Origin of the sequence: Rhodovulum euryhalinum, assembly GCF_004342445.1 — a bacterium.
GTDB lineage: Bacteria > Pseudomonadota > Alphaproteobacteria > Rhodobacterales > Rhodobacteraceae > Rhodovulum > Rhodovulum euryhalinum.
On sequence record NZ_SLWW01000007.1, the window covers coordinates 168,142 to 222,442 of the forward strand.

The following is a 54,301-nucleotide window of genomic DNA, read 5'->3' on the forward strand; positions in this document are numbered from 1 at the left end:
CTGGTGAAAATCCGCCAAGCGCCCGGTCCCTCCTGCCTCAGATGCCGTGGTCCTTGATAACCCGTTCCATCGCCCTGTTCCAACCCTCGGGCCCGGCGGCGTCGATCCGCACGATCCGGCCCTCGGCCTCACCCGACAGCTCCGGCAGGGGCGGGCGGTGCGGATTGGCGATGACAAAGCCCAGGTCGGCGGTTTCCAGCATCTCGACATCGTTGGGCGCATCGCCCAGCGCGACGGTGAAGGGCGAGCCATAGCGCGCGGCGATCTCGGCCATGCGACTGGCCTTGGTGCCGCCGAAGGACAGCGTCAGGAACCGCCCGCCCTCGCGCGCGGTGATCCCCTGCGCGGCCAGCGCGGCGACAAGGGCGGCCTTCTGCGCGTCGGACCCGCGCCAGAGCCCCGGCTCGGAATGGCGGCGCCGGGCGGCAAGCTCGGCCTCGGCGCGCGGCAGCCCGGTGCGGCGGGCCAGCATCGCCAGATCCCAGTCTCCAAAGCCCTGGAAGGCCGCCCGCAGCGAGGCGGGCAACCGGGCCAGTGCGGCGCGCAACTCGCCATGGCGGCCCGGATCGTCGGGGGCCTCGGCCCCGGGTTCCAGCACGCCCGCACCATTCTCGACAATGGCCGGGTGGTCGGACAGGCCAAGCTCGGCGCGCAAGGGGGCGATCTCGGCCGCGGTCTTGGACGACGCCAGGATCACCGGCACCCCCGCCGCCCGAAGCCGGGCCAGCGCCGGGGCCGCCGGGTCATGCGCATAATCCTCGTGATCCAGCAACGTGCCGTCGAGATCGCTGAAGACGAGGAAGGGTGGGCGGGGCATCTCGGGGTCCGGGATTGTTCGCACTCGGCGCAGCCTACCGGGACAGCGGGACGATGGCCAGCCTTGCCGGGCCTTGAAAGGCCGGCCGCGTACTGGCTAATTGACCGGGAAGGGGGCGATCATGGACCGTCCGATCTTTCGCACCGAGGCCGTGACCAAGCTCTACGATACCGGGGGGGCGCAGGTGCATGCGCTGGCCGGGGTCGACCTGTCGCTGTTCGCCGGCGAACTGGCGGTCCTGCTGGGGCCGTCGGGCAGCGGGAAATCGACGCTTCTGAACATCCTGGGCGGGCTGGACCGGGCGACCTCCGGCAAGGTCTGGTTCCGCGACCTGGAACTGACCGCGCTACGCGACCGGGGCCTGACCCGGTATCGCCGCGACCATGTCGGCTTCGTCTTCCAGTTCTACAACCTCGTGCCCAGCCTCAGCGCGCGCGAGAACGTGCAACTGGTGACCGATGTGGCGCGTGACCCGATGGACCCGGCCGAAGCGCTGGCGCTGGTCGGCCTGTCGCACCGGCTGGACCATTTCCCGGCCGAGATGTCGGGCGGCGAACAGCAGCGCGTGGCCATTGCGCGCGCCATCGCCAAGCGGCCCGAGGTCTTGTTGTGCGACGAGCCGACCGGCGCGCTCGACAGCAAGACCGGCGTGCAGGTGCTGGAGGCGCTGAGGGATATCAACGACCGCTTCGGCACCACCACCGTCGTCATCACCCACAACGCCGCGATCCGCCGGATGGCGCACCGGGTGGTGCGCTTCCAGGACGGACGCATCACCGCGGTCGAGGAGAACGCCCAGCGCCTGGCCCCCCACGAGATCGAGTGGTAAGGCGATGCAGGCGCTCGACATCAAGCTCATGCGCGACTTCCGGCGGCTCTGGGCGCAGGCCCTCGCCATCGCGCTGGTGCTGGGCTGCGGGGTCGCGATCTTCCTGACCTCGTTCGGGATGTACAACGCGCTGGAGGACACCCGCGCCGCCTATTACGAACGCAACCGCTTTGCCGACGTGTTCTCGGAAACCCGCCGCGCCCCCGCGCCGCTGGCCCGCGAGATCGCGGCGATCCCCGGCGTTGCCAATGTCGAGACCCGCGTGGTGGGCAGCGTGATCCTCGACATTCCCGGCCGGGTGCAGACCGCGGTGGGGCGCGTGATCTCGCTGCCGAACGGGGGCGAGCCACAGCTCAATCGCCCGATCCTGCGCGCGGGCCGCCTGCCTGCCCCGGACGCGACCGGCGAAGTCGCCGTCAACGAACCCTTCGCCGAGGCGCATGGCTTCGCCCCCGGCGACAGCTTTCAGGCCAACCTGAACGGGCGCAAGCGGACGCTGACGATCACCGGCACGATGCTGTCGCCGGAATTCATCTACACCATCGGGCCGGGCCAGATGATGCCCGACAACGCGGCCTACGGCATCCTGTGGATGCCTGAACGCGCCGCCGCCGCGGCCTTCGACATGACCGGCGCCTTCAACTCGGTCGCGCTCAGCCTGACGCGGGACGCCAACGCGGCGCAGGTGATCGACCATCTCGACGACCTGCTGGACCCCTATGGCGGCTTTGGTGCCTATGGCCGCGACACGCAGTTGTCGAACAGTTTCATCGACGCCGAGATCGCGCAGTTGAAGAACCTGGCGCTTGTCCTGCCGCCGGTCTTCTTCGGCATCTCGGCCTTCCTCGTGAACATGGTGCTGGCCCGGATCATCGCGCTGGAACGCTCCGAGATCGGGCTATTGAAGGCGGTGGGGTATTCCGATGCCGAAATCTGCCAGCATTACCTGATGCTGGCGGGGCTGGTGGCGCTGGTGGGCATCGTGCTGGGCTTTGGCGCGGGAAGCTGGCTGGCCCATGCGCTGGCCCGGCTCTACGCCGATTTCTTCGACTTTCCCTACCTGATCTACCGCGTCTCCTATGATGCCTATGCGATCTCGGCGGCGATCGCGCTGGCCGCGGCGGGGCTGGGCGCGGTGCGCTCGGCGCTGGCCGCCGCCCGGCTGTCGCCCGCAGTCGCCATGCAGCCCCCAGCCCCCCCGCGATTCTCGCGCAGCCTGTTCGACCGGGCGCTTTCCGCGCTGCGGCTGTCGCAACCGGCGATGATGGTGTTCCGCTCGATTCTGCGCTGGCCGGTGCGGGCGGGGCTGACCACGCTGGGCCTAGCGCTGGCGGTGGCGGTGATGGTGGCCGCCACCTTCACCGACGACGCGCTCGACCGGATCATGGATGTCGCCTTTTCCCAGTCGAACCGGCAGGACACGATCCTGCTGTTTTCCGAGGACCGGCCGCTCTCGGTGGTCGAGGAAATCCGCCGCCTGCCCGGTGTCCTCGCGGTCGAGGGACAGCTTTTCCTTGCCGCGGAACTGCGCCACGGCCACCTGACGAAACGGGTCGCCGTCGAATCGCGCCCCCCCGGCACCGACCTGTCGCGCGTGATCGACGGGCAGGGCCGCGTGGTCGCGCCCCCGCCCGGCACGATCCTGCTGGCCGACCGGCTGGCGGCGCAGTTGAACGCAGGCCCCGGCGACGTGATCGAGGTCGAGTTCCTCGGCAACCGGCAAGAGACGTTCCGGCTGCCCGTGGCGGGGCTGGTGACGCAGTATTTCGGCCTTGGCGCCTATGTGGACTACGACACGCTGAACACGCTGTTCCGGCAGGCGCCGCAGATTTCCAGCGCGAACATCCTGCTCGACGAGGCGCGCGAGGACGCGCTGCACGCACGGCTCAAGGAGATGCCGGGGCTTGCCGGCACCATCATGCTGACCGAAAGCCGCCGGTCGTTTCAGGACACGATCGCCGAGAACGTGGTGATCATGAACACGATCTACGCCACCATCGCGATCCTGATCACCGTCGGCGTGGCCTATAACGGGGCGCGGGTGCAGCTGTCGGAACGTGCGCGCGAACTGGCCAGCCTGCGCATCCTGGGCTTCACCCGCGCCGAGGTCTCGTCCATCCTGATGGGCGAGACGCTGGTGCTTGCGCTGGCCGCGCAGCCGCTGGGCTGGCTTCTGGGCTGGGCCATCGCCTGGTCGATGACCGAGGGGTTCACCTCGGATCTTTACGCGATCCCGCTGGTGCTGAGGCCCGCGACCTTCGCGCAGGCGAGCCTTGTGGTGCTGGGGGCCTGCGTCGGAGCGGTGCTGCTGGTGCGGCGGCGGCTGGACAATCTCGACCTTGTGGCGGTGATGAAGACGCGGGAGTGAGGGCATGAAGATCTCGGCACGCAACATCATCCTGGCCGGGCTGGGGGCGGCTCTGGCGGGCGGTCTGGGCTATACCGCGTTCCGCACCGACCCGGTGCCCGTCGACCTGCACACCGTGACCCGCGGCCCGATGCAGGTGACGGTGAACGCCGATGGCCAGACGCGGATCCGCGACATCTACGAGGTGGCCGCGCCGATCACCGGCACTGCGCGGCGCTCGCCCGTCGAGGTGGGCGATGCCGTGGTCCGGGGCGAGACCGTGGTCGCCATCGTCGAACCCGCCGCGCCCAGCCTGCTGGACAGCCGCGCGCGCGTGCAGGCCGAGGCCGCGGTGCGCGAGGCCGAGGCCGCCCGCGCCCAGACCGAAAGCCAGTTGCGCAAGGCCGACGAGGATCTCGCCTATGCCCAAAGCCAGTTCGAGCGCGCGCAGGCCCTGGTCGAGCGCGGCGTTGCCTCGTTCACCCGGCTGGAGGATGCGACCCAGCAACTGGCCATCGCCAAGGCCGCCCGCGACGCCGCGGCATCCGGGCTGCGGATGGCCGACAGTGCGCTGGAACGCGCCCGCGCCGCGCTGATCCCGCCCGAGGAGGACCGGGCGGGATCGTTCAACGGCGAATGTTGCATCCGGATTCACGCGCCCATCGACGGCACGGTGCTGGAAATCGACGTGATCTCGGAACGCCCCGTCACCATCGGCACCCGGCTTCTGTCCATCGGCCGGCCCGACGACCTGGAGATCGTGGCCGACCTCTTGTCCTCGGACGCGGTGCGGCTGGAACCGGGCGACCTCGCGCTGGTCGAACGCTGGGGCGGCGAGACGGTGCTCGAGGCGCGGCTGCGCAAGATCGAACCCGTCGCCCGCACCAAGGTCTCGGCGCTGGGGATCGAGGAACAGCGGGTAGACGCGCTGTTCGACATCCTGACCCCGCCCGAAGGCCGCCCGGGCCTTGGCGAAGGCTTCGCCGTGTTCCTGCGCATCGTCGAATGGCAGGCCCAGGACGCGCTTCAGGTGCCGCTTTCGGCGCTGTTCCGCCGCGATGGCGGCTGGGCGGTCTTCACGGTCGAGGATGGCACCGCCCGCCTTGTCCCCGTCCAGATCGGCCGCCGCGGCGAAAGCACGGCCGAGGTGCAGGAGGGCCTTGCCCCGGGCGCGCGCGTCATCACCCACCCCTCGGACGCGATCGGCGAGGGCAGCGCCGTGGTCGACCGCGCCACCCTGGAATGACCGCCAAGGCAGGTTGACGTAACGCGTGCATGACAGATCCGGGCGCCCCGTTGCCGCGCGGCCTTCGGTCCCGGAACGGCACTGTTCAAGATGTCACATCGCTCTGCTATAGCCACGCGCAGAGGTTGAAATGCCCCGAGGCCCCCGATGAGTAGCCCCATGACGAACTGGCCCGCAGGCGGGGCCGACCCCCTGCTCGACGCGCTCCAGGCCGACCATCTGCCCGATCTTGGCCATGTCGACATGGCTGGCCTGCTCTGCGATCCGCGGCTCGGGCGGATGGCGCTGGTCTCGTCCTTCGGAGCGGAAAGCGCGGCGCTTCTGCATTATGTCACGCGGGTTCACCCCGATATCCCGGTGCTGTTCATCGAGACCGGGTGCCACTTTTCCGAGACGCTGGCCTATCGCGACCTGCTGGCCGGGCTTCTGGGGCTCAACCTCGTGAACCTGCGCCCGGTTCCCGGCCTGATCGCGCAAGAGGATCCGGACGGCACCCTGCACGCGCGCGACCCCAACATGTGCTGCATGCTGCGCAAGACCTTTCCGCTGGCCGACGCGCTGGAAGGCTTCGACACCTGGATTTCCGGGCGCAAGCGGTATCAGGGCCAGACCCGGGCCGCGCTGCCCGCGATCGAGCGGGACGGCAGCCACCTCAAGGTGAACCCGCTGGCGTTCTGGGACCAGGCCGATGTCGAGGCCTATTTTGCCGCCCATGACCTGCCCCGGCATCCGCTGGTGGATCGCGGCTACGCCTCGATCGGCTGCGCGCCCTGCACGCGGCCGGTGCGCGCGGGCGAGGATCTGCGTGCCGGGCGCTGGGCCGACAATCCCGACAAGACCGAATGTGGCATCCATCTTGGCCCCGATGGCCGCTTCGCCCGGCGCCGCCCGCACTAGGGCAGGGATTTAGCCGCCCAGCAGTTCCTCGACCCAGGCGGGCACGATCTCCGAGGCCGGGCCGTGCCGGGCCTCGTCGAAATCGTTAACGGTTTCGGACGGTTCCAGGTTCAGCTCCAGCGTCCGTACCCCGGCCCGCGCCGCATCCTGCACGAAGGCCGCCGCCGGATAGACGCTGCCCGAGGTGCCGATCGCCACGAACAGATCGGCCGCGCGCAACACCTCCCAGATCTCGTCCATGTGATAGGGAAACTCGCCGAACCAGACGATGTCGGGCCGCGTCGCGGGGGCGCGGCAGGCGGGGCAGGGGTCATCGGGGCGCATCACCATCGGCGCGGCCCAGGTCTCGCCGCAAGCGGCACAGCGGGCGCGGCCGACCTGGCCATGCATGTGCCAGACCGCCCGGCTGCCCGCGCGTTCGTGCAGGTCGTCGATGTTCTGGGTGACGATCCTGACCGCGCCCGGCATCGCCCGTTCCAGCCGTGCCAGCGCCGCGTGGGCCGCGTTCGGGATCGCCTCGGCGGCGTTCTTGCGGCGGGCATTGTAGAACTCGTGCACCAGCGCGGGATCGCGGGCGAACCCCTCGGGTGTGGCGACCTCGGACAGGTCATATCGTGTCCACAGCCCGCCCACGTCGCGGAACGTGCCCAGCCCGCTTTCCGCCGAAATACCCGCCCCGGTCAGAATCACGATCTTGGTCATCGCCGCCACCTCCGCTATCAGCTTGCCTCAAAGGAGACGCCCATGACCACCCGCATCCTGTTTGTGTGCCTCGGCAACATCTGCCGCTCGCCGACCGCCCATGGCGTGTTCGAAAGGATGGCCGCCGAGGCCGGGCTTGCCGTCGAGGTGGACAGCGCGGGCACCGGCGGCTGGCATGTGGGCAATCCGCCCGACCCCCGCACGATCCGCGCCGCGGCCATCCGCGGCTACGATCTGGGCGGCTTGCGCGCCCGGCAGGTTCACCGGCGGGACTTCTCGGAGTTCGACTTGATCCTCGCCATGGACCGCGCCAACCTGGCCGAGCTTCGGCGGTTGCAGCCAGAGGGAAACGAGACGCCCCTGCGGCTGTTTCTCGACTATGCCGACAGCCCGCGCGACGAAGTACCTGATCCCTATTACGACGGCGGGTTCGACCTTGTGCTCGACCTTGTCGAGGATGCCGCGCGCGGCCTGATCCGGGAACTGTCGCGCTAGGTGCCGCGCCGGGTCAGCTGCAGAACGCCTCGGCCGTGGCGCCGAACCGGCGGTAGCGTTCCCAGAACGCCGCGTCCCGGCGCCGGTCCGACTGGCGTACCTCCTGCGCCTCGTGCGGGTCGCGGAAGAAGCGCGCCGCCTGCTTCTGGTCGCCCCGGGTCAGCGTCAGGTCGGCCGCGTTCTGGATGCACCCGCACAGCCCCCGCGACGCCCCCGGCCGGTCCGATCGCAGGCAGGCCGACTCGATCGGCCCCGCATGCGCCTCGATCACGGGAACGGAAAACACGGCCAGCGCGGCCGCGAACGCGAATGTCTTCATCTGTCTGCCTCGAAACGTTGCCCCATGGCCGGCCCCCAGGATCTGGCGCCCTGCCGCCGGGCCGAACTGCCTAGCAGTATGCCGGAAAATCCCGGAAAATCAATACGCCTGACGCGACCGGTCCGGGTCGCATCAGGCGGGCCCCCTCAGGTGGTCCTGACCACCAGCAGCGTGATCGCCGCAAAGAACAGCATCGTGGCCACCAGCACGAACACATGCCAGATCGTGTTGTGATAGGGCAGCCGGTCCCACAGGTAGAACACCATCCCCACCGTATACAGAACGCCGCCTGCCACGATCAGCGCCAGCACCACGGGCGGCAGTTGGGAGAACAGGCTCCAGCCCGCGATCGCGCCGGCCCAGCCCATCGCCGTGTAAAGCGCCAGGTTGACCGACCGGAACCGATAGGGCGCCAGCACGCGCAGCCCGGTGCCCGCCATCGCCGCGGCCCAGAGCCCGGCCACCAGCCCCGCCCCGTGCCCCCCCGAGAGCAGCGAGAACGGCGTGTAGGTGCCCGCGATCTTCCAGTAGATCGCCGAATGGTCCAACCGGCGCAGGATCGGCGTCCAGTCCGGGTGCTGCACCATGTGATAGAGCGCCGAGAACCCGATCATCGCGAACAGCGCCGCGCCGTAGACCGTGATCCCCAGGATCGCCGCGCTGTCGCCGCGAAACGTGACCGCCAGCACGATCAGTACGGGCACGCCCACCGCGACGGCGGCCAGCCCGGTCAGATGGACCACCGCATCCGACAGCCGTTCGGCACGGGAATAGGGCGGATAGCGTTCACTCATGACTCACCCCCAAGAAACAATATTACCCAAGTAATGCCCTGAGCGTAACATGCTTGCGCGACTGCGTCAAAGGCGCGCAGTCTGTCAGATTGTATATGGGATTGCTGCGGCGGGGTTTCAGCCCCCCGACCCATTCCTGACCCGTGCGCCAAGCCCGGGCGCGGTCATCTGCGCGAGACTGGCAGGGAGCAGAACGCTCAAAGCCAGGCTTTGGCCGCCTCGATCACGCGTGTGATCTTGTCGGGAGCGGGACAAGCTAGCCGCCGAGGGGTGAAATACTCCATTTGATCGTAGTATCGACGGCAAGGTCCGCCTTCGCCGGGATGCCGCCCGGAGCCACTACCCCATTGTTTGCTTGTCCTTCCATCCGGCCACTTCGGTCTTCTTCCGGGAACTGCAATGTTCAGTGTTCACTAACAGCTGTTCAAGGTCGAACCGCGCCCGGATGTCCCCGATCACCCGCGCGAGATGCTTGGCCCATCTCGGCTGACCCCATATCTAGGGGGCCAAAAGGCCACTACCCAAATCCTTGAGGCTCCCCTATAGTCACTGTGGATAAGTGTTCGGCACCACCGAGGGAGAGGCCATGCGCTGCCCGTTCTGCGGAAATATCGATACCCAGGTAAAGGATTCGCGGCCCGCCGAGGATCACGTCGCGATCCGGCGCCGCCGCTTCTGCCCGGCCTGTGGCGGGCGGTTCACCACCTATGAAAGGGTGCAGTTGCGCGACCTGGTGGTGATCAAGTCGAACGGGCGGCGCGAGGATTTCGACCGCGACAAGCTGGAACGCTCGATCCGCATCGCGTTGCAGAAACGCCCGGTCGATCCCGAGCGGATGGACCAGATGGTGTCGGGCATCGTGCGGCGGTTGGAAAGCATGGGCGAGACCGACATCCCCTCCAAGACGATCGGCGAGATCGTGATGGAGGCGCTGGCCCGGATCGACACCGTGGCCTATGTGCGTTTCGCCAGCGTCTACAAGAACTTCCAGGCGGCGGATGATTTCGACAAGTTCGTGAGCGAACTTCGCCCCGGCGCCGCGGCCGAGGAGTGAGCGCAGGGGACGACGCCCGCTTCATGGCCCTCGCGCTGTCGCTTGGCGCGCGGGGTCTGGGGCGGGTCTGGCCGAACCCCGCGGTGGGCTGCGTGATCGTCCAGGCGGGCCGGATCGTCGGGCGGGGCTGGACCGCGCCGGGCGGGCGGCCGCATGCCGAGCCGCAGGCGCTGGCCCAGGCGGGGGAGGCGGGACGCGGCGCGACCGCCTATGTCAGCCTTGAGCCCTGTTCCCATCACGGCATCACGCCCCCCTGCGCCGAGGCGCTGGCCGCTGCGGGTGTCGCCCGCGTCGTCACGGCGCTGGAGGATCCCGATCCGCGGGTGGCGGGGCGCGGCCACGCGATGCTGCGCGCCGCCGGTATCGAGGTCACGACCGGCGTTCTGGCCGAGTCGGCGTGGCGTGCCCACCGGGGGTTCCTGTTGAACCGTACCAAGGGACGGCCCGCGGTGACGCTGAAGCTGGCGAGTTCCTTCGATGGCCGGATCGCCACGGCCACGGGCGAGAGCCGGTGGATCACCGGTCCCGAGGCCCGGCACATCGTCCACGCGATGCGGGCCCGCCACGACGCCGTGATGGTCGGCGGCGGCACGGCCCGCGCCGACGATCCGGACCTGACCGTCCGGGGCATGGGCGCGACGCACCAACCCGTGCGCGTGGTCTGTTCGCGCCGGCTTGACCTGCCGCGCGATGGCCGCCTCGCCGTGACGGCGCGCGCGGTGCCGGTCTGGCTGTGCCACGGGCCGGACGCCGATCCCGGCCGCCGCGCCGCGTGGAACGGGCTTGGCGCGCGGACGATCGAGGTGGCGGTTGGCCCGGGTGGACAGCTCGATCCGGGTTCGATCCTGCAGGCGCTGGGCGCGGCGGGGCTGACCAGGGTCTTCTGCGAGGGGGGCGGCAGTCTTGCTGCCTCGCTCCTGTCGGCGGGGCTGGTGGATGAGCTTGTCGGCTTCACCGCCGGGCTGGCGCTGGGGGCCGAGGGACGGCCCGCGTTGGGCGTTCTCGGCCTGGACCGGCTGGCAGAGGCGCCGCGTTTCCGCCTGATCGAGACCGGTGCGGTGGGCAACGACGTCCTGCACCGCTGGGAAAGGGCCTGAGCGGCGTCACCCATTTTGGGTCGGGCGTGGCAAGATTCCCGTGGCCTTTGCATCAAACCGAGGCGATATCTTCTCTTGTTTCGATAGCCGGATGGCGGAATGGCCCGCGGGAATTTCCCCGCCAGGACTACCACGGCGCGATCGGGGCGAATGTGCAGGTATTGGTTAAGGAGCCGCCCTTGGGCGGCAGTGTTCATCCGGTTCAAGACAACCCGTTTCAACAACGCTCCAAAGGGTGCGACATGATCAAGAAACTCTCGGCCGAATTCTTCGGCACGTTCTGGCTCGTCTTCGGGGGCTGCGGCAGTGCGGTGCTGGCGGCCGGTTTCCCGGAACTCGGGATCGGCTTTGTCGGCGTCTCGATCGCCTTCGGCCTGACCGTGCTGACCATGGCCTATGCCGTCGGCCACATCTCGGGCGGCCATTTCAATCCGGCGGTTTCGCTTGGCCTCGCGTTTGGCGGCCGCTTCGGCTGGGGCGAGCTGTTGCCCTATTGGGCGGCGCAGGTGATCGGCGGTTTCGCGGCGGCGCTGATCCTGTTTCTCATCGCGTCGGGCGTGGTCCCGGTCGAGGGTGCCCCGGCGTGGAGCCCGGGCGGTTTCGCCTCGAACGGCTATGGCGATCTGTCGCCCGGCGGCTATGGCATGCTCGCGGCGCTTCTGGTCGAGATCGTGCTGACCGCGGCCTTCCTCATCATCATCCTTGGGTCCACCTCGGCCCGCGCCCCGGCCGGGTTCGCACCGATCGCGATCGGGCTTGGGCTGACGCTGATCCACCTTGTCTCGATCCCTGTCACCAACACCTCGGTCAACCCGGCGCGATCGACGGCGGTGGCGGTCTTTGCCGAGACCGGCGCGGTGGGCCAGCTCTGGCTGTTCTGGGTCGCGCCGCTGATCGGGGCTGCCATCGGTGCGCTGATCTGGAAGGCCCTCCTGTCCGACGAGGGCTGAGCGGTCAAATCCGGCCCCCGGCCCGGCACCGGGCCGGGGGCTACCGCCAGAGCCAGGCGTAGGCGGCAAGCGCCCCCTGCATACGAGACAACATCCTCAGCCCGGGGCCGGGGCGGGGCAGCCGGCCCATGGCCAGCCGTTCGGCCACCACCTCGGCCGGGCAGGGGCGGCCGGTCAGCGGGTCGCGGTAGCGCGGATAGTCGATCAGGACCGCGTGGGCGAGCGCAACGATGTCCGGCTGCGCCGCGCGGCGGGCGGGCACCGGTCCCAGATCGCGGGTCAGTCCCCAACCGGCGTAGAACGGCACGCCGAGGCAGGTCACCGGCAATCCCCGGATCAGCGCCTCGAACCCAAGCCCCGAGGACAGCGTCCAGACCTCGTCCACGGCGGCCAGCAGGTCGGCCACGCCCGCCGTGCCGAGGACAAGATCGGCATCGGCCCGCGCAGCGCCGTCGTCCAGCGCGCCGGGACGCAGGCCTGCCTCGACATCGGGATGCGGCTTGTAAAGGATCACCGCGTCCGGGTTCTCGGCGCGCGTGCGCTCCAGAAGTTCGGAGTTGGTGCGCGCCCCTGGGCAGCCGAGGCGCACCGAGGCATCGTCCTCGACCTGTCCAGCCACCAGGATGCGGCGCCCGGGCGGCAGGGCGGGCAGGGATGCCCCGCCGAGGTTGTATTTCGTGACACCGCTGCGGGTCAGTGTCGCGATCAGCCGCTCGGACCGGGCCCGCGCCACCGGGTCGAGGGTGCAGGCGGCCGCCACCAGCCGTTCCAGCCGGCTTTCGCGCGTCGGGTCGTAATGGATGCCGAGATCGTCCAGCACCAGCGACAGGGGCGGCACCAGCGCCGCGCCGAGACCCCGCGAGCGCAGGAACCCGTCTTCGACCCGCACCGTGCCCGGGCGTGCGTCCGTGGCCTGCGTCGCCCAGACCATTGGCCTGCGTCCCGCAGCCTTGGCCCGCTTTTCTGCCGATGTCGCATCGGGGGCGAAACGCACCGCGCGGACCCCGCCGAAAAAGCGTTGCACCGTGCCGCGCTTCCACGCCCGCATGCCGCCCGCGACCCAGCCCCGCCGGTCCTCGCGCCAGGCCCGCGTCTCGGCCTCCAGCGCGGCGAGCGCGTCCTCGAAGTCGCACAGCCGGTCGCGGAAGGGGTCGTACCAGGTTGGCGCGAGGATGAGCGCGGCGGCGGCGAGTTGCGCGCGGGTCAGCCGTCGTTCGCGGCGGGCGACGGGGCGCTCGTCCTCCGTCAGCCCCCATCCCGCATAGAAGGGCTGGCCGAAGACGCGGGGGCGATGGCCCGCAAGGATCGCCTCGAACCCCATCTGCGACGAGACGGTATAGACCGCGACCGCACCCTCCAGCAATGCCCATGGCGACACCAGATCGGCCAGGAAACGGACGCGGCCTCCCGCCTGATCGGGGGTGAAATGGCCCGGGCGCAGCGCCGCCGCCGTCTCGGGATGGGTCTTGACGATGACCGGCGTGCCAGGGTTCTCGATCTGCGCCACTGCCAGCATCTCGCGGAAGGTGGCGGCATCCGCCCCGCTGGCCGTCACCGAGGCGTCGCCAAGCGTCTGGTCGATCACCAGCGCATAGCCCGGCTCTGGCACCGGCAGGTCCGGGTCGACCCCGGTGTATTTCGTCAGGTGGCCCATCCGCAGCCGCCCGATTGCCGCCCGAGCCCGGGTCAGCAAGGCCGTGTCGTCAAGCGGATGCGTGGCAAGCATGTGTTCGAGATCGGACGGTGCCGCGGAATCGAAATGCACGCCGCGCCGGTCCAGCAGTAGCCCGAGGGGGGCGCCTGCCCCCTGCGCCCGTCCGGGCAGGACCGAACGCAGGAACGCATCCTCCACCCTGAGAAGACCCGCTCCCCGCGCCGCGGCCACGCGCAAGCCCCGCCCGGCGGTCGGCCGCGCGCCCCAGACCGCCACGAGATCCTCCGGCCCCGGCAGGCCCAGATGGATGCTGTAGCCCGCCAGCGCAAGAATCCGCCGGATCCGGGTCTGCGTCAGGAATCCGCTGTTGTAGATGAAAAGCCGCCGGGAGGTTTCCCCCCCGGCGGCGGTTCCGTGCCTTTCCGGGGCCATCGTCCGGGTCAGTTGTTGCCGTCCGCGACGTTGGCCAGCGAGTTGGCGGTGCCCGCCGTGCCGGTGATCGCGCTGAGCGTCTTCTGCCACTGCACGAAGGGCGCCTCGGTCACGTAGACCGTATCCCCGTCGCGGATCGCGAAATCGCGGGCAAGGAACATGCCGTTCGGTTCGGTCAGGTCAAGCACGTAGACCATGCGCTGCGCGCCAAGCAGATCGTCGCGGCCCATCACCGAACGGGCGACTTCCTCGGATTCATTGCGCATCACGAAGACGCCCTTGGGGTCCGCGAGGTTGCTGCTCAGTCCGCCCACCTGGGCGATCGCCTCGATCGCCGACAGGCTTTGCGTCTCGAAGGGCATCCGTCGCTGCGCCCCCATCGCGCCAAGTGCGGTGAAGGCCCTTGTGTCGCGTTCCACGAGAATTCGGTCGCCATTCCTCAGCGCGATGTCGATCTCGGGGTGGTCGTAAAGATCCTGGAACCAGACCTCGCCCCTCTGGTGACCGCGCAGCAGCGTGATGCGTGCGACCTCGGGGGGAATCGCGATGCCGCCCGCGGTCGCAAGCATGCCCGTCAGCGTCCGGTTCGGGCGTTGGATCGGATAGACGCCCTGGCCCGCGACGCCGCCGACGACCGAAACCGTCGACCCGTCGCCGGCAAGCCGCCGCACGATCACCTGCGGATCCGGGGTCTGCGCGTCGAGCTTTTCGGTGATGATCTGGCGCAGCCGCTCGGGGGTGTTGCCCGCGGCGCGAATCCGGCCCGCATAGGGGATGAAGATGAAACCCGCGTCGTCGACCTGCACCTCGCTCAGCGCCGAGGCGTTGCCGCCGGCCTGTGCCAGAAGGCCGTCATCGACGTTCTCGTAGATCGTCAGCCCAAGGACATCGCCGGGCTGGATGATGTCCGCGGTGACCAGCCCCGCACCGCGGAAATCGGACGGAAAGCCGATCGCGGGAACGACCGATGTCGCCCTTGTCACCCGGTCGTTCACCTTCACCACAAAGGCGTCGCCCTGTTTCTGGACCGAGCCCTGGAAGATCTCTCGCTTGTTGGGGCCGGAGCGCGGCAGGCCGCAGGCGCTCACGGTCGCCACGAGGGCAAGGAGGGCCAAGGCCCTCGCCCCTCGGGAATGCATGATATTCACTGCTCGGCGTCCTTGTTCTTGCTTGAAACTGCCTCAGGTTCGTCTCGGACGGCTTGGAGCCGTCTCGATATTTTGCCGTTGAGCGTAGCGAGTCGCAGTTCGTCTGGCCAGCCTCGCGCATGCGCGTCCTAAACGGCGAGGCGCAGGTGTTGCGCTGCCGCCGCGGCCGGGAGTGGTGTGATCTCGTAAGGGGCGGCCGGGGCCAACATCATGTCCACCACCTGCCGCATCAGCTGATCGCGCCCGCGTCGCGAATAGAATCCCCCAGGAACCTGGCTGGTTTCCAGCAGGAACCGGCGAAAAATGCGGTAGGCCGCCGGATCCGGGCGGTGGGGCGAGGCGAAGAATTCGGGCAGCGGCTGGTCCGATACAAGCTCGGGCTTGCCATAGACCGCCCGCCCGAAGGCCCTGAGCGGCACCCCCCGCCACAGCGCCTGCTGGCCCGCGGTGGAATTGACCGTGACCGCCGTTCTCGCCCCGTCGAGCAGAGGCGCAAGCTTGCCCCCCGGAACGTAGTGGACACGTGCGGCCAGACCCTGCGCCCTGGCAAGGCGGCGGATCGTCCGGGGCAGGGGGCTGCGCCCGTCTTCGAGAGGGTGCGCCTTGAAGACGAGGTGGTGATGGGCGGGTGCGCCGGCGGCGAAACCTTCGATGCAGAGAGCGAGGAATTCCTCTTGCGTGGCGAAGGGGCCATGGTGGCGCAGGCTTGCATCATGGGCAAGTTGCAGCAGCACCAGGTGATAGGGAAATCCGCCCCGGCGGATCGCCCGCGTCGCCGCGAACCGGGCCGCGGCATGGGCAGGCAACAGCGCGAGACGGCGAAGGTAAAGCGCGAACTCGGCCCGCACGGGCAGCCCGCGATGCGGCTGGAAATGGCGGAACCGCCGCGAGGGTGCCATCACGAGCCCATGGTAGAGCGCGCCGTAGAAGATGTGTTCGCGCATGTCGCCCCAATGGGCGGGCGCCTCGGCGGCGGGCGGCCCCTCGCCGCGCAACCGGGCCGCGATTTCGGGAATCGACAGATCCATCAGCCGCGAATGGCCATTCGCACCGTCGCGTTCATAGGTCACCCAGTAGGGGCGCAGATAGCCCTCTTCGAAGATGTGGACCCGGATGCCCCGGTCGCGGGCGGCGGCAATGGCCTGGGCATGCAGCGGCCGGGTGTCGCCGTAAAGTACGATATCGGTGATCGCGAGGCGGTCGAGCAGCCCGGCGCAGGTGCCCGGCCAGTCGCCGGGCGGGCAGGTGACGGGGACAAAGTGCGCGCCGTCCGGCCAGAACGCCCGGTCGCCCCGGTTGAACCCGGCGCGCCAGACCTGGGCGCCCGCCGCCCGAAGGCCGCGGCCCAGCCGGTCGAAGAACGGCCCGTGCGGCCCCTGGAGCAGGAGAAACCGCCTGTCGCTGCCAAAGCGTGTCGCCATGGCGCGCATTGGGCCATTTTTAAGGCAGCGGCGAAAGCGGAAAACCGCTGCGTGGTCCCCGCGCTTGCCCTGCGTCCGACCAGCCGCTAGGTCAGGCGCGGAATTGCAGAGGAGCCCTGCGCATGTTCACCGGCATCATCACCGACATCGGCACCGTGCGTGCGCTGGAGAAACGGGGCGACCTGGCCGCCCGGATCGGTTGCGGCTACGCCCCCGAGACGATCGAGATCGGCGCCTCGATCGCCTGCGACGGGGTCTGCCTGACGGTGACCGACCGTGGCCGCGACGCGCAGGGCGGCTGGTTCGCCGTCTCGATCTCTGCCGAGACGCTGTCAAAGACCAATCTCGGCGGCTGGGCCGAGGGGACGCGGATCAACCTGGAACGCGCCCTCAAGGTGGGCGACGAACTTGGCGGGCATATCGTGTCGGGCCATGTGGACGGGCTGGCCGAGATCGTGGCCATGGCCGACGAGGGTGACAGCACCCGCATCACCTTCCGCGCCCCGGACGCGCTGGCCCGGTTCATCGCGCCCAAGGGATCGGTGGCGCTGAACGGCACGTCGCTGACGGTGAACGAGGTCGAGGGCGCCGGTTTCGGCGTCAACTTCATTCCCCACACCAAGGAGGCCACCACCTGGGGACTGGCGCAGGTGGGCGACCGGGTGAACCTAGAGATCGACACGCTGGCGCGCTATGTTGCCCGGCTGAACGAATTCCCGGGCTGACCGGGGGGCGCCAACGCGGGCCATAGGGCCGGGCATTGCCCTGACCTGGGCAACCGCGTGCCTTGCGGGTGCATCCGCTCTGGCACCCCGCCGCCAGATGGTCTATCTGCCTCGCGTCGAACCAACCGCAAGGGCAGGCCATGGGCAGCGCACCTTCCTTTTCAGATCAGGAAAGCTTCCGCGACGCGATCTCGTCGATCGAAGAGATCATCGAGGACGCGCGCAACGGGCGCATGTTCATCCTGGTCGACCACGAGGACCGCGAGAACGAGGGCGATCTGGTGATCCCCGCCCAGATGGCCACACCCGAGGCGATCAACTTCATGGCGATGCACGGGCGCGGGCTGATCTGCCTCGCGCTGACCGGCCAGCGGGTTGACGCGCTGGGCCTGCCGCTGATGGCGTCGTACAATTCCAGCCGCCACGAAACCGCGTTCACCATCTCGATCGAGGCGCGCGAGGGGGTGACCACCGGCATTTCCGCCCATGACCGCGCCCGCACCGTCGCGGTGGCCATCGACGCCGGCAAGACGGCGGCCGATATCGCGACGCCGGGCCACATCTTCCCGCTGCGCGCCCGCGATGGCGGCGTGCTGGTGCGCGCCGGCCATACCGAGGCCGCGGTCGACGTCGCGCGGCTGGCCGGGCTCAACCCCTCGGGCGTGATCTGCGAGATCATGAACGAGGACGGGTCCATGGCGCGGCTGCCCGATCTGGTGGCCTTTGCCCAGCGCCAGAACCTGCGGATCGGCACAATTTCCGACCTGATCGCCTATCGCCGCCGCCACGACAACCTGGTGAACGAACGCGCTGTGCGCCATGTCAGTTCGGCCTTCGGCGGCGACTGGATGATGCGCGTCTTCACCGACGAGACCCAGGGCGCCGAGCATATCGTGCTGACCAAGGGCGACATCTCGGCCCCCGAACCGGTGCTGGTCCGGATGCACGCGCTTGACCCGTTGCAGGACGTGCTTGGCCTGGGGCCGCACGCAGCCGGGGAAATCGGCCGCGCGATGGAGATCATCGCCGACGAGGGCCGGGGGGTCGTGGTGCTGCTGCGCGACACCACGATGAAGCTGGCGCTGGATGGCGCCGCTTCGCCCCAGACCTTGCGGCAATATGGCCTTGGCGCGCAGATCCTTGCCGCGCTCGGCTTGCACCGGCTGATCCTGCTGACCAATTCCCCGGTGCCCAAGGTCGTCGGGCTCGAGGGATACGGGCTGTCGATCGAGGGCACCCGCAAGATCGAACGAAAGGGCTGAGCCATGGCCGACCAGGACCCGCACCACATCCTGCCGCTGCCGGCCTTCGAGCGGCCGGTGAAACTTCTGATCGCGGTGGCGCCGTTCTATCGGGACATCGCCGAGATGCTGATCGCGGGCGCGCGCGCGACGATCGACCGGGCCGGGGCCACCCACGAGACGATCGAGGTGCCCGGCGCGCTGGAGCTGCCGCCGGCGATCGCTCTGGCGCACCGGATGTCGAACTTCGACGGCTACGTGGCGCTGGGCTGCGTGATCCGGGGCGAGACCACCCATTACGAGACGGTGTGCAACGACAGCTCGCGCGGGTTGCTGCTGCTGGGGCTTCAGGGGGCTTTGATCGGCAATGGCATCCTGACGGTCGAGGCGCACGAACAGGCAGTCGTGCGTGCCGATCCGCAGGACGGCGACAAGGGTGGTGGCGCGGCGGCCGCGGCGCTGCACCTGATCGCGCTGGCCCGCAAGTGGGGCGGCGAGACCAGGGGCGTCGGCTTCCGGCCCGGCGGCGGTTTCCAGATCGCCGAGGGGGCGGATCGCGCATGACCAGCGCCGCAGACCGCCGCCAGATGAAATCGGCCGCGCGGCTTTACGCCGTGCAGGCGCTGTTCCAGATGGAGCAGTCGGGCCAGACCGTGGACGCCGTGCGCCGCGAGTTCGAGACCTGGCGCTTCGGCGCGAGCTATGAAGAGGGCGAGGAACTGGCCGAGGGCGATGTCGATCTGTTCCGCGCCACGCTGGAAACCGCCGTGAACTTGCAGGCCAGGATCGACCAGATGACCGACCGCGCGCTGGTGGCGAAATGGCCGATCGCCCGGATCGACCCGACGCTGAGGGCGCTGTTCCGCGCGGCTGGGGCGGAACTGGTCGACAGCAAGACGCCGCCAAAGGTGGTCATCAACGAATACGTTGACGTGGCCAAGGCGTTCTTTCCAGAGGGACGCGAGCCGAAATTCGTCAACGCCGTGCTCGACCACATGGCGCGCGAGGCCAAGCCCGAGGCGTTCTGAGCCCGCTCAGGGCAGCAGCGGCGCCGCGATCCCCGTCCGCAGGCGGCGGTGATAGGCGACAAGCCCCGGATGCGCGGCCGCCGCGGCCCTGAGGGGAGTGTCGAGCGTGGCGGCGAGAACGTTCTCGAGGAAACCGAAGATCACCGTGTCGATGCTCGACGGCCGGTCGCCGAACAGGTATGGCCCGTCGCCCAGCAGCGTGGCGAGCGCGGCAAGCCCCTCGGCCCCCATCGCATGGATTTCCCCGGGCGCATGGCGACCGGTGCCCTGGCCCTGCAGCGCGCGGTCGACCTGACGGCGGACCAGCGCAAAGACCGGGCGGCGCAAGGGGGCAGGAAGCCGCCCGAAGAAGGCGGCGCGCGTTTCGGCAGGCCGTTCGATCCAGCGGGAATGGACCAGCACCCAGTAGAGATGCTCTTCGACCAGCGCCCGGATCGCCGCCGCCTCGGCCCTCTGGCGGGTGGTCAGGTGCGCATCCGCGTCGAAACCGTGGGCCCGGGCGAGATGCGCGCGGATGGCCTCCGAATCGGGGATGGCCTGCCCGTTGTCCACCAGCACTGGCAGCTTGCCCCTGGGCGCCTTGCGCGGGTCACCCGGGACGCGGGTGAAGGGCATACCGCTCAACTCCAGCAACAGAAGGGCTTTCACCGAGAACGGGCTGGGGCTGATCATGCCCATTTCCGGGGCGAAGACGTGCAACGCGAGCATCTCGGTAAGCTTTCGTTAATTCCGTTGGCCGCAGAATGGGGTGAACCAAGGATCCCGGCCAGAGCCGATCTGAAGGGCGGCCCCAAGTTTTTTCTTGGAATCGATCTGCAAATGTCTACGTAATAGAGGCAAGCAACGGAGACGATCCATGCCCAAACTCGTGAGCCTCTACATTCGGCATACGATGATCGGCTTTGTCCTTTCGGCCGCCTTCGTTTCCATGCTCATGTTCTTCAATGTCGCCAACCTCTGGCATCTGGTCACGCATGTTTCGGGCGGATGGCTGGCGGCGGCGTTGCTCTTCATGTTCAACGGTATCGTCTTCTCGGGCGTGCAGTTCGGCATCGCGGTGATGTCCATGGCTCGCGACGAGGATGACGGTTCGCGCGGCCGGCGCCAGCCGGAGCGCGTACGCGGGCTGGCCGAGGTGCTGGTTCCGATCCCGGTGCCGGTAAGTGACCGACGCCACCCCCCGCGCTGACGATCAAGACTCCTTCGTTCGGGATGATGCACAAACTGGCGGCCTTCGGGCCGCCATTTTTTCATCCGGCAGGGTCTAGTCCTCTGGCAGCGCGCGGAACCGCTGTTCCTGGCGGGCGGTCCAGTTGACGGTCAGCGCATGGCCGTCATCGTCCTGCCGTTCCGCCTCGACCACGCCCTCGGCGAAAAGCCAGGCCCGGCGCTTGCCGTCGCCGAATCCCAGATGCAGTTCGCGTCGCGTCCGGGCCTCGTCCAGCGTCGCCGTCACCGCCTCAAGCAACGCCCCGATCCCCTCGCCGGTCCAGGCCGAGATCGCCCGGACGCCCTCGTGCCGCGTCGCGGCCGCCACAAGCGCGTCGCGCCGGTCGGGATCAAGCAGGTCGGTCTTGTTCCAGACCTCGATCTGCGGAGTGTCCTCGGCCACCCCCAGATCGGTTAGGATCGCGCGCACATCTTCGGCCTGCGCCTCGGTGTCGGTATGGGCGATGTCGCGCACGTGCAGGATCAGGTCGGCCTCCAGCACCTCTTCAAGCGTTGCCCGGAAGGCGGCGACCAGTTGGGTGGGAAGATCCGAGATGAAGCCCACCGTGTCCGACAGGATCACCTTCAACCCGGTGGGCAGGGTGACGGCCCGCATCGTCGGGTCAAGGGTGGCAAACAGCATGTCCTTGGCCAGGACCTCGGCCCCGGTCAGGCGGTTGAACAGCGTCGACTTGCCGGCATTGGTATAGCCCACCAGCGCCACCACCGGGAACGGCACCTTGCGCCGGGCGGCGCGGTGCAGGTCACGGGTCCTGACCACCTTGGACAATTGCCGCTTGAGCCGGATCACCGCCTCGTCGATGGCGCGGCGGTCGGCCTCGATCTGGGTCTCGCCGGGGCCGCCGACGAAGCCAAGGCCGCCGCGCTGGCGTTCCAGGTGGGTCCAGGCACGGACGAGCCGTGTGCGCTGGTAGCTGAGCGCGGCCAGTTCCACCTGCATCACGCCTTCGCGCGTGCGGGCGCGGTCGGCGAAGATCTCAAGGATCAGGCCGGTCCGGTCAAGGATCTTGACCTTCCATTCCTTCTCGAGGTTGCGCTGCTGCACGGGCGTCACCGGCCCGTCGATCAGCACCAGTTCGACCTCGGCCTCGTTCAGCCGGGTGCCCAGTTCCGCGATCTTGCCCGTGCCGAACAGAAACCCCGCGCGGGCCTTGGGCAGCGGCACCACCTCTGACCCGACGACCTCCAGGCCGGGCAGGGCGGCAGCCAGTGCAACCGCCTCTTGCAGGGCCGGGCCCGGGTCACGGCGGGTTCGGTCGCTGGTGATGTCGGGATGCAGAACCCAGGCGCGGGTTGCCTGGCGTCCGTGCTCGAGGATCTCGGAAGGGCTCAATCCTCGCCTTCGTACAGGCTGATCGGTTGGGATGGCATGATCGTCGAGATCGCATGCTTGTAGACCAGCTGCGACTGCCCGTCGCGGCGCAGCAGCACGCAGAAATTGTCGAACCAGGTGATAACACCCTGCAACTTGACACCGTTGATCAGGAAGATCGTGACCGGCACCTTGGTCTTGCGAACATGGTTAAGGAATGCGTCCTGCAAATTCTGCTTGTCGGCAGCCATGCGTTTCTTGCCCTTGTTGTCTGGACCTGCCCCGTGGCGGACAGCCATCGTTCCCTCGCGCCGAGTATGTCGCGAGGTTTAAAGACTTTCCACCCCCCATGACGGGTATGCGATCCGAAATTTCGCGCGTGCGTCTCAGCCGCGCCAGAATTCCGGGTTCAGCAGCGCAATGATTGCCAGCGTTTCGAGCCGCCCGACCACCATCGCCGCAGCCAGCACCATGCGCGCGCCGTCGCCGAGCGCGGCATAGGACAGCGCCGGTTCGGTCGTGACGGTGGCCAGGGGGCCGGTCGTGGTCAGCGCCGCGACGCTCAGCACCATCGCCGCCTCGAAATCGATTCCCGCGGCGCCAAGCGCCACCATCGTCACGGTGACCGACAGCGCGAAGAGCATGAAGAAGACAAAGGCGATCTGTGCACCCTGCCGTCGGATGCGCCGCGCGAACGCACCCGCGCCGCCCACCGACGAGGGGTGGACAAGCTTTTCCATCTCGCGCACCCCATGCTTGTAAAGCGCGTAGATGCGCAGGAGTTTCACGCCCCCCGCGGTCGTCGCGACCCCGCCGCCGAAGATCGCCAGCCCGACCAGGATCAGACCCGGCGTGGCCAGCCCCGACCAGCTTTGCGCCTCGGCCCAGTCGGTCGACACGAAGCCCGTGGTGGTCAGAAACGAAGTCACCGTGAAGACCGCCCCCCAGAGCGCGCGCAGCGCCGCGACGCTGTTCTCGTCGGCCTGCAACTCGTAGGCCCCCAGCCAGTGCCGCGCGAACAGGAACAGAGTCACCGCCCAGGCGATCACCACGCCCATTCGCAGTTCCATGTCGTTCTTCAGCGACCGCCAGCTTTCGGCACGGAAGTCGAACATGAAGGTCTGCCGGGTAAAGGCGAAGAGGAAAAAGCCCCAGAGGAAGATCTCGCCCACGATGCCGCTCTGCCCGCCCGGCACGCCGCCCACCGGCGAGATGCCCGAGGTAGACAGCACCGACATCGCGTGGCAGGCCGCCACCAGCGGTCCCTCGCCCGCCACCAGCATCAGCACCCAAAGGCTGGCGGTGAGGCCGATATAGATGGGTGCCAGCCGCCGGGCGAACCGGACCAGCCGCCCGCGCGGATCCGCGGCCTGGCTGGACACCGCGCCCCTGCCTTGCGCCCGGCCGATGCCGCCGGCACCCGCGGTCACCTCGAACCCGCCCAGATTCATCGGCGCGAGGATCGAAATCGCCGTGACCCAGAGGAAGAACCCGCCAAGCCATCCCACCAAGGCGCGCCACAGATGCACCCCCGAGGACAGCCAGACCGGTTCATAAAGCGTGGCACCCGTGGTCGTCAGGCTCGAGACCATCTCGAAATAGCCGTCCAGATAGGTCGCCCCCGGCACTGACTCGACGAAGGGCACGGCCAGCATCACCGGCATCAGCGTATAGAAGCCGAGCATCGACAGCAGGTGGCTGCGAGCCTGGTTCTCGACCCGGTTCTCGATCGTGGCCAGCCCGATCAGCGCGGCCAGCACGCTGAACAGCAGCCCCGAATAGATGAAGCTGCGCGCGGTCAGCCAGTCGCGTTCGGCCAGGGCCACGCCCACGGGCAGGAACATTGCCAATGCCCCGATCCCCATCAGGATCACCAGAAGCGGAAGATCATAAAGCCGGTGCATGGCCTCAGAAGAAGTCGATGGAGACCTGCAACAGGCGCTCCACTTCCCGGACGTCCGCGGCCAGCGCGAAGATCGCGACCACGTCGCCCTCCTCGATGCGGGTGTCTCCCTTTGGACGGATCACCTTGCCGCCCTTCATCACGCCGCCGATCAGTGCGCCTTCCGGGAAGTCGATGTCCTGTACCCGCTTGCCCGCCATCGGCGAGGTCGACAGCACCTGCGCCTCAAGCACCTCTGCCTCGGCATCGCCGATCGAATAGACGCCGCGCACCCGGCCGTGGCGGATATGGCGCAGGATCGAACTGACGGTGGTGGCCCGCGGGTTGATATAGGCGTCGATGTCGAGCGGGCCCATCAGCGGCACCAGCGAGGGGTCGTTGACCAGAACGATTGCCATCGGGCAGCCCGCCAGCTTGGCCCTGACGGCCGCCAGCAGGTTGGTCTTGTCGTCGTCGGTGACCGCCAGAACCGCGTCGGCGCGCTCGATATTCGCCTCTTCCAGCAGGCTGACGTCCAGCCCGTCGCCATGCAGCACGATCGTCCGTTCCAGCGCGTCGGCTGCGGTCTCGGCGCGGGCGCGGTCCTTTTCGATCACCTTGGCGCGGATGCGGTCCTCGCGCTTTTCCAGCGACTGTGCCACGGCGAGCCCGACATTCCCGCCGCCGATGATCACCACCCGCTCCTGCTTTTTCGTGGACTTGCCGAAGATGTCCAGCGTCCGGTTCACATCCTCGATATGGGAAAAGACATAGATCTGATCCTCGGGGAAAAGCTGGTCGTTCGGATCGGGCGCGAACAGCGTGCCCTCGCGCCGCACGCCCACCACGACGGCCCGCAGCGTCGAGAACAGGTCGGTCAGCTGGCGCAAGGGCGTGTTCACCACCGGGCAGTCGTCTTCCAGCGTGATGCCCAGAAGCTGTGCCTGCCCGCCGAGAAAGCTTTCCGTGTCGAAGGCGGCGGGGGCCGCGATCCGTTGCAGCGCCGCCTCGGCCACTTCGCGTTCGGGGCTGATCACCACGTCGATCGGCATGTGATCGCGGCGGTAGAGGTCGGAATAGATCGCGGTCAGGTAGGATTGTGACCTCAGCCGCGCGATCTTGCGCGGAATGGCAAAGATCGAATGAGCCACCTGGCAGGTGACCATGTTCACTTCGTCGGACTGGGTCGCGGCGATGATCATGTCGGCGTCCCGCGCGCCTGCCCGTTCCAGGATGTCGGGATAGGAGGCGTGCCCGGTAATCCCCTGGACGTCCATCGCATCGGTCGCCCGCCGGATCAGGTCGCTGTTCAGGTCGACGATGGTGACGTCGTTCTTTTCGCCCGAGAGGTGGCGGGCGATCTGCCAGCCGACCTGGCCCGCGCCGCAGATGATGACCTTCATTCACGCCATCCGACTGGGGGAACACGCCCGATGCATCGCAGATGCCCGCGGGCCGGTCAATCGGCGGCGGTTCCGAACTCTTCCTCTTCGTCCTCGAAATGGGCGATCCGCGCGCCGGTCTTGGCCGAGGTGACGACGCCCAGCGATTTCAGCTTGCGGTGCAGCGCCGAGCGCTCCATGCCGACGAAATTCGCGGTCCGCGAGATGTTGCCGCCAAAGCGGTTGATCTGGGTCAGAAGGTATTCGCGCTCGAACAGCTCGCGCGCCTCGCGCAAGGGCAGGGTGGCCAGCCCGGCCGACAGGACCATGCGCCCCTCGTCGGCCACGCTTTCCGAGGGCACCGGCAATTCGGCTGCGGTGATCTGGTCGGTTCCCTCGCCAAGGATCAGCACCCGCTCGATCACGTTGCGCAACTGCCGCACGTTTCCGGGCCAGGACATGGTCTGCAACAGCGCCTCTGCCTCGTCGGACAGCGCCCTGAGCGGCAGGCCCTGAACCCGGTTGAATCCCTGGATGAAGTGGCGGGCAAGCTCGGGAATGTCCTCGCGGCGCTCGTCCAGTGCGGGCACCCCGATCGGCACCACGTTGAGCCGGTGATAGAGTTCCTCACGGAATGTGCCGGCAGCGATCGCGGCATGCAGGTTGCGGGTGGTCGACGAGATCACGCGGATGTCGACCCGCACCTTGTCGGTGCCGCCGGCGCGCTGGAACTGCTGGTCGACCAGCACGCGCAGGATCTTGGACTGGGTGCCAAGCGGCATGTCGGCCACCTCGTCGAAATAGAGGATGCCGCCATGGGCCTGTTCCAGCAGGCCCGGCTCGACCCCGCGGGCCGCGCTTTCCCGGCCGAACAGCACCTCTTCCATCCGCTCGGGCTCGATCGAGGCGGAACTGACCACGACGAAGGGGCCGTTTGCCCGTGTGGACTGGGCGTGGATATAGCGCGCGGCGACCTCCTTGCCCGCGCCGGGGGCGCCGGTCAGCATCACGCGCCCGTTCGATTTCGTCACCTTGTCCAGCTGGGATTTCAGCGCCTTGAAGGCCGGGCTCGACCCGATCATGTCGGCCTGCGTGACATCCTTGCGGCGCAATTCCTGGTTCTCGCGGCGCAGGCGTGAGGCTTCCATCGCGCGGCGGATCACCACCAGCAACTGGTCGATGTTGAACGGTTTCTCGATGAAGTCATAGGCGCCCTGCTTGATGGCGGCGACCGCGATCTCGATATTGCCGTGGCCCGAGATGATGACCACGGGGATGTCCGGGTTGTCACGCTTGACCCTGGACAGGATGTCGATCCCGTCCATGTTGCTGTCCTTCAGCCAGATGTCGAGGATCATCAGCGCGGGCGGTTCGGCGTTGATCTCGGCCATGCACTGGTCGGAATTCGCGGCCAGCCGCGTGGTATAGCCCTCGTCCTGCAGGATGTCCGCGATCAGTTCGCGGATGTCGCGCTCGTCGTCGACGATCAGGATGTCGCCCATGTCCTACTCTCCGGATACCGCTTGTTTCGTGGTGTCGATCACGGGTTCGTCTGCCCGGTCCGCCTTGGCCACCGGCAGGTGGATCACGGCCATCGCGCCCCGGTGCGCGCCCGGCGCGAAGGGCTCGGCGTCGACCAGTTCCAGCGTGCCGCCATGTTCCTCGATGATCTTCTTGACGATCGGCAGCCCCAGCCCGGTGCCGCTGTCGCGCGTGGTGACATAGGGCTCGAACAGCCGCGCGCGGTCCTCGGGCAGGCCGATCCCGTTGTCGGCGATCTCGATCAGGCCGGCGCCGTCCTCGCGGGTCAGGCGCACCCGGATCTCCGCGGCAAAGCCGTCCGGCGCCCCCTTTTCGCGCCGGGTTTCAATGGCCTCGCCCGCGTTCTTGATAAGGTTTGTCAGCGCCTGGCTGATCATCGTCGGGTCAAGCTCGGCCGGCATCGCGCCTTCGGGCAGGTCGGCGACAAAGCGCACATCCGGCTGGCCGCTTTCCTGCAGCACCAGCGCGTCGCGGACCAGCGCGGCAAGATCGACGGGTTTGCGTTCGGGTTCGGGCATGCGCGCGAACTTCGAGAATTCGTCGACGATCCGGCGCAGATCGCCGGTCTGGCGGACGATCACGTCGGTATACTGGTCCAGCGTCTCGGCCTGGTCACCGACAAGCGGGCGGAACTTGCGCTTGATGCGTTCGGCCGACAACTGGATCGGGGTCAGCGGGTTCTTGATCTCGTGGGCGATGCGGCGGGCGACGTCGCCCCAGGCGGCCATGCGCTGTGCGGTCACCAGATCGGTCACGTCGTCGAACGCCACCACATAGCCCTCGCGCCGCCCGTCCGCGCCGCGCCGCGTCGCCATCCGGACCAGCAGGTTCTCCATCTTGCCGCTTCGGATCAGGCGGATCTCGTCTTGCGCGGTCGCGCGGCGCTCGGACCGCAGACGCTCGAAGAGCGCGCCGAATTCCGGCACCACGACCTTCAGCTCCTGCCCGTTGTCGCGCGCCTCGTCCAGTTGCAGCAGCATCAGCGCCGACCGGTTCACGAACTCGACCCGCCCCTCGGCATCCAGGCCCATCACGCCCGCGGTCACCGACGAAAGCACCGAGTCGAACAGCCGGCGCCGCCGTTCCGTCTGGCGGTTGTTTTCCAGAAGCGCGTCGCGCTGGCCCTTGAGCTGGCGGGTCATCTGGTTGAACATCCGGCCCAGCATTGCGATCTCGTCGTCGCCGTCTTCCTCGCGCACATGCACGTCCAGATCGCCCGTGCCGACGCGCTGGGCGGCACCGGCCAGCCGCCCGACCGGGCGCGACAGCCGTTCGGCGAACCACAGGCCCAGCCAGACAGCGGCAAGGATCAGGATCACCGCGAACCCGAAATAGAGAAGCCCGAATTCGAACAGCACGCGTCCCCGGTCGCTTTCAAGCTGCTGGTAAAGGCGCGAGGTTGCCTGGGTGTCGTCGAGCAGGCTGAGAAGTTCGCCGTCCACGCTGCGCGAGATGTAGAGAAAGCGGTCGACATAGGCGTCAAGCCCGACAAGCGCGCGGAACTCGTTGTTGTCCCAGTCCTCGATGATGACCGTCTCGCCCTCGCTGGCGCGGTCGATCTCGGTCGGGGCGGGTTGTTCGTAGTCGAACAGGTAGGACCGTTCGCCGCGTGCCTTGATCTCGCCCGCGCCGTCGATGACATAGGCTTCCTTGAGGCCGCGCTGGACCTTGGCCTGGGCCTGGGTCAGAAGCTGCCGCAATTCCCCATCCGGCAGGAAGAACGTCGCCTGCTGCGCGATGTTGAGATAGCCCGCCAGCGTCTGGGCATCGGCCGCCAGGTCGCGGCGGTGTTCTTCCTCGTAGGCCTCGGCGGCCGACAGCGAGGCGCCGACCACGTTGCTCACCCGGTCCGAGAACCAGCCTTCGAGGCCGATATTGATCGTGAGCCCCGCGAAGATCGCCACCAGAACGGTCGGCACCAGCGCGATCGTCGCGAAGACGCCGGTCAGCCGCAGGTGCAGCCGCGAGCCCGCGGAATGGCTGCGTCGCGCCGCGACCATGCGCGCGATCTGGCGAAAGACCAGGGCCGCGACGACCAGGGAATAGACCAGATCGGCCAGCAGGATCGCGCGCAGCCCGTGCGAAGTCGCGCCCTGGTCGAGCGGGCCGAGCAACAGGAAGGTGCCGATCGCCAGGACCGGCCCCAGAACGACAAGACCCAGCGTTGCAGCATTCTGCACGCGCCGCGACGGCCGTCTGTGGAATAGCCGATCAAAAGCCAACCGGCCCGTGGCGCTGGCCACTGCTTGCCTCGTGTCGTTGCGCCGCTGGGCGCGGCCTCGCTCCCCGGCGCGCGCCTGGATTCTGCGGATTCAAGGCAACGCGCTGTTGCGAATTTACATCAACTTGCGGCGGCGAGTCACGCGAATATCAAGGTCGGTGATCTTTTTCCTCAAGGTATTGCGGTTGATGCCCAGAAGATCGGCACATTTTGCCTGGTTGCCGCCGGTCGCGTCTAGGGCGATTTCGATCAGGGGCATTTCAACCTCGCGCAGAATTCGCGCATAAAGCCCCGGCGGCGGCAGCACGCCGCCATGCAGATCGAAATAGCGTTTCAGATGCTTGGCCACCGAGGCCGACAGTTTCTCACCCTCGCCGCCGCCCACCAGGGGCTCGATCTCGGGCTGGTTGCCCAGAACCGCCTCGACTTCGGCACGGGTGATGACCTCTTCGGGGCTGGTGACGACAAGGCGGCGCACCGTGTGTTCCAGCTGGCGCACGTTGCCGGGCCAGCTGTAGGCACGGATCAGGTCCATCGCATCGGCGGCGATCGTCCGCCGCGCCGCGCCGTCGCGTTCGGACCGTGCAAGGAAGTGTTCGGCCAGAAGGGGGATGTCGTCTACCCGCTCGCGCAGGGACGGCACCGCGACGGTGACGCCGCCCAGGCGGTAGAACAGGTCCTGGCGGAACTGCCCGGCCTCCATCCGGCCCATCAGGTCAGTCTGGCTGGTGGCCATCACCCGGGGCGCGGTGTCGCCGAAGCTGTCCAGCATGCGCACGATGCGGGCCTGGGCCTCTTCGGTCAGATCGGCCACCTCGTCGAACAGGATCGAGCCGCCGCGCGCGCGGGCGGCCAGCGTCGAGGGTCCGTCGACGCCTTCCAGGTCGCCGGCGGTGGCGATCACGAAGGGCAGCGAGCGGCGGTCGGAAAAGTCGTGGATCGCGCGGGCGATCAGCGACTTGCCGGTGCCGGATTCGCCGGTGATCAGCACCGGCAGGTCGGCGTTCATCACGCGGGCCACCAGCCGGTACAGCGCCTGCATCTGCGGCGTGCGGCCGACCAGCGGCAGGTCGTCCTGTTCGCCCGGGGGCGAGACGTTCTCGGTGCTGGGGCGCACCCGGCGCTTGGTTTCCAGGGCGCGGGCCGCGCGTTTCATCAGGTCGGGCAGGTCGAAAGGTTTCGGCAGGTAGTCATAGGCCTCGGCCTCGGCGGCCTGGATCGCGGTCATGATGGTGTTCTGCGCCGAGATCACGATCACCGGCAGGCCGGGGCGTTCCTGACCGATCTTGGGCAGCATCTCCAGCCCGTTGCCGTCGGGCATGATGACGTCCGAGATCACCAGGTCGCCCTTGCCCTCGGACACCCAGCGCATCAGCGTGGTCAGCGAACTGGTCGCATGCACCTTGCAGCCCGCCCGCGTCAGCGCCTGGGTCAGCACGGTGCGGATCGTGCGGTCATCGTCGGCGACAAGAACGGTTCCGTCCATCAGCTGTCATCCTCTTGGGGTTTGGGGGCGACCGGCAGCGAGATGCGGAAAACGGTGCGCCCGGGCACCGAGTCGACCGCGATCCAGCCGCCATGGTCGTTGATGATCTTGGACACCAGCGCCAGGCCCAGCCCGGTGCCGTTCTCGCGCCCCGACACGAAGGGCTCGAACACGTCCGAGGCGATGTCGGGGGGCAGGCCCGGCCCATTGTCGATGATCTCGACCTGCAGGGGCACCGGCACGCCCGAGCCGTCGGGGTGACGCATGCGCAGCGACAGGTCATAGAACGTGTGCAGCCGGATCGTGCCGCCGCCCCGCGGGGCGGCCTGGGCGGCATTGCGGATCAGGTTGGTGAAGACCTGCATCAACTGGTCGGCATCGGCCCAGGTCGGCGGCAGCGAAGGGTCGTATTCCTCCTCGATCCGCATGCTCGCGGCATAGCTGACCAGCGCCGACTTGCGCGCGCGGTCGAGCACGTCGTGGATGTTCACCGCCTTGCAGTTGGGCGGGCTGAGATTGCCGAACTGCTCGACCTGGTCCAGCAGCTTCACGATCCGGCGGCTTTCGGCGACGATCAGGTCGGTCAGTTCCAGGTCGCCGTTCTTGAGGTTCATCGAAAGCAACTGCGCGGCCCCGGTGATGCCCGCGAGCGGGTTCTTGATCTCGTGGGCCAGCATCTCGGCCATGCCGATCGCCGATTTGGCGGCCGTCTTGACCGAATGTGCCCGGCCCAGCCGTCCCGCGATCTCGCGCGGGCTGACCAGCAGCAGAACGTGTTCGGCCTGGTCGTTCATCGGCGCTATCTGCAGGTTGCACTCGACCGGCGCGCGGGTGCCGGGGCTGACCTCGACATCGTTGATGAACAGCGCGGCGTGATTGGCGCGGACCCGGGCAAAGGCCTCGTCCAGCGGCGCATCGACCGCCAGCCGGTCGAACACGGGCGATTCGCGCAGCGTCCTGATCGTGGCGTTCATGAACAGCTCGGCCGCGGGGTTGATCGCGGCGATCCGGTCGTCGGCATCCAGCAGGAAGGCGGGGATCGGCAGCGCGGTCCAGATCGGATCCTGGTCAAGCGTCATGCCGCCACCCTTTCGCCGTGCCCGTCCAGCGCCTCGGGCAGCAGCGCCAGAACGCGGGCGGGGTCGCGTTCGGTCAGGATGGTGCGGCGCAGACCCGGGTCGGTGGCCGCCTCGTCCATGTACCAACCCAGATGCTTGCGGAACACGCGCAGGCCAAGTGCGCGCCCGTAGAAGGTAAGCGATGCCTCGCAATGCTGCGCGACCATCCCGGCGAAGGCGCCGCCAACGGGGGCGTCGGGCTGGGGCCGGTCCGCCAGGCGTGCGGCGATCTGTGCCAGGACCCAGGGCCGCCCCTGCGCGCCGCGCCCCACCATCACCCCGTCCGCGCCCGAGGCCGCGAGCGCGGCCCCTGCGCTGGTGGCGTCTACGATGTCGCCATTCGCGATCACGGGCACGGCGACCGCCTGCTTGACGGCCCGGATCGCCGCCCAGTCGGCCCGGCCGCTGTAGAACTGGCACCGGGTGCGGCCATGAATCGTGATCAGCCGGACCCCGGCCGATTCGGCGCGGGCGGCCAGATCGGGGGCGTTCAGCATGCCCTCGTCCCAGCCCAGCCGCATCTTCAGCGTCACCGGCACGCGGACCGCGCCCACCACCGCCTCGATCAGCCGCAGCGCCCGGTCCGGATCGCGCATCAGCGCCGAGCCCGACATTCCCCCCGTCACCTTTCTGGCCGGGCAGCCCATGTTGATGTCGATGATCCGGGCGCCAAGACCCTCGACCATCCGCGCGGCCTCGGCCATCCAGCGGGGATCGCGGCCGGCAAGCTGAACCGCTGTCGCCTGGTCGTCCAGCCCCAGCGCCGCACGCTCGCGCACGCCCGGCCGGGCCTGAACCATCTCCTGGCTCGCCACCATTTCCGACACCACCAGCCCCGCGCCGAACGAGGCGACCAGCCTGCGAAAGGGCAGGTCGGTGATGCCGGCCATGGGGGCCAGCAGCACGGGCGGATCCAGCGGGATATCTGCCACCTGAATGGACAAGTGATTAATCCTTGTGCAGTTGTCTTGGATGTAGCTTGCGGCCCGCAGAAATACAATCGGGGGGCGGTACGCGCGAGGCATGAAACGGCGATTGCCTAAAATTTACGCAGTCAACCTCGTCCTTTTGCCCCATTGCCCCGCAGCGCAGCCCCGCCTAAAGAGGCGCGAAGCGGTTCGGGGGCAGGGCATGACAGTCACGGCGATCATCGTTGCCGCGGGGCGGGGTACCCGGGTGGGCGGCGACCGTCCCAAGCAATATCAGCCGCTTGCGGGCCGCGCGGTGCTGGGCCGGACGGTCGCGGCCTTTGCCGCGCATCCCGCCGTTTCGGGGCTGGTCGTGGTGCTTCATCCCGACGATGCCGATCTTTTCGCCGAAGCGGTGGCCGGGCTCGATCTAGCCGCCGTTACCGTGCCCGGGGGCGCGACCCGGGATGCCTCGGTGCAGGCCGGGCTGATGGCGGTGCCCCGCGGCACCACGCGCGTGCTGATCCATGACGGGGCGCGCCCGCTGGTCGCCCCCGCGCTGATTGACCGGGTGATCGCGGCGCTCGACACCTGCCCGGGGGCCGCACCGGCGTTGCCGGTGACCGACGCGCTCTGGCGGGGCGAGGGCGGTCGGGTTCTGGCCCCCCATCCGCGCGAGGGGCTGTTCCGCGCGCAGACGCCCCAGGGCTTTCACCTCGACGCGATCCGGGCGGCGCATGCGGCCCACCCAGGGGGTGCCGCCGACGATGTCGAGGTGGCGCTGGCCGCGGGCCTTGACGTGGCCATCGTCGAGGGGGATGAGGACAACCTCAAGATCACCCATAGACAGGATTTTGCCCGCGCCGAGCGGGTCTTGCGGGAGAAGACCATGGACATTCGCACCGGCAACGGTTTCGACGTGCACGCCTTCTGCGAGGGCGACGGGGTGATCCTGTGCGGCGTGAAGGTGCCGCATGACAAGGCGCTGAAGGGCCATTCGGATGCCGATGTCGGCATGCATGCGGTGACCGACGCGATCTATGGCGCGCTGGCGGATGGCGATATCGGCCAGCACTTCCCGCCCTCCGACCCGCAATGGAAGGGCGCGGCCTCCGAGATCTTCCTGAAGCATGCCGTGGCGCGCGCTGCCGAACGCGGCTACCGGATCGCCAATGCCGATCTCACGCTGATCTGCGAGCGGCCCAAGATCGGCCCCGTGGCGGGCGCGATGCGCGCCGAGATGGCGCGGTTGATGGGGATCGATCTCGACCGGATCAGCGTCAAGGCCACCACATCCGAGCAACTTGGCTTTACCGGCCGCGAGGAAGGCATCGCGGCGTTGGCCTCGGTGACACTGGTGCGGCCTTGAGCCCGGCGCGCTTCGTCGCCACCTGGTTCGGCGTTGGCCTTCTGCGGCCGGCCTCGGGCACATGGGGATCGCTGGCGGCATTGCCGCTGTTCTGGGCGCTGCACGTCCTGGGCGGTCCCTGGCTTGCCGTGGCGGCGACACTGACGGTTCTTGCCGCGGGCTGGTGGGCGATCGGCGCGGCTTCGCCCGGGGCCGCCGATCCCGACCTGTCGGAATACGTGATCGACGAGGTGGCGGGCATGTGGATCGCGCTTTTGCCGGTCTCGTTCGGTGCCGCCGCCGCCGGGGTGGGGATACTCGACCTCTACCCGGGCTGGATCGCGGCGTTCCTCGGCTTCCGCCTGTTCGACATCTGGAAACCCGGGCCGATCGGCTGGGCGGACCGGCAGAAGACCGCGCTGGGCGTCATGCTGGACGATGTCCTTGCCGGGATTGCCACGGCGCTGGTGGTGCTTGCCATGGCGGCGATCTGGCATATCCTGCTGATGTGAACATCAAGGCGCAAACCCTCGTGGCCCTGGCCCGTGACCACGGGCTGCTGGTCGCCACCGCCGAAAGCTGCACCGGCGGAATGGTGTCGGCCGCGATCACCGACATTCCCGGGTCGTCCAAGATGTTCGACCGGGGCTTCGTCACCTATTCGAACGCCGCCAAGCAGGCGCTTCTGGGCGTCCGGACGGAAACGCTTGCCGCCCATGGCGCGGTCTCTGAAGAGGTGGCCGCCGAGATGGCGGCGGGCGCGCTGGCCCGGTCCGAGGCCGATCTGGCGGTCGCGGTGACCGGCATCGCCGGGCCCGGCGGGTCCGAGCACAAGCCCGAGGGGCGGGTCTGTTTCGCCCTGGCCCGGCGGGGCGCAGCGGTCACCACCGAAACCGTTGAGTTCGGCGCGCTTGGCCGCGACCGCGTGCGGGCCGCCAGCCGCGATCAAGCGCTGGACCTGTTGATCGGTGCGCTGGGCGGGGCCTGAGGCGCCCGGCGCTCAGGCCGGCACCACCGCCTCCTGCGAGAGCAGCCTGGCCAGCGCCTCGGGGTCGGGACCGGCGCCTGCCATGCAGACCGCCTCCAGCCGCGCCGCCGTCTCGCGGCCCAGAAGGCTCGCCGCCTTGGCCCGCAGCTTGTCCGACCGCAGGCCCAGCGGCAGCGGCGCATCGAGGTCATGCGCGCCCTCCCGGGGGCCCTCCCGGGTCTCGACGATCACCCGGGCGGCGGTCTCGGGCAGCGTCTCGTCGGCCTCGACCCGCACCCGGTCGCGCAGGCGGATCAGCGCGGGATCGGCGCAGGCGGCGTCCGAGAACGTGGACAGAGCCGCGGTATCGCGCCCGGCCAGCACCATCGCCGCGATCAGCCGGTAGCTGAACTTGGCGCCTAGCCCGGTGTCGGGCGCGGGCTGGTTGCAGACGCGCAGCCAGCGCGGATGGGTCACGACCCGGATCGCCGTCACGGCGTCCACATCAAGCGGCAGCAGGCCGCGCAGCGCCTCGATCATCGCGTGGGTCCCGTGGCAACAGGCATGGAACTTGTGGCTGACGGTCTCGAAGAGCCAGCGTTCGCCAAGCCCGTCCAGCGCGCCTTCGTCCGCCACGCCGGCATGGGTTTCCCCGAAGCCCTGCAACCCTTCAAGGCCCTGCGCGTTCGACGTGAAGCCCCGCGCGGCGAGCAGCGCCGCCTCCACCCCGCTGGCGGCGGCGTGACCGGCATTGAAGGGCTTGCCCATGGTGCCGAACTGCGATTTCAGCCCCGAGGCGAGTGTCGAGACGATCCCCAGCGCCAGCGCCCCGTCCGCCCCCAGAAGCCGCGCGCCGGCCAGCGCCGCACCAAAGGCCCCCGCCGTGCCGGTCTGGTGGAACCCCACCTGGTAATGCCCGCGCCCCAGCCAGACACCGACGCGAATGGACGCCTCGACGCCCACCAGCGCGGCATCGAGAAACGCCGCCCCGTCCGCCCCGGTCTTCTGCGCCAGCGCCAGTGCCGCAGGCACCACGGCGACCGAGGGGTGACCGATATGGGCGAAATGGGTGTCGTCGTAGTCCAGCGCATGCGCCGCCGCGCCATTGGCCAGCGCCGCCGCGCGGGCGGGCACGCGGGCTGCATCGCCCACCAGCGCGGCCTGCGGCGCACCCGCCTCCTCCAGCACCAGCGCGCGGACGATCCGGGAAACGGGTTCCTCCGCGCCCGCGATCGCGCAGGCCGCCCAGTCCATTACCGAAAGCCGCATCATCGCACGGGCAGCCTCGCCCGGCGCGGCGCCCGCCGCGAAACCCGCGAGCCGTTCGGAGATTTCCATAGCCCCCTCCATCCTGATGCGCCGCACCCTGCCGCGGGCGGGCGGCGGCGGCAAGAGGGGGCAGGGATCAGGCGGCGGGGGTGCCGTAAAGCGCCTCGGCGCGGGATTCGAAGGCGCGCACGATGCGCAGCATCGCCTCGTTGAACACGGCGCCGATCACGCCTTGCAGCACGCGGTTCTTGAACTCGAAATCCACGAAGAACTCGACCTTGCAGCGGCCCTCGGCGACGTCTTCGAAATGCCAGTAGGATTTCAGGTACTTGAACGGCCCGTCCAGATATTCGGTGTCGATCCGGTGCAGGCTGGGCCACAGCGTCACCCGGCTGCCGAAACGTTCGCGGAACACCTTGAACGAGATCACCAGATCCGCCTCCATCAGTTCGTGATCGCCGAAATCGGTGCGCCGGCGGATGCGTGCCGCCGCCGTCCAGGGCAGGAACTCGGGATACGACGCCACGTCGGCCACCAGATTATACATCTGCCGGGCCGTATAGGGCATCTCGCGGTTTTCGGAATGTCTGGGCATGATCCCGTTTGTCTGCTGACAGTGGGCTGCCATTTCTGCTAGTGAGCGGCCGAAATCAAGGGGGAAGGCATGGGTGAGCGACCCTATGTCATAGACGAGATGCTGTCGGCCAAGACGATCGCGGCGCGCGTCGAGGCGCTGGCGGGCGAGATCACGCGGCATTTTTCCGATACCGACAAGCTGGTGGTGGTCGGGCTGTTGCGCGGTTCCTTCGTGTTCATCGCCGATCTCGTGCGCGAACTGCGCCTGCCCGTCGAGGTCGATTTCATCGAGACCTCGTCCTATGGCAGCGGCATGGAAAGCTCGCGAGAGGTGCGCATCCTCAAGGACTTGCGCGGCAAGATCGAGGGGCGCGACGTGCTGGTGGTCGAGGACATTGTCGATACCGGGCATACGTTGGCCCATGTGCTGCACCTGTTGCAGGCGAAAAAGCCCCGGCGGCTGGAATCCTGCGCCCTTCTGGACAAGCCGTCGCGGCGCGAGATCGAGGTTCGGGCCAGTTGGGTCGGGTTCGAGATCCCGGACGAATTCGTGGTGGGCTATGGCATCGACTTTGCCCAGCGCAACCGCAACCTGCCCTATATCGGTTCGGTCCGGTTCACCGGATGACCCTGCACTGGCTTTTGCGCGCAAGGCGCTGGGCGCAGAACCCGCCCGGTGCGGCCCGCGTGCGGCTGGTTCCGGGTGTTGTCGCGCTTTGCCTGGTGCTGGTCGAGTGGCTGGTCGGCCTGCCCGATGCGTTGGGGGTGACGTCCGGCGCGCGCGGGACCATCCAGCCCTGAGGCCATCCCGGGCGGTGCGGCGGGGGAAAGGGGCGGGACCACCACGACCGTAGAGGCAACTCATTCCCGAGGACCTGTTCATACAGGTGGGCACCAGGTAACCGGGCCAGGGCCCGGACAGAGCCAGCTCCCTCGGATTTGCTTAAGGCCACCGGAATTTGACCTCGTCACGGGAAGGGCAGAACCGCCTGACCGATGAGATAGGGCAGGGCGGGGGCGGCTGCAAGACTTGCCAGGTGTTCATGGATTGTTCATCATGCAGGCCATGCAACCCGCGACCCACCTTTCGTCCCCCGCGCTGACCCCCGGCCAGCAGATCGCCCGCGGCGTCTGCCGGCATTTGCGCGACCTCGGTTTTGCCTGTGTCGAGGAACTGGTGCCCGCGGGCGGCCTGCGGGTGGACGTGATGGCGCTGGGACCGAAGGGCGAGATCTGGATCGTCGAATGCAAGTCGTGCCGGGCGGATTACGCCGCGGACCGCAAGTGGCAGGGCTATCTCGGCTGGTGTGACCGGTTCTTCTGGGCGGTGGGTCAGGATTTCCCGGTGGACCTCCTGCCCGTCGAAACCGGGCTGATCGTGGCGGATGCCTACGGCGCCGAGATCCTGCGCGAGGCGCCCGAGACGCGGCTTGCGGGGGCACGGCGCAAGGTTGTCACGCAGAAATTCGCGCGCCACGCGGCGCTGCGGCTGCAGGCGTTGAAGGATCCGGCGCTCAGCCCTTAGGCCGGGGCGGAGTCTTCGCCGGTTTCGCGCCGATTGCCCGGGCGCTCGCGGCGGCGGCGCGCAGTTCGTCGGCGATCTCCTCGGCCTCGTCCGGGTCGAAATCCAGCGGCAGCTCGATCCCGTCACCCTCGACATAAAGCCGCACCATGCCCAGGCTTGTCGGCCCGATCTGCAGGTTGGCGGAGATGTCGCTCTCCTTGTCGATGCCCATGGCGGCCCCCTCGGAAATGTCAGGCGATGTGGGTTAGCGCGTCACCCCCGCGCTGGCAAGCGCAAGCCGACAACGGGGCTTGCAATGCGGGCCGGGGGACGCTAAATCGCCCGCACAGTGCCGCCTTAGCTCAGTTGGTTAGAGCGCTGGATTGTGGATCCAGAGGTCCCCCGTTCAAGCCGGGGAGGCGGTACCATTCACTCAATTCACCGTCATGCCCCTTGCCTTGGGCCCTGTTCCGCGGACAGCTATGGTCCGAGGAGGAACCGGGATGCTTGATGGAGCGATGCGCCGGCTGATCGACCCGCCGCTCGACCGACTGGGCCGCGCGCTGGCGGCGCGCGGGGTCACCGCGGATGCGGTGACGCTGGCGGGGCTGGTGCTGGGCCTCGCCGCGGCCTGTCTGATCGCGCTGGGCTGGCCGGGGATTGCGCTGGGGCCGCTTCTGGCCAGCCGGCTGGCGGACGGGCTGGACGGGGCGGTGGCGCGGGCCACCCGCAAGACCGACTTCGGCGGCTATCTCGATATCGTCAGCGATTTCCTGTTCTACGGCGCGGTGCCGCTGGGCTTCGTGGTGCTGGACCCGGCTGCGAACGGTGCGGCGGGGGCCTTCCTGCTGACCAGCTTCTACATCAACGGCGCGACGTTTCTGGGCTTTGCGATTCTGGCCGAGCGGCGGGGGATGGAGACGCGGGCGCGCGGCGTGAAGTCGCTCTACTTCACCGGCGGGATCCTCGAAGGCACCGAGACCATCGTCTTTTTCGTGGCGCTCTGCCTGTGGCCATACTGGTTCGCGCCGCTCGCCTGGGGCTTCGGCGTCCTGTGCTTCGTGACCGCGCTCAGCCGCGTGCTGCTGGCGCGCAAGGTCTTTCCGCCAGGCTGAGCGCCGGAAACCCGCGCGTGGCCCGTGCTCAGGGCGCCCAGGTCAGGAAGTTCGCGATCAGCCGAAGGCCGGTGGCCTGGCTTTTCTCGGGGTGGAATTGGGTGCCGACCATGGTGCCGCGCCCGACGATGGCGGTGACCGGCCCGCCGTAATCGACATGGGCCAGCAGATCGCCAGGGTCGGCCACGCGGAACTGGTAGGAGTGGACGAAATAGGCGTGATCGCCGGTGGTGACCCCGTCGAGCACCGGGTGGGGGGCGTCGATCACGAGGTCGTTCCAGCCCATATGCGGCACCTTGAGCGCGCCATCGGCGGGGTCGATGCGCACCACCTCGCCGCCGATCCAGTCGAAGCCCGGCGTTTCGCTGTATTCCAGCCCGCGGGTCGCCATCATCTGCATGCCGATGCAGATGCCGAGGAAGGGGCGCCCCCCGGTGACCACCACCTCTTCGATCGCCTCGAACAGGCCGCGATGGTCGAACAGCTCGCGCCGGCAGGCGGGAAAGGCGCCGTCGCCGGGCAGCACCACGCGGTCGGCGCGGCGCACGGTGTCGGGGTCGGAGGTCACCAGAACCTCGCCCGCGCCCTGTTCGCGCGCCACGCGTTCGAACGCCTTCTGGGCCGAGTGCAGGTTGCCCGACTCGTAATCGACGATGACGGTCAGCATGCCCTTACAGCGCCCCCTTGGTCGACGGGATCGCGTCGGCCTTGCGCGGGTCGGTTTCGACCGCCTCGCGCAGCGCGCGCGCCACCGCCTTGAACGCGGCCTCGGCGATGTGGTGGCTGTTGATCCCGTGCAGGGCGTCGACATGCAGGGTGATGCCGCCATGGGTGGACAGCGCCTGGAAGAATTCGCGCACCAGTTCGGTGTCGAACCCGCCGATCTTGGCCGTCGGGAAATCGACGTTCCACACCAGGTAGGGCCGCCCCGACAGGTCGAGTGCCGCGCGCACCAGCGCGTCGTCCATCGGCAACAGGCAGGCGCCGTAGCGGCGGATGCCGCGCTTGTCGCCCAGGGCCTGTGCCAGCGCCTGACCCAGCGCGATGCCCACGTCCTCCACCGAATGGTGGTCGTCGATATGGGTGTCGCCCGCACAGCGGATGCGCATGTCGATCAGCGAGTGGCGCGCCAGCTGGTCCAGCATGTGGTCGAAGAACCCCACGCCGGTCGCCATGTCATAGGCGCCGCTGCCGTCGAGGTCGATCTCGACCGCGATATCGGTTTCCGCCGTCTTGCGGGTGATGCTGGCCTGCCGCATGGGCGCGCCTCCTTCTGCTGTGCGCCTCCCTTACACCGCGGCCCCGCGCCCTTCCAGCCCCGGGCGCGGCTTTTGCCGCTTGCCGGGGCGGGACGGCCTCAATAGGGTCTGGCCGAGATGCCGAGAGGAGCCCCCAGATGTCGAGCTGTGTCTTCGTTCAACTGCGCTGTCGCCCGGGCAAGACCTATGACGTCGCCGAGGATATCGTGCTGCGCGAGATCCATTCCGAGCTGTATTCCACCAGCGGCGAGTTCGACCTGCTGCTGAAGCTGTACATTCCCGAGGGCGAGGATATCGGCAAGTATATCAACGACCGGCTGCTGGATATTCCCGGCATCGAACGGTCGCTGACGACGCTGACATTCAACGCGTTCTGAGGGGCGGGCCGTTCAGCCGGGAAGCCCGTCGATCTTGTCCAACGCTGCCAGATCGTCGTCCCACTCCGCGCGGCTGGCGAAGCAGATATGCGCGTCGGGCCGGATCTCGACCCGGCTGTCGAGGGACCCCGCCGGCACGACGATCCCGCCGTCATCCGGCTGTGCGAAGGGCAGCGCCGAGCCGCATTGCATGCAAAAGCATTTCACGTGCCGTGAGCCGGGAAGCCGGAAGGTTCTGGTGTTTTCCTGACCCGACAGCCAGGTGATCGTCGCCCGGGAAGAAAACAGGTTCGCCGAATGGGCCGAGCCGCTGTCCTTGCGGCAGCGCGCGCAGTGACACAGGAAAAAGCTGTCGAACGGCCCCGTGATCTGGAATGTCACGGCCCCACACAGGCACTGTCCGTTTGCGAGTTCGTCCATCGGGGGCCTCGTTCTGGGGTCGTGACTGCGCCCGCGGTGCGCCGGGGCGTTTTCCGGTCGCCGCACCCGGACGCAGGATCAGGTCGCGCGGTCAGGCGTCCTTCGCCGGTTCCTTCAGGTCGTTGGGCACCGCATCCTGCGGCACAGGCCGGGGTTTGCCGTTCTCGTCGATGGCCACGAAGGTGAACACGCCGCGGGTGACCTGTTCGGTCCATTCCTGGCAGCGCGGGCGGTGCCAGGCGCGGACCTCTATCCGCATGGAACTGCGCCCCACCTTCAGAAGCCGGGCATAAAGCGTCACCTCGTCCCCGACCTGCACGGGCTTGTGGAATTCCATCTCGTCCACGGCGATGGTAGCCGCCCGACCGCGCGACACCCGCGCGGCCACGTTGCCCGCGGCAAGGTCCATCTGCGCCATCAGCCAGCCCCCGAAGATGTCACCCGCGGGGTTGGTGTCGGCGGGCATGGCGATGGTGCGGATGACGGGTTCGCCCTTTTCAGGGGTCAGGTCGGGCATGGGCGCGGGCTCCTCGTGGCTGGCAGGGGTCGCGCGCCCTATAGCGGCTTGGCCGCGCGGGGGAAAGACACCCGGCACGGCAAGGCGTCAGCCGGGGCCAAAGCCCAGGTAGTGTCTCAGTTTGAAATTTGACCGTGCGGGGCGGCCCCTCACATGTAAGCTTAGCGCAACGCATACAGGAGACACCATGCCCACCGGACCCAAAGGTCAGAAGCGCCTCGCAGACGTGATCGGAAACGCCGTAAAGATCGCCAGGATTGCCACGGGTGAGGAAGCCGACACGCCAGAGGACGATGGCAAGGACAAGGCGGTGCAGGAGATGGGTCGCAAGGGCGGTAAGGCTCGGGCGTCGAGTATGACGCCCGAACGGCGCGCTGAGATCGCCAGGAAAGCCGCCGCCAAACTATGGCTCAGCAAGCACTGATGATGATTCGCTAGCGAAAATGCTTGCAGACCATACGCAGCAAGCATATAGAACCATGCATTGTAGCAAGCATGGTGCAGATATATGCCGGATGATCGCCAAAGCCGCGGTGGAATGGAGAGGGCGAAGCGCCTCTCCAAGGAGGAGCGGAGTCTCATCGCCACCAAGGCGGCTCAGTCGCGCTGGGCGAAGGTAAAGGACCCCAGTCGCATAGCTGAAGCCGTTTCGGATGGTGTGTTGCAAATCGGTGACGTGGGCCTCGATGTCTACGTACTCAATGATCGTCGGCGCGTCATCAGCATGAGAGCCATGGGCCGGGCGCTCGGGATGAAGTCTGAGGGTGGCAACATTTTCTCCCGAACAATGGCACGGAAGGGGGTAAGATCCGCGCTGAGCCAAAAAGTCATAGATGCAGTCGAAAATCCTATTTATTTTAAGCCATTGAATGGAGATCTGGCATATGGATGCGAGGCCGAGATACTGATTGAGGTTTGCGATGCTCTGATTGAGGCTCGGAACGAGGGTAAGTTAGCGTCATCGCAGAGATTTTTGGCAGTCCAGGCTGAGTTCATCATCCGATCCGCCGCTAAAGTGGGCATCATTTCGCTCGTAGATGAGGCGACCGGCTACCAGGACAAGACGAAAGACGAGTATCGCAAGCTCTTCGACAAATTCATTCGGGCGGAGTTCCGTCAGTGGGAGCAAGAGTTCCCGGACAAGTTCTTCGACATGATCTACCGCCTGTATGGTCTGAAGCGGCAGAAGCCCGATTCGACACGACATCCTCAGTTCTTTGGGAAGTTTATCCGCAAGTACGTCTACTACCCCTTGGCAAACAGCAATGGGGCTATCCTCGAAAGGCTCGAAGAGAAAAACCCGGTCGTCTACGATAACGGTGGCCGACGTCACAAGTTCTTCCAGTACCTGACGGAAGAGATCGGCATGAACGCTTTCCGGCAGCACCTTTGGCAGGTCGTCGGGATCGGCGAGGCATCTCAAGATAAGAGGCAATTTGATCGCGGCTTCTACCGAGCGTTCCCTGAGGCTGCGCCGCACAAGACGTCAGATCAGATGGAGTTATTCCCTGATCTTGATCAAAATGCGTGACGGTAAGCACTAAGTTTCATATATTAGGAGCATGAACAAGCTGCCCACCCATAAGCGCGTAATGATCCTGAACATACTGGTTAAAGGCATGTCGATGCGCTCTATCAGCCGAACCCAAGAGGCGCGGTCCATACAGAAAGCGCACTCATAAAGATTCAAACTGAGACACTACCAAAGCCCAGATGCACCTTGACCGCCCGGGTCCGGTCGCTCGCCAGGCGAAAGGCGGCCTCGGCCTCGTCCAGCGGGCAGGTGCGGGTGACGATGGGGCGGACGTCGATCCGGCCTGCGCCGATCATCGCGACGGCCTGGGCGAATTCGGTATCGAACCGGTGGGTACCCTGGATCGTGATCTCCTTGCCGACGACGACATTGACGGGGATCGGCAGATCGCCGGTCACCCCGACCTGCACCAGCCGCCCGCGCGGGCGCAGCGCGGCGATGGCCGAGGCCAGCGCGGGCGCCGCCGCCGAACATTCGAAGGCCACGTGGAAATGTCCCTTGTCGGCGGCGTAGTCCGCCATCGCGCCGGGCTCGGCCGCGACATTGATGGTGCGGGTGGCCCCCATCTGCCGGGCGATGTCCAGCGGCAGGTCCTGCAGATCGGTCACCACCACCTCGGCCGCGCCCGCCTCGGCCGCGACGGCGGCGGCCAGCGCGCCGATGGGCCCCGCGCCGGTCACCAGCACGCGCAGGCCCGACAGTGGCCCGGCCATGTGGTGTGCGTGAAGACAGACCGCCAGCGGCTCGGCGCAGGCGGCCTCGCTCAGGCTGGTGCCTTCGGCCACCGGTACGCATTGCGCGGCGTCCACCACGATCCGGTCGCGAAACAGGCCCTGCACATGGGGAAAGCGCATGGCCGAGCCGCTGAACCGCATCTCAAGGCAGTGGATCGGCATCCCCTCGCGGCAATAGGCGCACTGGCCGCAGGGCCGGCTGGGGTTGATCGCGACCCGCGTGCCCGGGGCAAGGCCGGTGACGCCGGGGCCGGTCTCCAGCACGGTGCCCGCGGCCTCGTGGCCCAGGATGATCGGCTCGCGCACCCGGATCGGGCCGAAACCGCCGTCCTGGAAATAATGCAGGTCGCTGCCGCAGATGCCGCCTGCGCCGATGGCGACCAGCGCCTCGCCGGGGCCGGGCGGGGCGACGGGCCGGGTTTCGATGCGGATATCGCCCTGCCCGTGCAGGATGCAGACGCGGGTGTCCATCGGATGCCTCATTCGATCAGGACGGAGGGAAGCCAGGTCGCGAGCGGCGGGACATAGGACACCGCCAGCAGCACCAGGATGTTGGTCAGCAGGAAGGGCAGGATCGCCCGGACCACGGGCGCCAGCGGCAGCCGCGCGATGCCCGCGCAGACGAAGAGGCAGACGCCCACGGGCGGCGTGGTCAGCCCGATCATCAGGTTCAGCACCGCGAAGGTGGCGAAGTGGACCGGGTCGATCCCCACCGCCTGCGCCAGCGACAGCAGCGGCACGAACAGGATGATCAGCGCCGCGATGGTTTCCATGAACATGCCCACGAAGAGCAGCAGCAGGTTGATCAGCAGGATCACCAGGATCCGGTTGTCGGTCAGCGACAGCACCCCGTCCGCGATGGCCTGGGGGATGCGTTCGGACACGAGGATCCAGCCGAAGACGTTGGCGAACCCCACCAGCGCAAGGATCCCCGCGGCGGACACCGCGCTGTCCACCACGATGCCCGGCACCTTGCGGATGGGCAGTTCGCGGTAGACGAAGGCACCGACGAAGAAGGCATAGACGCTGGCGACGACCGCGGTTTCGGTCGGCGTGGCCAGCCCTGACAAGAGGCCGTAGATGATGAGAAACGTCATCGCCAGCGCCCAGACCGCGCCGCCGAAGGCCCGTGCCACCTCGCCCCCGCCCTGCCAGGGCTGGCGGGGAAAGCCCTTGCGGACCGAGATGACATAGGCCGTCACCATCATCGCCAGCCCCATCAGGATGCCCGGCACCGCGCCCGCGAGGAACATCTGCCCGACCGAGATGCCGGACAGCGCGCCCACGATGATCATCGGCACCGAGGGCGGGATGATCGGCCCCACGGTCGATGAGGCCGCCGTCACGGCAGCCGAGAAATCGGCCGGGTAGCCCGCCTTCTTCATGCCGGGGATCATCACGCCGCCGATTGAGGCCGCGTCCGCCACCGCCGTGCCGGTGATGCCGCCGAACAGCATCGAGGCGGCGATGTTGGTCAGCCCCAGCCCGCCCCGGATCCAGCCGACCAGCGAATTGGCAAAGCGGATGATGCGCTGGGTGATGCCGCCGCGGTTCATCAGGTTGCCCGCAAGGATGAAACCCGGGATCGACAACAGCACGAAGACATCCATCCCGGCATACATCTTCTGCGGCATCACCACCGGCGGGATCCCCGCCAGCAGGAGATAGGCCAGCGACGAGACGCCCAGCGTGATCGCCACCGGGATGCCGACGACCAGCCCGCCGATGAAGACCGCGAAGAGGACAGCGACATCCAAGGCCTACTCCTCCTCGGGTTTCTCGGGCTTGCCGGTTTCGGTGCCCGCAAGCATGCCGACGACGCGCAGCCCGGCAAAGACCGCCAGCAGCGCCAGCATCAGCCAGACCGAGGCGTGGACGGCATCCATCCGCACCCCCAGCGCAGGCGAGGTCTGCATCCTGCCGATGGCGACATAGCGCCAGGCATGCGGCAGCAGGTAAAGCGCAAGCCCCGCGGTCACCGCCGCCGCCAGCAGGCGCAAGACCCAGGGCGCGCGGCCGGGCAGCGACTCGCAGATCACGTCGACATTGACCAGATCACCGCTGCGGAACGCCAGCCCCGCCCCGAAAGCCACCATGAAGAGAAGCGCATAGCGGGTCAGTTCCTCGGTCCAGACCGGGGCGATGCCGGTGAAGCGGCCCAAGACCTGGATCAGTACGGTGCCGATCAACACGGCAAAGGCCAGCCCCGCCCCAAGCCGGGCCAGCCATGTCAGGATCAGGATCAGGCGTTCGGCGGCTGGCACGGCGTGTCCTTGTCACATAGCCGGCCCGGCGCCCCGGGAGTGGCGCCGGGCCGGGCTGTCCCGGCAGGTTACTGCGCGAACAGCCCTTCCACGATCGGCCGGATCTCGTCGTTGACGTTGGCCAGCACCGCATCCTTGGCCTTGGCCTGGAAGGCGGCGCCATCGACCTCGACGAAGGTCATGCCCTTTTCCTCGAGAAAGGCGCGGTCGGCGGCGACGCTTTCCTCGAACAGCCCGCGCTCATAGGCCTGGGCCCGCGCCGCAGCCTCCATCACCGCGGCCTTGTCCTCGTCGGACAGCTTGGCCCAGGTCGTCTCGGCGATGGCGAGATAGATCCAGGACCGCACATGCTCGGTCAGGTTCACGTGGCTCTGGACCTCGTTGAAACTGGCCGAGCGGATCAGCGCCAGCGGGTTCTCCTGCGCCTCGATGGTGCCGTTCTGCAGCGAGGTGAACACCTCGGAGAACGCCATCGGCCCCGGGTTCGCGCCCAGCGCCTTCCACACATCGACGAAGAGCGGCACGTTCGGCACCCGCATCTTCAGCCCGTTCAGGTCGTCGGGCGAGGTGATCGGGCGGTTCGACGTCAGGTTACGCGGGCCGCGCGCGAAATAGGCGACGGGCCGGATCTGGGCCTTTTCGACGATCTGCGCCTCGATCCTGTCGCCGATCTCGCCGCTGGCGACCTCGTCCATGTGCTCGATCGAGCGATAGGCGTAGGGCACCGCCAGAAGCGCGGCCATGGGCGCCCAGTTCTGCAGGCTCTCGCCGGTGATCGTCATGTCGACGGTGCCAAGCTGCATGCCGTTGATCAGGTCGATCTCCTTGCCGAGGCTTTCGTTCGGGAACACCTCGACGGCGATCCGCCCGCCGGTCAGCGCGGCCAGTTCCTCTCCGAACTTCACCGAGGCGAGGTGCCAGGGGTTGTCCTCGTTGGCCAGGTGCCCGAGTTTCAGTGTGATGTCCTGCGCGTGGACGGGCAGGGCCAGCAGCGCCGCGACGGACGCGGCCAGGGTGGTGGTCTTCCAGGTGAACGTCATGTCTCCACTCCTCCTTGGATGGGTGCGTTGATCGGCAGGGGCAGGGGCCCGGCCGGCAGGTCGAAGAATTCGGGATTGGCGGCGATCACCTCGGGCAGGTCCCCCAGGATCTCGCGCAGATGGCCACGCATCGCGGCGTTGGCGCGGGGGATGTCGCCCGACGCGATCGCGTCGACGATGGCGGCGTGCTGGTCGATCAGCTTGGCCATGGGAAACCGCCCGAAGGACAGGAAACGAACCCGGTCCATCTGCGATTTCAGCCCCTCGACCTGTTTCCACGCGCCGCCCTTGCCCGCGCCCTCGGCCAGCGTCCGGTGAAAGGCCTCGTCAAGGCGCATGAACCCGGCTGGTTCGGTGGTCTCGCGCTGCCGCGCGATCTGGGCGCGCAACTCGGCGATCAGGGCTGGGTCGGGGGTATGGGCGAGTATCGCGACGATATCGGCCTCGATCGCCTCGCGCAGGAAGCGGGCGTCCAGCACCGCGGCATAGGCAATGCGGCTGACGATGGTGCCGCGCTGGGGAAGGATCGCCAGCAACCCCTGTTCGGCCAGCTTGATGAACGCCTCGCGCACCGGCTGGCGGCTGACATCGCAGGCCCGCGCGATTTCGGCTTCGGAGATCCGGTTGCCGGGTTTCAGATCGCTGCGGATGATCCGTTCGCGCAGATGGCGGTAGATCTGCGGCGTGATCGGCAATGCCGCATCCAGCCCCCAGCCGCGCGCATCCTCGGCAAGCATGATTCGAGTCCCTCCCGTCGGGGGTCTACCATACTGCCATACTAGTAGACAAACCTTGATCGTGCTAAGAGGGGCTGTTGGCCGAGGCTTGGGAGAACGAGATGAGACAAACCTGGCGCTGGTTCGGACCGCGGGATCTGGTGCCCATCGACCATGTGGCGCAGGCGGGTGCCGAAGGCATCGTGACCGCGCTGCACCATGTGCCGACCGGCGCGGTCTGGACCCCGGACGAGATCGCCCGGCGGCAGGCCGAAGTCGCGGTCATGGCCGACGGCTCGCCCTCCGGGCTGGCCTGGGACGTGGTCGAAAGCCTGCCGGTGTCCGAGGACATCAAGCGGCAGACGGGCGCGTGGCGCGCGCATCTGGCGGCCTACCGGCAGAGCCTGGAAAACCTCGCGGCCGCAGGGATCGAGGTGATCTGCTACAACTTCATGCCCGTGCTCGACTGGACGCGCACGGACCTCGCCTGGCGGCTGCCCAATGGCGCGACCTGCATGCGCTTCGACCTGGCTGATTTCGCGGCCTTCGACCTGCATATCCTCGCCCGCCCCGGCGCCGCCGAGGACTATGACGCGGCGCTGCGGGACGAGGCCGCGCGGCGGTTCGCGGCGATGGACGACGACCGCCGCACGCACCTGGCGCGCAACGTGGTCTTTGGCCTGCCCGGCGCGGCCGAGCGGTTCTCGCTGGAGGACGTGCGGGCGCAACTGGCGCTCTATGACGGGATCGGCCCGGACCGGCTGCGCGCCCATCTGATCGACTTCCTGGCCGAGGTCGCCCCCACCGCCGAGCGGCTGGGGCTGCGGCTCTGCTGTCACCCCGACGACCCGCCGGTGCCGCTGCTGGGCCTGCCGCGGGTGATGTCGACCGAGGCCGATTTCCGCGCGGTGACCCGCGCCGTGGACCTGCCCGCGAACGGCATCACGCTGTGTTCCGGCTCGCTGGGCGCGCGGCCCGACAACGACCTGCCGGGGATGATGGAGCGGCTGGGCGAGCGGGTGCATTTCCTGCACCTGCGCAACGTGAAACGCGAAAGCCCCGATATTCGCGGCTCGTTCCATGAGGCCGAGCATCTGGGCGGCGATACCGACATGGTGGCGCTGGTCGAGGCGGCCCTGCGCGAAGAGGCGCGGCGCCGCAAGGCGGGCCGCGCCGACTGGTCGATCCCGTTCCGGCCCGACCACGGGCAGGACATCCTCGACGACCTGGGCCGCCGGGCGCAGCCGGGCTATCCCTCGATCGGGCGGCTCAAGGGGCTGGCGGAACTGCGCGGCATCATCGCCGCGCTGGCGCCGCGGGTGATGGCATGACCCCGCGGCTGACCACGCTTGACGGGTTGCCCAAGGGCGTGGCGCGGCCGGGCTATCTGCCGTCCGCGCACGGCGTCGGGATCGTCCATCTGGGGCTTGGCGCATTCCACAAGGCGCATCAGGCACCCTATACCGATACCGCGCTGGCCGTCGCGGCCGGCGATTGGCGGATCGCGGGCGTCAGCCTGCGCAGCCCCAAGCCCACCCTGCAACTCGGCCCCCAGAACGGGCTTTTCACGCTGATCGAACGGGACTCCAAGGGCAGCCGGGCGCGGGTGATCGGCGCGATTGCGCGTGCGCTCTGCCTTGGGCCGGACCGGGCGGCGGTGATGGACGCGCTGACTGCGCCCGCCACGCGCATCGTCTCGCTGACCGTCACCGAAAAGGGCTATGGGGTCGACCGCTCGACCGGCGGCATCGACCGCGGCCACAAGGCGATCGCGCATGACCTGCTGCACCCGGACGCGCCCATCGGCGTTGCGGGCCTGCTGATCCTGGCGCTGGGCCTGCGGCGGGCGGCGGGCGTTGCACCCTTCACCGTGCTGTGTTGCGACAACCTGCCCGACAACGGGGCGCTTGTCCGCGGGCTTCTGGTCGATTTCGCGCGCCATGCCGCGCCCGATCTTGCAGACCACATCGCCGCCGAAGTGGCCTTTCCCGCCACCATGGTCGACCGGATCACCCCGGCCAGCACCGAGGCCACGCGCGCCGCGGCGCGCCAGATGACCGGCTGTCTCGACGAGGCTGCGGTCGAGGCAGAGAGTTTCTGCCAATGGGTGATCGAGGACCACTTTCCCACCGGCCGCCCGGCCTGGGAGGCGGCGGGCGCGCTGTTCGTATCCGACGTGCGCCCCTATGAAGAGATGAAGCTGCGGATGCTGAACGGTGCACATTCGATGCTGGCCTATGCCGGGTTCATGGCCGGGCATGCCCATGTCGCGGATGTCATGGCGGATCGTGCGCTGGCCCGGCTTGTCCATCGTCACCTGGGGGCGGCCGCCGCGACACTGCCGCCGCTGCCCGATGTCGATCTCGAGGCCTATGCCGCGGCGTTGATGGGCCGTTTTGCCAACCCTCATCTGCGCCACGCGACCTTTCAGATCGCGATGGACGGCACCGAGAAACTGCCCCAGCGCATCCTTGCCCCGGCGGTTGCTGCGCTGGAGGCAGGGCAGCCGATCGACGCCTTCGCCTTCGCCACCGCCGCCTGGATGCGCTATGTGCGTGGCATGCGCGAGGACGGCACCGCCCACGACCTGCGCGACCCGCGCGAGGAGGCGCTGCGCGCGGCGCTGGCCGACACGCCGGCCGAGACGGTCCGGGCGCTGATGGCGCTGCCGGGCCTTTTCCCGCGGGCGCTGCGCGACAGCGCGTCCTGGACCGCCGCCGTGACCGGGCGGCTGGAGCGCATGCTGGCGCAGGGGATGAAAGCTGCCATTGCCGAGGAGGACCGCGCCGCCCGCAGCGCCGAGGCGTAGGGCCGGCCCGAACCGCGCGTTGCGCGTCGTCATTGCCCCGAAGCCGGACTCGCCGCATACTCGGTGTTGATGTCCGCGCGGACCCGTGACTGCGGCGCGGCGCGTGCCGCAGCGATAGCGAGTGCCCGGTTCCCAGATCCATCCGCCAGTCCCGGCATCCGGGGCGCGGACCCGCAGACCGAGGACCACCGATATCGGAGGATATTTCCCATGAAGATCGCCTTTCTCGTGCCCGGCATCATGGCCACGCGCCTCGCCCTTGGCGACGAAGAGGTCTGGCCGCCCACGCCGCTGGAGACCCAGTTCGGCTATCGCCGGATCGACAAGCTTCAGGACGAGCGGGTAAAGCCGACCACGCTGATCTACAATGTCCTCAGCTTCCAGTTCTATTCGACGGTCAAGGATCTGCTGGCGGGCGCGGGCTATACCCGGGGCGGCGCGCAGAAACGCTATGTCGATTTTCCCTATGACTGGCGGCGCGACCTGTTCGACACGGTGGACGACCTGGCCACCGAACTGAACGCCCTGCACGAGGCGGGCGCCTCCGAGATCGCGCTGATCGGCCATTCGATGGGCGGGCTTCTGTGCCGGCTGCTGCTGGAATGTGGGCGGTATGACGACGCGCCCTGGTTCGGCAAGATCACCCTGTTCGTCGCGCTGGCCTCGCCGCATCTGGGCGCGCCGCTGGCCCTGGCGCGCATCTTCGGGGTGGACAGCACGCTGGGGATCAAGGGCAGCGATTTCGCGAAACTGGCCGCGAACCCGAAATACCCCTCGGGCTACCAGTTGATCCCCGCGCCGGGCGAGCAGGCGATCTGGGATCTGGCCAGCCCCGATCTGGCGGCGCTCGACCCCTATGATCCTGCGGTCGCGCCCAGGCTGGGGATGGTGCCCGCGCTGGTGGCGCGCGCGAAGGCGTTGCATGACGTGCTGGGCCAGGAAAAGCAGCCCGGTCACGTGCGCTATTTCTATTTCGCGGGCGTGGGCCACAAGACGGTGACGCGGCTGAACGTGGCGCTGGGCGCGGCCGACCGGGCCGATCACCGCAAGACCGTGGTCACCAAGACCCCCGATGGCGGCGACGGCACGGTGCCGATCTACAGCGCGCTGCCCCGGATCGGCCAGCGGCAACTGGTGGTGAACGAACATTCCACGGTGTTCGAGGGGGTGCCTTTCAAGCGCGTCTTCTTCCGGCTGTTCGGGGCCGATGCCGGGGCGCCGGTCGAGGTCGCCGGCGGCGAGGGGGCGCATATGACGGTCGCTCTCAGCATCGACCAGCCGGTGCAGCAGGCGGGCGAACCGATCGAGGTCACGCTGTCCCTCGTGCCGCCCGCGGGCGATGCCGAGCAGGTCACGACCACCGCCATCCAGGGCCGGTTCCTCCTCGACCGGGTGGACGAGGACGGCAATATCGCCGAGCGCGGTTTCCGCGAGACGCCGCTGGTCTATGACGGGCCGGGGGTGAACCGGCTGACCGTACACCTGCCGCCGATCGACGAGCCGGGACTGTTCCTGATGCGCTTTGCCAGCGGCGCGCAGGCCGAGAACGATGTGAGGTTTGCCGTCACCGAGGCGTGACGGCCGCCAGCGTCAGGTCGCCGGGACCGCGCACGCGCAGCACCTGGCGGCCGAAGGCGGCCTCGCGCGCGTCGGGAACGGCCATCGGATCGGCCTGTTTCAGGGCGCCGAAATCGAGCTCCGTTGCGGTCTCGATCAGCGCCAGCGGCACCTGGTAGGTCTCGTAGGCGCCCAGCACGAACTCCGCCTCGGTCAGGCCGCGGATCATCTCGCCATGGCTGAGGACATAGCCGGTGGCCGACAGCGTGCCGCAAGCCGCCCGGCGCATCACCGCGACCTTCCAGAACTCGCGCGGGATGGCGATGTCCTCGGCGCCCTCCTGGTCGCGCAGGTGCCGGTCGTCGTCGCGGAAGACCGGGCCGGTCAGCACGTTCACCCGGAAGTCGTATTCGCCTGCGGCATCAAGGATGTAATCCTCCAGACCCACCCAGTCGCGCTGGTTCAGATCGGCATGCTGGGGCACGGAATTGGTATAGTGGAAGGTGTCGGCCTGGGCCTTGAGGATCGTGTCCTCGTCGGCCATGTCCTCGGCCCAGCACGGGTCCAGCCGGCGCACCATGTGGCCCTTGTCCAGCGGGTTCGACCGGTAAAGCTCGTTGCCCGCCTGATGTGCGCGGTCCAGCCGCCCGTCCAGCCGCCAGCGCCCCGTGCGCGGGATGCGGCGCAGGTGGTTGCCGTCGATATTGACAGCCGTCATCAGCGGCAGCCTGCGCGAGGCACTTTGCCAGACCGAGAAATGGCAATAGCGCAATTCGGTGCCGCCACCCGCCACCGGGGCGAGGTCGTCCTGCCAGCGGCCAAGGCCGGGCAGGGCGGTTTCCACGCCGAGGAAGGTGCGGTCGAACCCCTCGCGGTCGGCAAGATCGTCGGCGCGGCTGGCCTCGGGTTCGGCCCCGGTGGAGCCGGTGGACAGCGCGGGCATGGCAAGGCTGGTCCTGAGGCGGCGCAGGGCGGCGGCGACGGTCTCGGCCGGGACGGCGACGTTGCGTTCCTGCGCGGCGCCCGCGAAATGCAGGCCAAGCGCCTCGCCTGTCGCGGTTGCCAGCACGACCGAGCCGGAATTGCCGCCCAGCGTCGAGGCGTCGTGTTCCAGCGTCCAGGCGTCGGCCCGCATCACCCGGCCCGGCGCGCAGCGCTTGACCCCGAAACGGTCGCCGAAGAACGAAACGATCAGGTGCCTGGGATTGTCGCGCGGGTCGCGTTCGGGATAGCCCACGACCGCGACCGGGGTTTCGGCTTCGGGCTGGCCGGTGGCCAGCGGGATCGGTTCGGCACCGGGCGCATGCACCTTGAGGAAGGCCATGTCGGGTTCGCCCGGCCCCGCAACCCACAGGATGCCGGTTACGAAGGCCGCGCGCGTGGGATCGTCGGGTGTGTCGATCTGTTCCAGCGGGTTCAGCCGCACCTCGATCCTGCGGTCGAACTGGCCGTCCTGGAAATCCCAGTCCTCGCCCATCCAGCGCCGCGCGAACAGTTCGGCCACGTGGCGGTTGGTGACCGCGATGCCCTCGTCCACCAGCCAGCCCGTCCCGGCGAACTCGCGGAACCCGTTGAACAGGTTAAGCCGTCCGGCCCCGAGCGCACGCGACTCGACCAGCCCGCGCTGTGCCTCGAACAGGTCGCGGTCGTCGAAATCGAGATCCATCCCCTCCATCAGTTGACGGGCTGCCTCCGACACCCCCTCGCGGGCGCTGAGGATCCTGTCGCGCGCCATGTAGAAGGATGGGCGCAGCGTGCTGCGCACGATCGCCTCGACCATCGCGCCGCCCGGGGTGGCAAAGGCGCTTTCGGCCTCGCCGCGGCCGAACCCCGCTGCGGCGGCGTCCAGTTCGAAAGTCACGAAGCCCGCATCGCCGCTTTCGGCCCCGGCCGCGGCGGGCGGCGCAAATCCCACCAAGACGTCGCGCGCCCGGTCGAGCGCGTCCTCGAAACGCGGGTCCCGCCCGCGAAGCCTGTCAAGCGCAGTTGCCATGGCACGTGCCTCCCTGGCGCCATCT

The 54,301-nt window shown here is 68.3% G+C and carries 57 protein-coding genes, 1 tRNA gene and 1 other RNA gene (1 of these 59 cut by a window edge); 27 read left to right on the forward strand and 32 right to left on the reverse strand.

From position 1 onward, the window contains the following. Both EV655_RS10275 and EV655_RS10280 read right to left on the reverse strand, forming a co-directional pair. Nucleotides 1-18: the 5' portion of a glycosyltransferase family protein gene (locus tag EV655_RS10275; protein ID WP_132544480.1), read on the reverse strand. 1,227 nt of this gene lie to the left of the window's left edge; only the first 18 of its 1,245 coding nucleotides appear in the window; it begins with the start codon at nt 16-18; its stop codon lies off the left edge, out of view. Between the two features lie 19 nt (nt 19-37). Further along, complete coding sequence (locus EV655_RS10280) at nt 38-817, reverse strand: HAD-IIB family hydrolase (protein WP_132544482.1); 780 nt, start codon at nt 815-817, stop codon at nt 38-40. Nucleotides 818-938: 121 nt separating this feature from the next. On the opposite strand from EV655_RS10280, the gene EV655_RS10285 reads away from it, so the two are divergent. From EV655_RS10285 to EV655_RS10300, 4 genes are all read left to right on the forward strand, one after another. Continuing rightward, nucleotides 939-1,646 carry an ABC transporter ATP-binding protein gene (locus EV655_RS10285; RefSeq protein ID WP_132544484.1) on the forward strand — a complete coding sequence of 236 codons (708 nt, stop codon included), beginning with the start codon at nt 939-941 and terminating at the stop codon, nt 1,644-1,646. 4 nt (nt 1,647-1,650) lie between these two features. Further along, nucleotides 1,651-4,014, forward strand: coding sequence for an ABC transporter permease (locus EV655_RS10290; RefSeq protein WP_132544486.1), 2,364 nt, complete (start codon nt 1,651-1,653; stop codon nt 4,012-4,014). 4 nt (nt 4,015-4,018) lie between these two features. Next, complete coding sequence (locus EV655_RS10295; RefSeq protein ID WP_132544488.1) at nt 4,019-5,239, forward strand: efflux RND transporter periplasmic adaptor subunit; 1,221 nt, start codon at nt 4,019-4,021, stop codon at nt 5,237-5,239. A gap of 159 nt (nt 5,240-5,398) precedes the next feature. Next, on the forward strand, nt 5,399-6,136 hold the full coding sequence (locus EV655_RS10300) for a phosphoadenylyl-sulfate reductase (protein WP_132544490.1): 738 nt from the start codon (nt 5,399-5,401) through the stop codon (nt 6,134-6,136). A 9-nt stretch (nt 6,137-6,145) separates the two neighbouring features. On the opposite strand, the gene EV655_RS10305 is transcribed toward EV655_RS10300, so the two are convergent. Next, nucleotides 6,146-6,838 carry an NAD-dependent deacylase gene (locus EV655_RS10305; RefSeq protein ID WP_132544492.1) on the reverse strand — a complete coding sequence of 231 codons (693 nt, stop codon included), beginning with the start codon at nt 6,836-6,838 and terminating at the stop codon, nt 6,146-6,148. A 42-nt stretch (nt 6,839-6,880) separates the two neighbouring features. On the opposite strand from EV655_RS10305, the gene EV655_RS10310 reads away from it, so the two are divergent. After that, complete coding sequence (locus EV655_RS10310; protein WP_132544494.1) at nt 6,881-7,333, forward strand: low molecular weight protein-tyrosine-phosphatase; 453 nt, start codon at nt 6,881-6,883, stop codon at nt 7,331-7,333. Nucleotides 7,334-7,346: 13 nt separating this feature from the next. On the opposite strand, the gene EV655_RS10315 is transcribed toward EV655_RS10310, so the two are convergent. Both EV655_RS10315 and trhA read right to left on the reverse strand, forming a co-directional pair. Beyond that, nucleotides 7,347-7,652 (reverse strand): hypothetical protein, encoded by a 306-nt coding sequence (locus EV655_RS10315; RefSeq protein ID WP_132544496.1) that lies wholly within the window; start codon nt 7,650-7,652, stop codon nt 7,347-7,349. A 146-nt stretch (nt 7,653-7,798) separates the two neighbouring features. Continuing rightward, nucleotides 7,799-8,446: a PAQR family membrane homeostasis protein TrhA gene (trhA, locus tag EV655_RS10320; protein WP_132544498.1), complete on the reverse strand. Its 648-nt coding sequence runs from the start codon at nt 8,444-8,446 to the stop codon at nt 7,799-7,801. Between the two features lie 586 nt (nt 8,447-9,032). Between trhA and nrdR the strand changes: the two genes are divergently transcribed. From nrdR to aqpZ, 3 genes are all read left to right on the forward strand, one after another. Beyond that, nucleotides 9,033-9,500: a transcriptional regulator NrdR gene (nrdR, locus tag EV655_RS10325; RefSeq protein WP_132544500.1), complete on the forward strand. Its 468-nt coding sequence runs from the start codon at nt 9,033-9,035 to the stop codon at nt 9,498-9,500. A 23-nt stretch (nt 9,501-9,523) separates the two neighbouring features. Beyond that, complete coding sequence (ribD, locus tag EV655_RS10330; protein WP_132544613.1) at nt 9,524-10,597, forward strand: bifunctional diaminohydroxyphosphoribosylaminopyrimidine deaminase/5-amino-6-(5-phosphoribosylamino)uracil reductase RibD; 1,074 nt, start codon at nt 9,524-9,526, stop codon at nt 10,595-10,597. A 242-nt stretch (nt 10,598-10,839) separates the two neighbouring features. Further along, a complete protein-coding gene (aqpZ, locus tag EV655_RS10335; protein WP_132544502.1) occupies nt 10,840-11,547 on the forward strand; it encodes an aquaporin Z in 708 nt (235 codons plus the stop codon). A 40-nt stretch (nt 11,548-11,587) separates the two neighbouring features. Here the strand turns inward: aqpZ and EV655_RS10340 are convergent, their stop codons facing one another. From EV655_RS10340 to EV655_RS10350, 3 genes are all read right to left on the reverse strand, one after another. Next, nucleotides 11,588-13,633, reverse strand: a complete 2,046-nt coding sequence (locus EV655_RS10340; protein ID WP_132544504.1) for a capsular polysaccharide biosynthesis protein — start codon at nt 13,631-13,633, stop codon at nt 11,588-11,590. Between the two features lie 8 nt (nt 13,634-13,641). Further along, nucleotides 13,642-14,772 carry a polysaccharide biosynthesis/export family protein gene (locus EV655_RS10345; protein WP_132544506.1) on the reverse strand — a complete coding sequence of 377 codons (1,131 nt, stop codon included), beginning with the start codon at nt 14,770-14,772 and terminating at the stop codon, nt 13,642-13,644. A gap of 137 nt (nt 14,773-14,909) precedes the next feature. Next, entirely contained in the window at nt 14,910-16,202 is a 1,293-nt protein-coding gene (locus EV655_RS10350; protein WP_132544508.1) for a capsule biosynthesis protein, read from the reverse strand. 122 nt (nt 16,203-16,324) lie between these two features. Between EV655_RS10350 and EV655_RS10355 the strand changes: the two genes are divergently transcribed. The 4 genes from EV655_RS10355 (at nt 16,325) to nusB (ending at nt 19,196) form a co-directional block, all read left to right on the forward strand. Beyond that, the gene (locus EV655_RS10355; RefSeq protein WP_132544510.1) at nt 16,325-16,927 is read left to right on the forward strand and encodes a riboflavin synthase; all 603 of its coding nucleotides are present in this window, start codon (nt 16,325-16,327) and stop codon (nt 16,925-16,927) included. 140 nt (nt 16,928-17,067) lie between these two features. Next, a complete protein-coding gene (gene ribB, locus EV655_RS10360) occupies nt 17,068-18,189 on the forward strand; it encodes a 3,4-dihydroxy-2-butanone-4-phosphate synthase (RefSeq protein ID WP_132544512.1) in 1,122 nt (373 codons plus the stop codon). 3 nt (nt 18,190-18,192) lie between these two features. After that, nucleotides 18,193-18,732 (forward strand): 6,7-dimethyl-8-ribityllumazine synthase, encoded by a 540-nt coding sequence (locus tag EV655_RS10365; protein WP_132544514.1) that lies wholly within the window; start codon nt 18,193-18,195, stop codon nt 18,730-18,732. Then, on the forward strand, nt 18,729-19,196 hold the full coding sequence (gene nusB, locus EV655_RS10370) for a transcription antitermination factor NusB (protein ID WP_132544515.1): 468 nt from the start codon (nt 18,729-18,731) through the stop codon (nt 19,194-19,196). The genes EV655_RS10365 and nusB overlap by 4 nt, the downstream gene beginning before the upstream one ends. 6 nt (nt 19,197-19,202) lie before the next feature. Here the strand turns inward: nusB and EV655_RS10375 are convergent, their stop codons facing one another. Continuing rightward, the gene (locus EV655_RS10375; protein WP_132544517.1) at nt 19,203-19,904 is read right to left on the reverse strand and encodes a glutathione S-transferase family protein; all 702 of its coding nucleotides are present in this window, start codon (nt 19,902-19,904) and stop codon (nt 19,203-19,205) included. 148 nt (nt 19,905-20,052) lie between these two features. Between EV655_RS10375 and EV655_RS10380 the strand changes: the two genes are divergently transcribed. Then, the gene (locus tag EV655_RS10380) at nt 20,053-20,385 is read left to right on the forward strand and encodes a hypothetical protein (protein WP_132544519.1); all 333 of its coding nucleotides are present in this window, start codon (nt 20,053-20,055) and stop codon (nt 20,383-20,385) included. Between the two features lie 75 nt (nt 20,386-20,460). Here EV655_RS10380 and hflX read toward each other — a convergent pair whose 3' ends face one another. From hflX to dusB, 9 genes are all read right to left on the reverse strand, one after another. Next, nucleotides 20,461-21,759 (reverse strand): GTPase HflX, encoded by a 1,299-nt coding sequence (hflX, locus tag EV655_RS10385; RefSeq protein WP_243645048.1) that lies wholly within the window; start codon nt 21,757-21,759, stop codon nt 20,461-20,463. Continuing rightward, entirely contained in the window at nt 21,756-21,989 is a 234-nt protein-coding gene (hfq, locus tag EV655_RS10390) for an RNA chaperone Hfq (RefSeq protein ID WP_080616433.1), read from the reverse strand. The genes hflX and hfq overlap by 4 nt, the downstream gene beginning before the upstream one ends. A gap of 135 nt (nt 21,990-22,124) precedes the next feature. After that, nucleotides 22,125-23,642: a TrkH family potassium uptake protein gene (locus EV655_RS10395; RefSeq protein ID WP_132544521.1), complete on the reverse strand. Its 1,518-nt coding sequence runs from the start codon at nt 23,640-23,642 to the stop codon at nt 22,125-22,127. A gap of 4 nt (nt 23,643-23,646) precedes the next feature. After that, nucleotides 23,647-25,023 carry a Trk system potassium transporter TrkA gene (gene trkA / locus EV655_RS10400; RefSeq protein ID WP_132544523.1) on the reverse strand — a complete coding sequence of 459 codons (1,377 nt, stop codon included), beginning with the start codon at nt 25,021-25,023 and terminating at the stop codon, nt 23,647-23,649. 56 nt (nt 25,024-25,079) lie between these two features. Beyond that, nucleotides 25,080-26,504 (reverse strand): nitrogen assimilation response regulator NtrX, encoded by a 1,425-nt coding sequence (gene ntrX, locus EV655_RS10405; protein WP_132544525.1) that lies wholly within the window; start codon nt 26,502-26,504, stop codon nt 25,080-25,082. Nucleotides 26,505-26,507: 3 nt separating this feature from the next. Beyond that, nucleotides 26,508-28,787 carry a sensor histidine kinase NtrY-like gene (locus EV655_RS10410; RefSeq protein ID WP_424511314.1) on the reverse strand — a complete coding sequence of 760 codons (2,280 nt, stop codon included), beginning with the start codon at nt 28,785-28,787 and terminating at the stop codon, nt 26,508-26,510. A 93-nt stretch (nt 28,788-28,880) separates the two neighbouring features. Continuing rightward, complete coding sequence (locus EV655_RS10415; RefSeq protein ID WP_132544528.1) at nt 28,881-30,251, reverse strand: response regulator; 1,371 nt, start codon at nt 30,249-30,251, stop codon at nt 28,881-28,883. Beyond that, nucleotides 30,251-31,330 carry a two-component system sensor histidine kinase NtrB gene (locus EV655_RS10420; RefSeq protein ID WP_132544530.1) on the reverse strand — a complete coding sequence of 360 codons (1,080 nt, stop codon included), beginning with the start codon at nt 31,328-31,330 and terminating at the stop codon, nt 30,251-30,253. Before EV655_RS10420 ends, EV655_RS10415 begins: the two co-directional genes overlap by 1 nt. Continuing rightward, nucleotides 31,327-32,313 carry a tRNA dihydrouridine synthase DusB gene (dusB, locus tag EV655_RS10425; protein WP_243645049.1) on the reverse strand — a complete coding sequence of 329 codons (987 nt, stop codon included), beginning with the start codon at nt 32,311-32,313 and terminating at the stop codon, nt 31,327-31,329. Before dusB ends, EV655_RS10420 begins: the two co-directional genes overlap by 4 nt. Before the next feature lie 187 nt (nt 32,314-32,500). On the opposite strand from dusB, the gene EV655_RS10430 reads away from it, so the two are divergent. From EV655_RS10430 to EV655_RS10440, 3 genes are read left to right on the forward strand one after another with little or no spacing between them, the layout of a single operon-like run. After that, nucleotides 32,501-33,646, forward strand: a complete 1,146-nt coding sequence (locus tag EV655_RS10430; protein ID WP_132544534.1) for a bifunctional 2-C-methyl-D-erythritol 4-phosphate cytidylyltransferase/2-C-methyl-D-erythritol 2,4-cyclodiphosphate synthase — start codon at nt 32,501-32,503, stop codon at nt 33,644-33,646. Then, a complete protein-coding gene (locus EV655_RS10435; RefSeq protein ID WP_132544537.1) occupies nt 33,643-34,137 on the forward strand; it encodes a phosphatidylglycerophosphatase A family protein in 495 nt (164 codons plus the stop codon). Before EV655_RS10430 ends, EV655_RS10435 begins: the two co-directional genes overlap by 4 nt. A 2-nt stretch (nt 34,138-34,139) precedes the next feature. Beyond that, nucleotides 34,140-34,613, forward strand: a complete 474-nt coding sequence (locus tag EV655_RS10440) for a CinA family protein (protein WP_132544619.1) — start codon at nt 34,140-34,142, stop codon at nt 34,611-34,613. Between the two features lie 12 nt (nt 34,614-34,625). Here the strand turns inward: EV655_RS10440 and EV655_RS10445 are convergent, their stop codons facing one another. Together EV655_RS10445 and EV655_RS10450 are read right to left on the reverse strand one after the other, a co-directional pair. Then, nucleotides 34,626-35,930, reverse strand: coding sequence for an MmgE/PrpD family protein (locus EV655_RS10445; RefSeq protein WP_132544539.1), 1,305 nt, complete (start codon nt 35,928-35,930; stop codon nt 34,626-34,628). Nucleotides 35,931-35,997: 67 nt separating this feature from the next. Then, nucleotides 35,998-36,456 carry a type II toxin-antitoxin system RatA family toxin gene (locus EV655_RS10450; RefSeq protein WP_132544541.1) on the reverse strand — a complete coding sequence of 153 codons (459 nt, stop codon included), beginning with the start codon at nt 36,454-36,456 and terminating at the stop codon, nt 35,998-36,000. Nucleotides 36,457-36,525: 69 nt separating this feature from the next. Between EV655_RS10450 and hpt the strand changes: the two genes are divergently transcribed. Both hpt and EV655_RS18650 read left to right on the forward strand, forming a co-directional pair. Continuing rightward, nucleotides 36,526-37,065, forward strand: a complete 540-nt coding sequence (gene hpt / locus EV655_RS10455) for a hypoxanthine phosphoribosyltransferase (protein ID WP_132544543.1) — start codon at nt 36,526-36,528, stop codon at nt 37,063-37,065. Continuing rightward, nucleotides 37,062-37,238 carry a hypothetical protein gene (locus EV655_RS18650; protein WP_165905321.1) on the forward strand — a complete coding sequence of 59 codons (177 nt, stop codon included), beginning with the start codon at nt 37,062-37,064 and terminating at the stop codon, nt 37,236-37,238. Before hpt ends, EV655_RS18650 begins: the two co-directional genes overlap by 4 nt. 31 nt (nt 37,239-37,269) lie before the next feature. Here EV655_RS18650 and ssrS read toward each other — a convergent pair. Continuing rightward, nucleotides 37,270-37,426, reverse strand: a non-coding RNA gene (ssrS, locus tag EV655_RS10460) — 6S RNA. 77 nt (nt 37,427-37,503) lie between these two features. On the opposite strand from ssrS, the gene EV655_RS10465 reads away from it, so the two are divergent. Next, nucleotides 37,504-37,962 carry an MmcB family DNA repair protein gene (locus tag EV655_RS10465; RefSeq protein ID WP_132544545.1) on the forward strand — a complete coding sequence of 153 codons (459 nt, stop codon included), beginning with the start codon at nt 37,504-37,506 and terminating at the stop codon, nt 37,960-37,962. Here the strand turns inward: EV655_RS10465 and EV655_RS10470 are convergent. After that, a complete protein-coding gene (locus EV655_RS10470; protein WP_132544547.1) occupies nt 37,952-38,173 on the reverse strand; it encodes a DUF6324 family protein in 222 nt (73 codons plus the stop codon). The genes EV655_RS10465 and EV655_RS10470 overlap by 11 nt on opposite strands. Nucleotides 38,174-38,292: 119 nt before the next feature. On the opposite strand from EV655_RS10470, the gene EV655_RS10475 reads away from it, so the two are divergent. Next, a tRNA-His gene (locus tag EV655_RS10475) sits at nt 38,293-38,369 on the forward strand. A gap of 75 nt (nt 38,370-38,444) precedes the next feature. Further along, nucleotides 38,445-39,056 carry a CDP-alcohol phosphatidyltransferase family protein gene (locus EV655_RS10480; RefSeq protein WP_132544549.1) on the forward strand — a complete coding sequence of 204 codons (612 nt, stop codon included), beginning with the start codon at nt 38,445-38,447 and terminating at the stop codon, nt 39,054-39,056. 28 nt (nt 39,057-39,084) lie between these two features. On the opposite strand, the gene hisH is transcribed toward EV655_RS10480, so the two are convergent. Both hisH and hisB read right to left on the reverse strand, forming a co-directional pair. Next, the gene (hisH, locus tag EV655_RS10485) at nt 39,085-39,723 is read right to left on the reverse strand and encodes an imidazole glycerol phosphate synthase subunit HisH (protein WP_132544551.1); all 639 of its coding nucleotides are present in this window, start codon (nt 39,721-39,723) and stop codon (nt 39,085-39,087) included. Nucleotides 39,724-39,727: 4 nt separating this feature from the next. Continuing rightward, the gene (hisB, locus tag EV655_RS10490) at nt 39,728-40,315 is read right to left on the reverse strand and encodes an imidazoleglycerol-phosphate dehydratase HisB (RefSeq protein WP_132461013.1); all 588 of its coding nucleotides are present in this window, start codon (nt 40,313-40,315) and stop codon (nt 39,728-39,730) included. A gap of 137 nt (nt 40,316-40,452) precedes the next feature. Here hisB and EV655_RS10495 point away from each other — a divergent pair, with 137 nt between their 5' ends. Next, nucleotides 40,453-40,692, forward strand: a complete 240-nt coding sequence (locus EV655_RS10495; protein ID WP_132544553.1) for an Lrp/AsnC ligand binding domain-containing protein — start codon at nt 40,453-40,455, stop codon at nt 40,690-40,692. 12 nt (nt 40,693-40,704) lie between these two features. On the opposite strand, the gene EV655_RS10500 is transcribed toward EV655_RS10495, so the two are convergent. Both EV655_RS10500 and EV655_RS10505 read right to left on the reverse strand, forming a co-directional pair. Next, complete coding sequence (locus EV655_RS10500) at nt 40,705-41,112, reverse strand: GFA family protein (protein WP_132544555.1); 408 nt, start codon at nt 41,110-41,112, stop codon at nt 40,705-40,707. Nucleotides 41,113-41,203: 91 nt separating this feature from the next. Then, nucleotides 41,204-41,629 carry an acyl-CoA thioesterase gene (locus EV655_RS10505; protein WP_132544558.1) on the reverse strand — a complete coding sequence of 142 codons (426 nt, stop codon included), beginning with the start codon at nt 41,627-41,629 and terminating at the stop codon, nt 41,204-41,206. A gap of 187 nt (nt 41,630-41,816) precedes the next feature. Between EV655_RS10505 and EV655_RS10510 the strand changes: the two genes are divergently transcribed. Both EV655_RS10510 and EV655_RS10515 read left to right on the forward strand, forming a co-directional pair. After that, a complete protein-coding gene (locus EV655_RS10510) occupies nt 41,817-42,053 on the forward strand; it encodes an RNA-binding protein (protein WP_132544560.1) in 237 nt (78 codons plus the stop codon). An 84-nt stretch (nt 42,054-42,137) separates the two neighbouring features. After that, a complete protein-coding gene (locus tag EV655_RS10515) occupies nt 42,138-43,160 on the forward strand; it encodes a P63C domain-containing protein (RefSeq protein ID WP_132544562.1) in 1,023 nt (340 codons plus the stop codon). Between the two features lie 155 nt (nt 43,161-43,315). On the opposite strand, the gene EV655_RS10520 is transcribed toward EV655_RS10515, so the two are convergent. The 5 genes from EV655_RS10520 to EV655_RS10540 all read right to left on the reverse strand — a co-directional run bounded on the left by EV655_RS10520 (nt 43,316) and on the right by EV655_RS10540 (nt 47,938). After that, entirely contained in the window at nt 43,316-44,368 is a 1,053-nt protein-coding gene (locus EV655_RS10520; protein ID WP_132544564.1) for an L-idonate 5-dehydrogenase, read from the reverse strand. Nucleotides 44,369-44,376: 8 nt separating this feature from the next. After that, complete coding sequence (locus EV655_RS10525; RefSeq protein WP_132544566.1) at nt 44,377-45,654, reverse strand: TRAP transporter large permease; 1,278 nt, start codon at nt 45,652-45,654, stop codon at nt 44,377-44,379. Nucleotides 45,655-45,657: 3 nt separating this feature from the next. Beyond that, nucleotides 45,658-46,161, reverse strand: a complete 504-nt coding sequence (locus EV655_RS10530) for a TRAP transporter small permease (protein ID WP_132544568.1) — start codon at nt 46,159-46,161, stop codon at nt 45,658-45,660. A gap of 68 nt (nt 46,162-46,229) precedes the next feature. Then, nucleotides 46,230-47,201, reverse strand: a complete 972-nt coding sequence (locus tag EV655_RS10535; RefSeq protein ID WP_132544570.1) for a TRAP transporter substrate-binding protein — start codon at nt 47,199-47,201, stop codon at nt 46,230-46,232. After that, complete coding sequence (locus tag EV655_RS10540) at nt 47,198-47,938, reverse strand: GntR family transcriptional regulator (protein WP_132544572.1); 741 nt, start codon at nt 47,936-47,938, stop codon at nt 47,198-47,200. Before EV655_RS10540 ends, EV655_RS10535 begins: the two co-directional genes overlap by 4 nt. Before the next feature lie 101 nt (nt 47,939-48,039). Between EV655_RS10540 and uxuA the strand changes: the two genes are divergently transcribed. From uxuA to EV655_RS10555, 3 genes are all read left to right on the forward strand, one after another. Continuing rightward, nucleotides 48,040-49,248, forward strand: coding sequence for a mannonate dehydratase (gene uxuA / locus EV655_RS10545; protein ID WP_132544574.1), 1,209 nt, complete (start codon nt 48,040-48,042; stop codon nt 49,246-49,248). Beyond that, entirely contained in the window at nt 49,245-50,726 is a 1,482-nt protein-coding gene (locus EV655_RS10550) for a mannitol dehydrogenase family protein (RefSeq protein ID WP_132544576.1), read from the forward strand. The genes uxuA and EV655_RS10550 overlap by 4 nt, the downstream gene beginning before the upstream one ends. 210 nt (nt 50,727-50,936) lie before the next feature. After that, nucleotides 50,937-52,304, forward strand: a complete 1,368-nt coding sequence (locus tag EV655_RS10555) for an esterase/lipase family protein (RefSeq protein WP_165905322.1) — start codon at nt 50,937-50,939, stop codon at nt 52,302-52,304. On the opposite strand, the gene EV655_RS10560 is transcribed toward EV655_RS10555, so the two are convergent. Further along, nucleotides 52,291-54,276, reverse strand: coding sequence for a DNA/RNA non-specific endonuclease (locus EV655_RS10560; protein ID WP_132544580.1), 1,986 nt, complete (start codon nt 54,274-54,276; stop codon nt 52,291-52,293). The genes EV655_RS10555 and EV655_RS10560 overlap by 14 nt on opposite strands. Nucleotides 54,277-54,301 lie beyond the last annotated feature (25 nt).

Excerpts from the sequence above, each read along its gene's own strand:
- ribB (WP_132544512.1), top strand. The coding sequence starts at position 17,068 with ATGGGCAGCGCACCTTCCTTTTCAGATCAGGAAAGCTTCCGCGACGCG.
- nusB (WP_132544515.1), top strand. The coding sequence starts at position 18,729 with ATGACCAGCGCCGCAGACCGCCGCCAGATGAAATCGGCCGCGCGGCTT.
- EV655_RS10340 (WP_132544504.1), bottom strand. The coding sequence starts at position 13,633 with ATGGCCCCGGAAAGGCACGGAACCGCCGCCGGGGGGGAAACCTCCCGG.
- EV655_RS10510 (WP_132544560.1), top strand. The coding sequence starts at position 41,817 with ATGCCCACCGGACCCAAAGGTCAGAAGCGCCTCGCAGACGTGATCGGA.
- EV655_RS18650 (WP_165905321.1), top strand. The coding sequence starts at position 37,062 with ATGACCCTGCACTGGCTTTTGCGCGCAAGGCGCTGGGCGCAGAACCCG.
- EV655_RS10365 (WP_132544514.1), top strand. The coding sequence starts at position 18,193 with ATGGCCGACCAGGACCCGCACCACATCCTGCCGCTGCCGGCCTTCGAG.
- hpt (WP_132544543.1), top strand. The coding sequence starts at position 36,526 with ATGGGTGAGCGACCCTATGTCATAGACGAGATGCTGTCGGCCAAGACG.
- EV655_RS10470 (WP_132544547.1), bottom strand. The coding sequence starts at position 38,173 with ATGGGCATCGACAAGGAGAGCGACATCTCCGCCAACCTGCAGATCGGG.
- EV655_RS10515 (WP_132544562.1), top strand. The coding sequence starts at position 42,138 with ATGCCGGATGATCGCCAAAGCCGCGGTGGAATGGAGAGGGCGAAGCGC.
- EV655_RS10550 (WP_132544576.1), top strand. The coding sequence starts at position 49,245 with ATGACCCCGCGGCTGACCACGCTTGACGGGTTGCCCAAGGGCGTGGCG.
- aqpZ (WP_132544502.1), top strand. The coding sequence starts at position 10,840 with ATGATCAAGAAACTCTCGGCCGAATTCTTCGGCACGTTCTGGCTCGTC.
- hfq (WP_080616433.1), bottom strand. The coding sequence starts at position 21,989 with ATGGCTGCCGACAAGCAGAATTTGCAGGACGCATTCCTTAACCATGTT.
- EV655_RS10505 (WP_132544558.1), bottom strand. The coding sequence starts at position 41,629 with ATGCCCGACCTGACCCCTGAAAAGGGCGAACCCGTCATCCGCACCATC.
- EV655_RS10380 (WP_132544519.1), top strand. The coding sequence starts at position 20,053 with ATGCCCAAACTCGTGAGCCTCTACATTCGGCATACGATGATCGGCTTT.
- ntrX (WP_132544525.1), bottom strand. The coding sequence starts at position 26,504 with ATGGGCGACATCCTGATCGTCGACGACGAGCGCGACATCCGCGAACTG.
- EV655_RS10285 (WP_132544484.1), top strand. The coding sequence starts at position 939 with ATGGACCGTCCGATCTTTCGCACCGAGGCCGTGACCAAGCTCTACGAT.
- EV655_RS10560 (WP_132544580.1), bottom strand. The coding sequence starts at position 54,276 with ATGGCAACTGCGCTTGACAGGCTTCGCGGGCGGGACCCGCGTTTCGAG.
- EV655_RS10305 (WP_132544492.1), bottom strand. The coding sequence starts at position 6,838 with ATGACCAAGATCGTGATTCTGACCGGGGCGGGTATTTCGGCGGAAAGC.
- EV655_RS10310 (WP_132544494.1), top strand. The coding sequence starts at position 6,881 with ATGACCACCCGCATCCTGTTTGTGTGCCTCGGCAACATCTGCCGCTCG.
- EV655_RS10315 (WP_132544496.1), bottom strand. The coding sequence starts at position 7,652 with ATGAAGACATTCGCGTTCGCGGCCGCGCTGGCCGTGTTTTCCGTTCCC.
- trhA (WP_132544498.1), bottom strand. The coding sequence starts at position 8,446 with ATGAGTGAACGCTATCCGCCCTATTCCCGTGCCGAACGGCTGTCGGAT.
- EV655_RS10420 (WP_132544530.1), bottom strand. The coding sequence starts at position 31,330 with ATGACGCTTGACCAGGATCCGATCTGGACCGCGCTGCCGATCCCCGCC.
- EV655_RS10465 (WP_132544545.1), top strand. The coding sequence starts at position 37,504 with ATGCAACCCGCGACCCACCTTTCGTCCCCCGCGCTGACCCCCGGCCAG.
- EV655_RS10555 (WP_165905322.1), top strand. The coding sequence starts at position 50,937 with ATGAAGATCGCCTTTCTCGTGCCCGGCATCATGGCCACGCGCCTCGCC.
- EV655_RS10280 (WP_132544482.1), bottom strand. The coding sequence starts at position 817 with ATGCCCCGCCCACCCTTCCTCGTCTTCAGCGATCTCGACGGCACGTTG.
- hisH (WP_132544551.1), bottom strand. The coding sequence starts at position 39,723 with ATGCTGACCGTCATCGTCGATTACGAGTCGGGCAACCTGCACTCGGCC.
- EV655_RS10375 (WP_132544517.1), bottom strand. The coding sequence starts at position 19,904 with ATGCTCGCGTTGCACGTCTTCGCCCCGGAAATGGGCATGATCAGCCCC.
- EV655_RS10355 (WP_132544510.1), top strand. The coding sequence starts at position 16,325 with ATGTTCACCGGCATCATCACCGACATCGGCACCGTGCGTGCGCTGGAG.
- EV655_RS10535 (WP_132544570.1), bottom strand. The coding sequence starts at position 47,201 with ATGACGTTCACCTGGAAGACCACCACCCTGGCCGCGTCCGTCGCGGCG.
- EV655_RS10540 (WP_132544572.1), bottom strand. The coding sequence starts at position 47,938 with ATGCTTGCCGAGGATGCGCGCGGCTGGGGGCTGGATGCGGCATTGCCG.
- ribD (WP_132544613.1), top strand. The coding sequence starts at position 9,524 with ATGGCCCTCGCGCTGTCGCTTGGCGCGCGGGGTCTGGGGCGGGTCTGG.
- EV655_RS10430 (WP_132544534.1), top strand. The coding sequence starts at position 32,501 with ATGACAGTCACGGCGATCATCGTTGCCGCGGGGCGGGGTACCCGGGTG.
- EV655_RS10295 (WP_132544488.1), top strand. The coding sequence starts at position 4,019 with ATGAAGATCTCGGCACGCAACATCATCCTGGCCGGGCTGGGGGCGGCT.
- EV655_RS10500 (WP_132544555.1), bottom strand. The coding sequence starts at position 41,112 with ATGGACGAACTCGCAAACGGACAGTGCCTGTGTGGGGCCGTGACATTC.
- uxuA (WP_132544574.1), top strand. The coding sequence starts at position 48,040 with ATGAGACAAACCTGGCGCTGGTTCGGACCGCGGGATCTGGTGCCCATC.
- EV655_RS10450 (WP_132544541.1), bottom strand. The coding sequence starts at position 36,456 with ATGCCCAGACATTCCGAAAACCGCGAGATGCCCTATACGGCCCGGCAG.
- EV655_RS10350 (WP_132544508.1), bottom strand. The coding sequence starts at position 16,202 with ATGGCGACACGCTTTGGCAGCGACAGGCGGTTTCTCCTGCTCCAGGGG.
- EV655_RS10480 (WP_132544549.1), top strand. The coding sequence starts at position 38,445 with ATGCTTGATGGAGCGATGCGCCGGCTGATCGACCCGCCGCTCGACCGA.
- EV655_RS10395 (WP_132544521.1), bottom strand. The coding sequence starts at position 23,642 with ATGCACCGGCTTTATGATCTTCCGCTTCTGGTGATCCTGATGGGGATC.
- EV655_RS10415 (WP_132544528.1), bottom strand. The coding sequence starts at position 30,251 with ATGGACGGAACCGTTCTTGTCGCCGACGATGACCGCACGATCCGCACC.
- EV655_RS10345 (WP_132544506.1), bottom strand. The coding sequence starts at position 14,772 with ATGCATTCCCGAGGGGCGAGGGCCTTGGCCCTCCTTGCCCTCGTGGCG.
- EV655_RS10290 (WP_132544486.1), top strand. The coding sequence starts at position 1,651 with ATGCAGGCGCTCGACATCAAGCTCATGCGCGACTTCCGGCGGCTCTGG.
- trkA (WP_132544523.1), bottom strand. The coding sequence starts at position 25,023 with ATGAAGGTCATCATCTGCGGCGCGGGCCAGGTCGGCTGGCAGATCGCC.
- EV655_RS10495 (WP_132544553.1), top strand. The coding sequence starts at position 40,453 with ATGTCGAGCTGTGTCTTCGTTCAACTGCGCTGTCGCCCGGGCAAGACC.
- EV655_RS10520 (WP_132544564.1), bottom strand. The coding sequence starts at position 44,368 with ATGGACACCCGCGTCTGCATCCTGCACGGGCAGGGCGATATCCGCATC.
- EV655_RS10300 (WP_132544490.1), top strand. The coding sequence starts at position 5,399 with ATGACGAACTGGCCCGCAGGCGGGGCCGACCCCCTGCTCGACGCGCTC.
- EV655_RS10445 (WP_132544539.1), bottom strand. The coding sequence starts at position 35,930 with ATGGAAATCTCCGAACGGCTCGCGGGTTTCGCGGCGGGCGCCGCGCCG.
- nrdR (WP_132544500.1), top strand. The coding sequence starts at position 9,033 with ATGCGCTGCCCGTTCTGCGGAAATATCGATACCCAGGTAAAGGATTCG.
- hisB (WP_132461013.1), bottom strand. The coding sequence starts at position 40,315 with ATGCGGCAGGCCAGCATCACCCGCAAGACGGCGGAAACCGATATCGCG.